The sequence below is a fragment of the Deltaproteobacteria bacterium genome (assembly GCA_021737785.1).
Taxonomy (GTDB): Bacteria; Desulfobacterota; DSM-4660; order Desulfatiglandales; family Desulfatiglandaceae; genus AUK324.
Map to the genome: position 1 here is coordinate 1 of JAIPDI010000039.1, position 52,231 is coordinate 52,231.

38 protein-coding genes and 1 pseudogene are annotated in these 52,231 nt (G+C 53.2%); 21 read left to right on the top strand and 18 right to left on the bottom strand.

Annotated elements, in window-relative coordinates:
• Positions 1-134: 134 nt before the first annotated feature.
• The 3 genes from K9N21_17405 to mltG form a co-directional block, all read right to left on the bottom strand.
• A complete protein-coding gene (locus K9N21_17405; protein MCF8145691.1) occupies positions 135-1,385 on the bottom strand; it encodes an acetyl-CoA C-acyltransferase in 1,251 nt (416 codons plus the stop codon).
• A 179-nt stretch (positions 1,386-1,564) separates the two neighbouring features.
• Positions 1,565-2,356: an electron transfer flavoprotein subunit beta/FixA family protein gene (locus K9N21_17410; GenBank protein MCF8145692.1), complete on the bottom strand. Its 792-nt coding sequence runs from the start codon at positions 2,354-2,356 to the stop codon at positions 1,565-1,567.
• A gap of 214 nt (positions 2,357-2,570) precedes the next feature.
• On the bottom strand, positions 2,571-3,596 hold the full coding sequence (mltG, locus tag K9N21_17415; GenBank protein ID MCF8145693.1) for an endolytic transglycosylase MltG: 1,026 nt from the start codon (positions 3,594-3,596) through the stop codon (positions 2,571-2,573).
• Positions 3,597-3,925: 329 nt separating this feature from the next.
• Between mltG and K9N21_17420 the strand changes: the two genes are divergently transcribed.
• Both K9N21_17420 and K9N21_17425 read left to right on the top strand, forming a co-directional pair.
• The gene (locus tag K9N21_17420) at positions 3,926-4,594 is read left to right on the top strand and encodes a hypothetical protein (GenBank protein ID MCF8145694.1); all 669 of its coding nucleotides are present in this window, start codon (positions 3,926-3,928) and stop codon (positions 4,592-4,594) included.
• 15 nt (positions 4,595-4,609) lie between these two features.
• Positions 4,610-5,104, top strand: a complete 495-nt coding sequence (locus K9N21_17425; GenBank protein ID MCF8145695.1) for a DUF2752 domain-containing protein — start codon at positions 4,610-4,612, stop codon at positions 5,102-5,104.
• 34 nt (positions 5,105-5,138) lie between these two features.
• Here the strand turns inward: K9N21_17425 and K9N21_17430 are convergent, their stop codons facing one another.
• Positions 5,139-5,411, bottom strand: coding sequence for a MoaD/ThiS family protein (locus K9N21_17430; GenBank protein MCF8145696.1), 273 nt, complete (start codon positions 5,409-5,411; stop codon positions 5,139-5,141).
• A gap of 57 nt (positions 5,412-5,468) precedes the next feature.
• Between K9N21_17430 and K9N21_17435 the strand changes: the two genes are divergently transcribed.
• Positions 5,469-6,884: a hypothetical protein gene (locus K9N21_17435; GenBank protein MCF8145697.1), complete on the top strand. Its 1,416-nt coding sequence runs from the start codon at positions 5,469-5,471 to the stop codon at positions 6,882-6,884.
• A 374-nt stretch (positions 6,885-7,258) separates the two neighbouring features.
• Complete coding sequence (locus K9N21_17440; GenBank protein MCF8145698.1) at positions 7,259-9,295, top strand: 3-hydroxyacyl-CoA dehydrogenase/enoyl-CoA hydratase family protein; 2,037 nt, start codon at positions 7,259-7,261, stop codon at positions 9,293-9,295.
• 38 nt (positions 9,296-9,333) lie between these two features.
• On the opposite strand, the gene K9N21_17445 is transcribed toward K9N21_17440, so the two are convergent.
• Both K9N21_17445 and K9N21_17450 read right to left on the bottom strand, forming a co-directional pair.
• Positions 9,334-9,849, bottom strand: coding sequence for a PaaI family thioesterase (locus K9N21_17445; protein ID MCF8145699.1), 516 nt, complete (start codon positions 9,847-9,849; stop codon positions 9,334-9,336).
• A 108-nt stretch (positions 9,850-9,957) separates the two neighbouring features.
• Positions 9,958-10,806, bottom strand: coding sequence for a crotonase/enoyl-CoA hydratase family protein (locus tag K9N21_17450; protein MCF8145700.1), 849 nt, complete (start codon positions 10,804-10,806; stop codon positions 9,958-9,960).
• Positions 10,807-11,003: 197 nt separating this feature from the next.
• Here K9N21_17450 and K9N21_17455 point away from each other — a divergent pair, with 197 nt between their 5' ends.
• From K9N21_17455 to K9N21_17480, 6 genes are all read left to right on the top strand, one after another.
• Positions 11,004-11,336 carry a NifU N-terminal domain-containing protein gene (locus tag K9N21_17455; protein ID MCF8145701.1) on the top strand — a complete coding sequence of 111 codons (333 nt, stop codon included), beginning with the start codon at positions 11,004-11,006 and terminating at the stop codon, positions 11,334-11,336.
• A gap of 381 nt (positions 11,337-11,717) precedes the next feature.
• Positions 11,718-13,745: a hypothetical protein gene (locus K9N21_17460; protein ID MCF8145702.1), complete on the top strand. Its 2,028-nt coding sequence runs from the start codon at positions 11,718-11,720 to the stop codon at positions 13,743-13,745.
• 12 nt (positions 13,746-13,757) lie between these two features.
• Positions 13,758-14,363 carry a sigma-70 family RNA polymerase sigma factor gene (locus tag K9N21_17465; GenBank protein ID MCF8145703.1) on the top strand — a complete coding sequence of 202 codons (606 nt, stop codon included), beginning with the start codon at positions 13,758-13,760 and terminating at the stop codon, positions 14,361-14,363.
• A 438-nt stretch (positions 14,364-14,801) separates the two neighbouring features.
• Positions 14,802-15,473 carry a hypothetical protein gene (locus tag K9N21_17470; GenBank protein ID MCF8145704.1) on the top strand — a complete coding sequence of 224 codons (672 nt, stop codon included), beginning with the start codon at positions 14,802-14,804 and terminating at the stop codon, positions 15,471-15,473.
• A complete protein-coding gene (locus tag K9N21_17475) occupies positions 15,460-18,642 on the top strand; it encodes a tetratricopeptide repeat protein (GenBank protein MCF8145705.1) in 3,183 nt (1,060 codons plus the stop codon). The genes K9N21_17470 and K9N21_17475 overlap by 14 nt, the downstream gene beginning before the upstream one ends.
• A gap of 235 nt (positions 18,643-18,877) precedes the next feature.
• Positions 18,878-22,045: a 6-bladed beta-propeller gene (locus K9N21_17480; protein MCF8145706.1), complete on the top strand. Its 3,168-nt coding sequence runs from the start codon at positions 18,878-18,880 to the stop codon at positions 22,043-22,045.
• A gap of 40 nt (positions 22,046-22,085) precedes the next feature.
• Here K9N21_17480 and K9N21_17485 read toward each other — a convergent pair whose 3' ends face one another.
• On the bottom strand, positions 22,086-23,255 hold the full coding sequence (locus tag K9N21_17485; protein ID MCF8145707.1) for an IS4 family transposase: 1,170 nt from the start codon (positions 23,253-23,255) through the stop codon (positions 22,086-22,088).
• A gap of 256 nt (positions 23,256-23,511) precedes the next feature.
• On the opposite strand from K9N21_17485, the gene K9N21_17490 reads away from it, so the two are divergent.
• Positions 23,512-26,685, top strand: a complete 3,174-nt coding sequence (locus K9N21_17490; GenBank protein ID MCF8145708.1) for an SMP-30/gluconolactonase/LRE family protein — start codon at positions 23,512-23,514, stop codon at positions 26,683-26,685.
• A 128-nt stretch (positions 26,686-26,813) separates the two neighbouring features.
• On the opposite strand, the pseudogene K9N21_17495 reads toward K9N21_17490, so the two are convergent.
• The 3 genes and pseudogenes from K9N21_17495 to K9N21_17505 all read right to left on the bottom strand — a co-directional run bounded on the left by K9N21_17495 (position 26,814) and on the right by K9N21_17505 (position 27,774).
• Positions 26,814-27,101: pseudogene (locus K9N21_17495) on the bottom strand (HigA family addiction module antidote protein).
• A gap of 83 nt (positions 27,102-27,184) precedes the next feature.
• Positions 27,185-27,523: a type II toxin-antitoxin system HicB family antitoxin gene (locus K9N21_17500; protein MCF8145709.1), complete on the bottom strand. Its 339-nt coding sequence runs from the start codon at positions 27,521-27,523 to the stop codon at positions 27,185-27,187.
• Entirely contained in the window at positions 27,520-27,774 is a 255-nt protein-coding gene (locus tag K9N21_17505) for a type II toxin-antitoxin system HicA family toxin (GenBank protein MCF8145710.1), read from the bottom strand. Before K9N21_17505 ends, K9N21_17500 begins: the two co-directional genes overlap by 4 nt.
• 150 nt (positions 27,775-27,924) lie before the next feature.
• Here K9N21_17505 and K9N21_17510 point away from each other — a divergent pair, with 150 nt between their 5' ends.
• The 4 genes from K9N21_17510 to K9N21_17525 all read left to right on the top strand — a co-directional run bounded on the left by K9N21_17510 (position 27,925) and on the right by K9N21_17525 (position 34,217).
• Positions 27,925-30,873, top strand: a complete 2,949-nt coding sequence (locus K9N21_17510; protein MCF8145711.1) for a hypothetical protein — start codon at positions 27,925-27,927, stop codon at positions 30,871-30,873.
• Between the two features lie 28 nt (positions 30,874-30,901).
• Entirely contained in the window at positions 30,902-31,087 is a 186-nt protein-coding gene (locus K9N21_17515; GenBank protein ID MCF8145712.1) for a hypothetical protein, read from the top strand.
• Positions 31,088-31,497: 410 nt separating this feature from the next.
• Entirely contained in the window at positions 31,498-32,832 is a 1,335-nt protein-coding gene (locus K9N21_17520) for a hypothetical protein (protein ID MCF8145713.1), read from the top strand.
• 53 nt (positions 32,833-32,885) lie between these two features.
• A complete protein-coding gene (locus K9N21_17525; GenBank protein MCF8145714.1) occupies positions 32,886-34,217 on the top strand; it encodes an outer membrane protein transport protein in 1,332 nt (443 codons plus the stop codon).
• Positions 34,218-34,319: 102 nt separating this feature from the next.
• Here K9N21_17525 and K9N21_17530 read toward each other — a convergent pair whose 3' ends face one another.
• Positions 34,320-35,609, bottom strand: a complete 1,290-nt coding sequence (locus tag K9N21_17530) for a citrate synthase (GenBank protein ID MCF8145715.1) — start codon at positions 35,607-35,609, stop codon at positions 34,320-34,322.
• Between the two features lie 392 nt (positions 35,610-36,001).
• On the opposite strand from K9N21_17530, the gene K9N21_17535 reads away from it, so the two are divergent.
• Both K9N21_17535 and icd read left to right on the top strand, forming a co-directional pair.
• Positions 36,002-37,942: an aconitate hydratase gene (locus K9N21_17535; GenBank protein ID MCF8145716.1), complete on the top strand. Its 1,941-nt coding sequence runs from the start codon at positions 36,002-36,004 to the stop codon at positions 37,940-37,942.
• Between the two features lie 30 nt (positions 37,943-37,972).
• Entirely contained in the window at positions 37,973-39,262 is a 1,290-nt protein-coding gene (gene icd / locus K9N21_17540) for an isocitrate dehydrogenase (NADP(+)) (GenBank protein ID MCF8145717.1), read from the top strand.
• A 65-nt stretch (positions 39,263-39,327) separates the two neighbouring features.
• Here icd and K9N21_17545 read toward each other — a convergent pair whose 3' ends face one another.
• From K9N21_17545 to K9N21_17575, 7 genes are all read right to left on the bottom strand, one after another.
• Positions 39,328-40,425 (bottom strand): alcohol dehydrogenase catalytic domain-containing protein, encoded by a 1,098-nt coding sequence (locus K9N21_17545; GenBank protein ID MCF8145718.1) that lies wholly within the window; start codon positions 40,423-40,425, stop codon positions 39,328-39,330.
• An 81-nt stretch (positions 40,426-40,506) separates the two neighbouring features.
• Positions 40,507-41,385 (bottom strand): 3-keto-5-aminohexanoate cleavage protein, encoded by an 879-nt coding sequence (locus tag K9N21_17550; protein MCF8145719.1) that lies wholly within the window; start codon positions 41,383-41,385, stop codon positions 40,507-40,509.
• Complete coding sequence (locus K9N21_17555) at positions 41,372-43,345, bottom strand: TRAP transporter permease (GenBank protein MCF8145720.1); 1,974 nt, start codon at positions 43,343-43,345, stop codon at positions 41,372-41,374. Before K9N21_17555 ends, K9N21_17550 begins: the two co-directional genes overlap by 14 nt.
• Positions 43,335-43,925, bottom strand: coding sequence for a DUF1850 domain-containing protein (locus K9N21_17560; GenBank protein MCF8145721.1), 591 nt, complete (start codon positions 43,923-43,925; stop codon positions 43,335-43,337). The genes K9N21_17555 and K9N21_17560 overlap by 11 nt, the downstream gene beginning before the upstream one ends.
• 63 nt (positions 43,926-43,988) lie before the next feature.
• Complete coding sequence (locus K9N21_17565; protein ID MCF8145722.1) at positions 43,989-44,966, bottom strand: TAXI family TRAP transporter solute-binding subunit; 978 nt, start codon at positions 44,964-44,966, stop codon at positions 43,989-43,991.
• 86 nt (positions 44,967-45,052) lie between these two features.
• On the bottom strand, positions 45,053-46,573 hold the full coding sequence (locus tag K9N21_17570; protein ID MCF8145723.1) for a long-chain fatty acid--CoA ligase: 1,521 nt from the start codon (positions 46,571-46,573) through the stop codon (positions 45,053-45,055).
• 21 nt (positions 46,574-46,594) lie between these two features.
• Positions 46,595-47,386 (bottom strand): helix-turn-helix domain-containing protein, encoded by a 792-nt coding sequence (locus K9N21_17575; GenBank protein MCF8145724.1) that lies wholly within the window; start codon positions 47,384-47,386, stop codon positions 46,595-46,597.
• Positions 47,387-47,554: 168 nt separating this feature from the next.
• On the opposite strand from K9N21_17575, the gene K9N21_17580 reads away from it, so the two are divergent.
• From K9N21_17580 to K9N21_17595, 4 genes are all read left to right on the top strand, one after another.
• Positions 47,555-48,325 carry an enoyl-CoA hydratase/isomerase family protein gene (locus K9N21_17580; GenBank protein MCF8145725.1) on the top strand — a complete coding sequence of 257 codons (771 nt, stop codon included), beginning with the start codon at positions 47,555-47,557 and terminating at the stop codon, positions 48,323-48,325.
• A gap of 69 nt (positions 48,326-48,394) precedes the next feature.
• Positions 48,395-49,012: an alpha/beta hydrolase gene (locus tag K9N21_17585; GenBank protein ID MCF8145726.1), complete on the top strand. Its 618-nt coding sequence runs from the start codon at positions 48,395-48,397 to the stop codon at positions 49,010-49,012.
• Positions 49,013-49,075: 63 nt separating this feature from the next.
• Positions 49,076-50,290, top strand: coding sequence for a mannose-6-phosphate isomerase, class I (manA, locus tag K9N21_17590; protein ID MCF8145727.1), 1,215 nt, complete (start codon positions 49,076-49,078; stop codon positions 50,288-50,290).
• 1,693 nt (positions 50,291-51,983) lie between these two features.
• Positions 51,984-52,231 (top strand): Ig-like domain-containing protein (locus K9N21_17595; protein MCF8145728.1); only part of this gene is annotated, 248 nt, incomplete at its 3' end.

The following is a 52,231-nucleotide window of genomic DNA, read 5'->3' on the forward strand; positions in this document are numbered from 1 at the left end:
AGCCTGCTGTGTTCTGATCCTGAATCTTTCTTTCAGGATCAGAACGAACCCATCAAGACCTCTTCGCGTTCTTTGCGCCTTCGCGGTTCACCAAAACTTCTCCGCACGTTGCGTAGAAGTTACAGTCAAAGAGTCTAAATCATTTCCAGGGCGCAGGCCATGGAGACGCCCCCGCCGCCGCAGAGAGTGGCCAGTCCCAACGACTTTTCTCTTTTTTTCAAGGCATAGAGCAGCGTGACCATGATGCGCACCCCGGTGGACCCGACCGGGTGACCCAGGCCGATTCCGGAGCCGTTCACATTGGTGATTTCCCGGTTGAGGCCCAGCTCCTTTTCACATCCCAGATACTGGGCCGCGAATGCCTCATTCAATTCGATGAGATCAAAATCGTCCAGCTTGAGGTCCGGGTGTCGATCGAGAAGATTCCTGACCGCGGGGACGGGGCTCAAGCCCATGACCGAGGGATGACAGGCGCCCCGGCCGGTTGCCCGAATCCGCGCCATCGGCTGGATTCCCAACTCATCTGCCTTGTCCGCGGACATGATGACCATGGCGCTGGAGCCGTCATTGATACCTGAGGAATTGCCCGCCGTGACCTTGCCGGTCTTGGGGATGAAGGCCGGGGGCAACTTGGCCAGTTGCTCCATGGTCATTCCCGGACGGAAGTGTTCGTCCTTGTCAAATATAAGGGGCGGTTTTTTCCTCTGAGGCACCTCCACCGGTACGATCTCATCCTTGAAATAACCCTCCAATGTCGCCCTTTCCGCGTTATTGTGACTGCGGAGGGCCACCTCGTCCATCTCTTCACGGCTGATATTGTGAAGCTGGGCCACGAATTCGGCGGTATGCCCCATGATATAGGGTTTACCCTTGAAGAGTTCCAGGGGCATCCCTTCTTTTACAGGACCTTCCTCGGGATGCGGCAGCAGATAGGACCCGCAGTGGAGGGCGTGAATCAAGGCATCTACAAAGACATGATCCTGAAGCCTGCAGCCCCAGCGGGCCCCGGGAACGGTATAGGCAACTCCGGACATATGCTCGGTGCCCCCGGCCAGGATAATGTCGGCCAAGCCCGCCTGGATCATGGCCATCCCTGAAATCACGGCCTCCATGGCGGATGTGCACACCCGGTTGATGGTGACTGCGGTGACATGATCCGGTATGCCGGCCATCAAGGCGGCAACGCGGGCCACGTTGAGAGAGTCCGCGGGTTCCACACAGTTTCCGAATCGGACATCATCGATCATGTCGGGGGCGATTCCCGCCCGGGTAATGGCCTCTTTCATGCTGACGCTTCCGATGACAGCCGCGTTCAGGTCTCGCAGGCTCCCGCCAAAGGCGCCGATTGCCGTTCTGCATGCAGAAACGATCACAACATCTTTCATAGTTGACTCCTTCGCTTTGAGATTGAGGAATTCAGGGGTTGAGGAATTCAGGAATTGAGGATTCAGCGTGTCGCTGGGTTTCGTTTCACCCTGCCCGACCTACCCGCTCATCCTTCCAAATCGTCCAACTCATTCAACCATCCGGCATCCACCCATCCAATCGTCCAAATCATCCGGCATCAAATGAGCCTGTTCTCCTTCAACCGGCCCATCAGACTCTCCACGGCTGTTTTTGCATCTCCTTCCAAAATTTCCCCTTCTCTCTTGAACTTGGGGGAAAAGGTCCTGATGACATGGGTTAAAGAACCCTCGAGTCCCACATCGCGCGTCTGCACGCCGATATCCGCGGCATTCCACAGGGTGATGGGCGCTTTTTCCTGACATGCCGCGATCAGTTCCCCGACCCTCGGATAACGGGGCGTGTTGAGTTCGCCGATTACTGTAATGAGCGCCGGAAGGGTGCACTGAACACGCTCATATCCGTCTTCAAGCCGCCGCTTTACGATTATATTTTTTTTCTTTGTCTCCTCGATCCCGCATACATACGAAACATGGGGGATGCCGAGATATTCAGCCACCTGAGGCCCGATCTGGGCCGTATCCCCGTCAATGGCCTGGCGACCGCACAGGATCAGGTCGTATCCGTCCATTTTTTCAATGGCCTTTCCCAGGGTAAAAGAGGTTGCCCACGTATCCGCCCCTGCAAATGCCCTGTCGGACAGGAGTATCCCCTTGTCCGCCCCCATTCCGAGCGCCTCCGATACGGCGTCAATGGCCTGAGGCGGACCCATGGAGACGGCGGTCACCTTTCCGCCCAGGTCTTCTTTCAGGAGGATGGCTGCCTCAAGGGCGTGCTTGTCGTCGGGGTTGATGATGCTTTCAATCCCTTCCCTGATCAGGTTTCCGGTCTTGGGGTCCAGCTTGACCTCTGTGGTGTCGGGAACCTGTTTGATCAATACAATGATATTCATAACTGGCGCCTCCCCCTGAATTTCGGGCTCCGGGAACCGGGATCCCGGGAAACTTACCGCGAAAAGAGCCGATGGGCGGTTATCGGTTACGTGTTTCCGGTTTTCGGGTGTCGGTTCGAGGGCTTTCGGATGACAATTGACGGATAACGGATAGCCCTTTCCTCAGATTACAGACATGTTTGTGTACTGTATACAAGGAGCCCTGTCAAGAAATTTATCCGTCCTTTCTGTGACCCTTCTTCTGATAGGTATTGACTGCCCTGTTATGTTCCGACAAGGTCCTGGAAAACTGATGGGTGCCGTCGTTTTTGGATACAAAATAGAGATATGCTGTTTCGGCTGGAAAAAGCACGGCGTGAATCGACGCCCTTCCGGGGGAGGCGATGGGGCCCGGCGGCAGACCTCGGATAACATAGGTATTGTAGGGGGTGGATTGGGTCAGGTCCTTTTTCGTGAGGTTTCCGTTGAAGTTCCTGATGCCATAGATGACGGTCGGATCACTTTCGAGACGCATCCCCTTTTTCAGTCGATTCAAAAAAACACTCGCAATGATGGGACGTTCTTCGCCCATCCCGGTCTCTTTTTCAACTACAGATGCCAGGGTAATGATCTGTTCCAGGGTCATGTCCGATGCCTCTATTTCCTCTTGCAGTGAAGAAATGATCTCAAAGAACCGTTTCACCATGACATCGATGATGGATAATGGCGGCCAACCCCGGGAAAACCGGTAGGTATCAGGGTAAAGATATCCTTCGAGGCTGGGGCCGGTGAGGCCGTATTCCCGGGCGATAACCGGGTCTGTTGCAAGGGCCGTGAATTCCGTCCTGTCTGCCAGCCCCTTTTTCTCCAGTTCTTGCGCAATCTGCGTAATGTCAAACCCCTCGGGGATGGTCACGGAATATGTGAGGACCATCCCCTTGCTTAAAATATCGAGGATCTTTAGCGGCGGCATGTTGCTGTTGAGTCTGTATTCACCGACCTTTATGCCGGCCCCGTAACCTGTAATCCTGCACCACAACAGGAGGATGGTTTTATTGGAGATGATCTCTTTTTTCTCAAGGCCGTCCGCAACCTCCCTCAGGGTTGCGCCTTCACGCACCAGAAAGACATGATCCGGCATCCCTGTCTTGGCGGGATGAACCAGGTAATGATAAAATGCAACGGAGACCAGGAGGCTGATAAAGACCAAGAGGATGAAACCGATGAAAATGCCCCGTTTGGCATGAATGGAAATAGACATAATGGAATTTGGGAGCGCCCGATTCGGAAAATATTAACCCTGTCCGCGATAAGAACGTCTTTCCTTCAGGGCTTTCCACACCATGTGATGGTGCAGGATAAGCCTTGGTTTACATCTGTTTTGTAGCATTATCGTGCCTCAAGATCAAGCAGATAGATGTCCCGGGGGGAATCTCATGAGCCGGGTGAAGGGACTTTTCAGATTTCCGAGAACGGGTTTCAAATCCGCTGAAAAATCGGGTATACTATCGTATGGATTTGACATACAGTTGCCAACGTATCAAGTGTGATGTCACCGGTTAACAAAGGATTTGCATAAGGAGGTGCAATATGGAAGATGCTGAGGTCAAGTTCGGTGAGTGGATCGAAAACGGATTCAGGCTGTATAAGGAAAACTTTGCCACGTTGGTTTTAGCCTCCCTGATTGCCGTTGTTCTCAGCGCAGTCACCGTGGGAGTCCTGGCCGGTCCGATGGCAGCGGGCGTCCTTCTTATTACCCTCGGACTGATTGACAAAAAGGATCCCGGACCGGAGGTGGGGACCCTGTTCAGGGGGTTTGACTATTTCCTGAATTCTTTTCTCTTTATGATCGTATGGGGAATCGCCTTGTTTGTGGTGTCCCTGATTGTGGGTCTGGTCCCCTGTATGGGGCAGCTCGCCTCTCTGTTCGTGGTCTTTGTCGCCCATGCCCTCCTCATGTTCGGCATGTTTCTTATCGTGGACAGGCGGATGGAATTCTGGCCCGCCTCTTTGGAGAGCTTTAACAAGGTCAAACCCAGTTTCTGGCCTTTTTTGGGGTTTGCAGTTGTTTCGAATCTCATCGGGAGTATCGGCGCCATCGCCTGCGGCATCGGCGTGGTTTTCACCCTCCCGATCCAGGCCTGCATCCTGACAGTTGCCTATCGGGATTTATTTGGAAAAAATGGGCACGGCGATGTGGTGTTGAAAGATCCGAATGAGGGCGACAACCCGGTTGTTGAGCCGATCCAGCCTGTATAGGGTCTGTCTCAATCGATGGAAATTACACGGATACCTCGGGCTGAGGCAACAGGTGAGGGAAGAGGGAAGGGAAGCCGGGACCGGGTCTCCCGCTTATCGTGGACTCGGACTGATTCCTACTGGGAGGTGGTATGCGCGCACCTCCCGCTGGCTATTGTCACGGGGATCGCATTGATGCTGCCCCACGCGGTTTCGTGCGACGATCTTCCTCTGATACCCTGCACCTTTCTGACCCTCACCGGGTATCCCTGTCCATTCTGCGGCCTGACCCGGTCGTTCTGGGCGATTGCCCATGGAGACTGGGCCTTCGCTCTTCATAATGCGCCGATATCCTGTCTGATATATGTCGCGACCGCCCTCCTCTTTTCCTGGCATCTGACCGCGCTTATCACAGGCCTCAGGATCAGGAGCAGCCTGTTTTGTCTGCTGACATCTCCCCTTTTTGTCTGGCTCATGGTTTCGTTGGCAATCTCAAACTGGGCATACAGGCTCTTCTGGGGTTTTGAATAGTCGGACGGGGGATGTTCGGTTGCCCATGGTTCTCTCAGCCTCCGGCCAGCATGACCGTCAGGTGAATCTCATCCCCGTCCGAGACCTTTTTTTTCAGTTCATCGGGATAGGCGCTCTTGGCATTAATGTATATTTCAATATTGCGGCGCAGTTTTCCTTTGGGGTCGAAAAGCGCCTCCTCCATGGCGGGGAATCGCCGGATCAGGTGAGCGAGGCAGGCCTCTACAGAGGTCCCCTCCACCTCCACCACCTCCAAGTTATCGGTATGCGGACGGTGGGTTTTGTGAACGTATATGCTGACGGACAAATCATACTCCTTTCGTAACCATTTACGGGTTCAAAGGTTGAGAGGTCTGAGTCTGATATGAAATACCAAAATATAAAAAAGATGGTCATTATCGCCAGCTATTTCAAGGGGGAGACCTATGGTTTGCTGGGTCCTCAGATGGCCGCCACGGTTATCCAGGAGAACGCCTCCTGTGAATGCATTGTGGTGGGCGTGGCGCGGGAGGACACCTCCGCAGCCCTTAAAGAGTCTCTGGCAGCGTATTTCGGGGAGGAAAGAGCGGTGATCGGTTTTTCTTCCCTGAGCGCCAGGCCCGACCTCTTCGCTCTTGCCGGGGAACTCAAAGATGAAGGGGCCTTTACCCTCCTGGCGGGGCCCCAGGCGGATGTGGATTATATGGGAGAAGTCCGGCACGATGCCTGGCCCCATCGCTTCAAAGGGGTGTCAGACAGCTTTTCCCTTGCCCTCCACGGACCGGCGGAACAGGCAACTGACCTTCTGAAGGATCCGGACCGGGGGCATCGGCAACAGATCTCCGGTCTTCTTGTTTCAAACGGCGCGAAGGGTGTGATTCATCATCCCAGGAAATCGTGGGATGAACGGTTCCTGGGCAGGGTCAACTGGGACAATATCTACAGGGTGGAAGGGGGGACGTTTGTCCCCCACAGGATCCGTACGGGGCAAGTGCTCCAGCAGATCGGATGCCCCCACGCAGCCAGGGAGAGATGGGTGGAGATCGACTGGCCGCAAACCCTGGCCCGGCGAAACAGGCAAGCGGTCAGAATTCTCTTGAAGGGGTGCAGTTTCTGCGATGTGGCCGTGGACAAGGGTTTTTATGGGGCGCTTCGATTGGGGACGGTCCTCAATCAGATCCGATGTCTGCCCCAAGGACCCGATGGGAGAAAGATACCCTTTGAATTGATTAACGAGAACGCACTTCCAAGTCTTCCGCGGTTATTACAGGAGGCGGCAGAGACAGGACTCAGGCTCTCGCAGATCAACCTTACCCTTCGTGCCGACTGGTTCTTAAGGGGAGAGCACAGCTTGCGGGAGGCCCTGGGCCTGGCCAGGACTATGGGAATGCGCATCCTCCTCGCCTCGGTAGGTTTTGAATCCTTTGTTGATGCCATATTGCGAAACCTTAACAAGGGGCTTCGTGTGGAAACCAATCTGGAGGCGATTGCCCTGATGCGCCGGCTCAAGGAGGAATTCCCGGATGAATGGGGGTATGCCAGAGGGGAGGGGGCCATACACGGATTCATTCATCCCACCCCGTGGGACACGGACGAGACCCGAACGAACATCCAAAATGTCATCGAAAACCATGGCCTGGCCGCGGACATCCTTCCGGATCACAGCATCCCCCTCATCATCCATCATGCCTCAGGCCTGGGCGACTGGATTCGGGAAGTAGAGAGGAGGGAGGGGATTCAATACCCCCGGCTCGGCGCAATCATCGAATGGTGGCAGGAGATGGAAGAGGGTTCTGGTTGACGCTGTATTTTGAATCTGCTAAAGGAGGGCCTATTTGTAAACCAGAAGAGCGATGACTCGCACAATAGAATCTTTGACTGCAACTTCTGCGCAATTTGAGGAGAAGTTTTGTTGAACCGCCAAGATCCGAAGGACGCGAAGAAGTCTTGATGGGTTCCTTCTGATCCTGGAAGAAAGACCCTAGTGAAATGCGCTTCGCTGTCATTTGCATGAATTTCACGAGACAGGTTCAGGATCAGAACAGACCAAGCCCTGCCGGGCGGTAGTCCGTTGTCGGTAATCGCCTGTGGACAAAAAAAGCTTTGTGTCTTGGTGGCTTTGTGTGAAAATTTTTGGTTGCGGCCGTCAGGCCGCCTTGGGAGGAGGAATTGAGTATGAAGAAGATTGGGATTATCGGCGCGGGGAATATGGGGAGCGGCATTGCCCAGAAGACTGCGCAGGAAGGGCTTTCGGTGGTATTGGTGGATGTAAAACCTGAGTTCGTGGAAAAGGGCATCGCCACCATCCGGACCACCCTGAACGAAGCGGTGGAACGGAAGATCATGAAACCCGAACAGGCAGAGGCGACCATGGCCCGGATCAGGGGCACCTCGGATCCGGCCGGGACCGGAGACTGCGATCTGGTCATAGAGGCCATATTCGAGGACATGGATGTCAAGAAGGACCTGTTTAAAAGGCTGGACCAGGGGTGCGGTCCAAAGACGATCCTGGCCACGAACACCTCTTCCTTCTCTGTGGATGAACTGGCCCAGGCAACAAATCGGCCGGATCGTTTCGTGGGCCTCCATTTTTTCTACCATCCGGCCAAGAACCGGCTCCTGGAAATTATTCCGGGGCCCATGACATCTCCTGAAACGGTTTCGGCATGCAGGCAGTTCGCCCAGCTTACCGGAAAGACCGATATCCTGGTAAAGGACGCCCCCGGGTTTGCGGTCAATCGCTTCTTCGTCCCCTGGCTGAACGAGGCGACGCGGGTTCTGGAAGAGGGCATCGCCGATATCCCCACCATTGAAAAGGCAGCCATGGAAGGTCTGGGGATCGGCATGGGACCGTTCAAGCTGATGAATGTGACGGGGATCCCGATTGCCCATCATTCCTGCGAAGGGCTCGCAGCAAAACTCGGGGCATTTTACGCGCCTTCGGCCCGGCTCAAGGCCCAGTTTGAATCAGGGGAATTGTGGCCCCTGGATGGGGACGTGGATGAGACGGCCTTTGAAAGGGTATCGGACCGGCTTCTGGGGGCGGTTTTTTATGTGGCCACCTCGCTCCTGGAGGAGGGGGTAACCGATATGACCGATATCGACCTCGGGGCCAAGGTAGGCCTCAGATGGAAGGAAGGTCCTTTCGAGGTGATGAACCGGGTGGGTATTGAAAAGGCATATGCCCAGGTAAAAGACCTGTTGACGGCCTGGCCCGGGCTGAACCTGCCGGTCCACCTGGAGAACCAGTATCAGAAGAGGGCCCCCTGGGATATCCGCTACGTCAAATACACCCGCGATGGTGAACTGGCCCGGGTGATTCTGTCCCGGCCGGATGCCATGAATGCCCTTAATGAGACGGTGGTGAAACAGTTGGATGAGGCCTTTCAGGAGGCGCTGGCCGATCCCAAAACCCGGGCAATTATCCTGGAGGGGGCCGGAAAGGCCTTTGTCGCCGGGGCCGACATCGGGTATTTTGTGAAATGTATCCGTGAGAAGCGTCTGGATGATAATTACAGGTTTACGGAGTATGGCCAGTCCGTGTTCAACCGGATAGACGAAAGTGAAAAACCGGTGGTGGCCAAGGTGGACGGCCTGGCCCTCGGCGGGGGTCTTGAGCTGGCACTTGCCGCCGACATTATCGTTGCCACGCCCAAGGCGGTGATGGGGTTTCCCGAGACGGGGATCGGCATTTATCCGGGATTGGGCGGGACCCAGCGCACCAGCCGGTATATTGGAAAGGCCCTTGCCAAATACCTTATCTTCACCGGACGGCTGATGCCCGCGGATATCGCCCTTTCCATCGGTCTGGCGGATTATGTTTTTGCCCCTGAAGAGATAGATGATAAACTCCGGGGGCTGATCGCAGAAGGAAGGCCGGTTCCTAAAAAGGGAAAAAAGGATGAAGAACTCCCCCCTGAATTCCGGCAACTCAAGAAGCTTTTTGAAGAGACGCCCATCGAGGAATGGCTGGAGGGGAGATATCTGGAAAGTGACGATCCCATAGCGGCCAAAACCGCCAAGATAATCGCAGGGAAGGCGCCTTTGGCCCTGAAGTTAGCCGACCGGATCATAGACAGAGGGTATGATCTGCCTCTAAAAGAGGGGCTCAGAGAGGAACTGGCCCATTTGAACGAGATTTTTTCAACGGCGGATGCCCTCACCGGACTCACCAGCGTGGGTAAGGGCCGACCGGTTTTTGAGGGTAAATAGCGTCTTGCTGCCTGCCGGTGCACAGGACAACCGGTTTCTCACGGATCACCGGGCTCCGGCGCTTCAATCGATTCAAAGAGCGAGGCCATCTGGGTCTTGAAGCCCGGCGGCAGCGAGGAGAATTTTTTTTCAGGGAGGGCGACGAATTCGGCCGCGCCCCGGACAAGGAGCCTTCCCTGATGGTCCCTGATTTCTCCCCTTGCCCGAATTTTGGGGGGAGCGGAGTCGTCCACCAGGCGACCGGTCACGATCAGGGGGGTCCCTACGGCAACATTCCGGATATATTTGATATCCATTTTCCGGGTCACGAGAAAGGTCTTTTTTGACACCATGACGGCCCATGACATGACCTCGTCGAGGAGCGTGGAGATGATGCCGCCATGGGCAATATCCTCCCATCCCTCATGATACTTTCCTAATGTAATGTCCGAGCATACCGCATCCCCGATCCGATAGAATTGCAGGTTGAGCCCGATCGGGTTGTCGGTGCCGCAGGCAAAACAGCCATGCCCCTGGGGTTTTTGGATATCGATTTTCTTTTCTTCATCCACCATATTGTCTTTCTTTCGTCGTCATCATTCACTGGTTCAAGGCTGATGCCCGCACAAAAAGTGCTTTTTACATGGATCCAGGGATTGCAGACACAGCGTCTACATCCTCAATTAAACCTTCGGTTCCTTCCACCAGGGATAGAAATCAGGCATGTCCGTCGAGGCGGCCATGGTGAATCGCGGTGGCCGTTTTTCAAGGAAGCTTTGAACGCCTTCCTTTGCGTCTTTCTGCTTTCCCGCCCAGTAGAAACAGCGTGAATCCACCAGGTGGACGGATTGAGGATCCGGTTCCGCGAGTCCGTGCCAGAGGAGCGCCTTGCACAGTGCCACAGATACCGGGGAGGTGGTATCCGTTATCTCTCGGGCGATCTCCCCGGCCTTCGCAAGAACCTGGTCGTGTGCCACCACATGATTGAAAAGCCCGGAATTCTTTTCCTCAGCGGCCCGGAATATTCGGCCTGTATAGGCGAGTTCGGTCGCCTTGGCCATGCCGACGATGCGGGGGAGAAACCAGGAGGAACAGGCCTCCAACACCACGCCCCTTCTGGCGAATACAAACCCGATCTTTGCGTCCTCAGCCGCGATCCGCATATCCATGGCCAATGTCATGGTGATGCCGACGCCCACTGCATGACCGTTGATCGCCGCGATAACCGGCTTCCGGCACTTGAATGCGGCCAGGGCAACCTGGCCCCCTCCGTCACGATGGTCACTGATAGAGGAGACCTGGGTCCTGTCAAAGGTCGAACCGCCTCCGGAGAGGTCTGCGCCTGCGCAGAATGCCCTCCCGGCACCGGTCACCACCACCGCCCGGACGGCATCATCTTTATCCGCCTCGGCGAACAGGGCGATCAGTTCCCTGCGCATGGTGGGGGTAAAGGCGTTCAATTCATCAGGCCGGTTCAGGGTGATCGTCGCGACACCCCTGTCAATGTCGTATAATGTCTGGGTCAGTTCCATCTCTTGACTATCCTCCGGAAATGAATTTGGGGTTTGTCTCCGGTTGCTGTTCATTCGACCTTCCCGTCGCTCCCATCCGTGTCTTGCGGGCGCTGAAAACCGGTTGACTTTTCTTTTATGATTAGCCATCATTACGCCATATCTTCCAGATTTTCAACCACAGAATGCTCGCCTGAAAAAGAAAGGTTTTCTGGAAAATGATTGAAAAACGGCCGGGAATCATGATCTACCGTCACCCCAACCTCGAGATACGTTCGTACTTGACATCTGCCGAAATCTCCAGATACCGGGTGGAAAGATTTACGGCCAACGGCGGGGAGGCCCTTGAGACCCAGCTCAGGACATTGGGAACCATCGGCGCATACGTGGTGCGTGAGATCCTGGCCATTCCGGGGGTCCGTGAAGTGGAAATTAAACCGCGAGAGCTTCGGGTAAGAAAAGAGGCATCTGTTTCATGGGACCTGATCGAGCCGAAAATCGTGCATGCCCTGAATACCGCCTTTCGAAGAAAGACCTTGCGGGTCGTTTGAAACGATCCTTTTTATCCGCTCCAAAAAGTATCGTACTTCTAAACCTCCAACCCAGTCCCGTAGGTCCCCTCTTACAGTATTAGATATGTTGCGCGAGAAAGACGATGGGTGTGTTCATCAACTATTGACAGGCGTAATTAAGTTTTCTATCCTTGCACCTACTTTAAGACAGGTTAATACCGCTGTCTAGGAGCAAGTACAAAACGCCGGTGCACAGGGGCGAAAGGTATAAGTAGCCGATGGCTGACCAATCCCCAATCAATCAACCACCCACCAACCCGCCCATTCATCAGCCGTGCATTGTTCAGTCCCGGCAGATAGTCCCCTCATTCGCTACCCAATACCCACTACTCAGTCCCCGGCAACGCTCAGGAGGTCAGGATGAAAAAATCCATATTTCTTGTTGGCTGTCTGCTTTTTTGTCTTTCGGTTCCATTCCTTTCCGGCTGTGTACACCCGCCTGATCATGCTCAATACGTTAAAAACGGAAAAGTCTATGGCCAGGTGCGTGGCACGTTCCGCCATAAGTGGTGGAACTACTATGAGCGGGGCCTTTCGTTTGCCGATGGCCGGTTCTTCGAGGAGGCCGCCCAGGACCTTAAGCATGCCATCGATAAAAGAGAAACAGATCAGCGCATGGCCAGGACCTATGGGATGCATTTTGTGGACTATTTTCCTCACAGGGAGCTGGGCGTCGTCTATTACCAGAAAGGCAATATGGAGGCGGCTCAAAAGGAGCTGTCCCTTTCTCTCAGTCAGTATCCTACCTCAAAGGCCCGGTTTTATCTGGATCGCGTCAGGAAGGGGTTGATGGAAAAGAAGGGCGGCGAGATTGCGCCCCCCCGTCTGACCGTGGATCTGCCTGAAGGCGATGTCTGGACCCGGGAGGATCCTGTCATGATTTCCGGGAATGTTCGGGACCCGCATTTTGTCTCTGCCGTTAAAATCCAGGGCAGTCCCATATTTATGGAAGGTGCCCAGGATCAGATCTTATTCAGTAAACCCCTCCAACTCGATCACGGGCGCCACACAATTCAGGTGGAGGCCGTCAACCTGATGGGCAAGACCGCAAGCCGGCGCATGGTGATCCATGTGGACCGGCAGGGACCTGTCATCACAATCGAAGACGTGTCCCGTGAGACTGGGTCGTCGTCGCAACAGGGACCTACCCTTCGGTGCTCCATATATGATGAGGCAGGCGTGTCTGAGCTGATTCTAAACGGGAGGGCTGTTCCTATTCAAAAGGATCGGGAAGTTCTCTTGACAAGGCAGCTCCCGGCGGATTCCCGTGTCGTTGAGATAGTGGCCATTGACCGTCTCGGAAACCGGACATCGGCCCATGTGGATGCCGATATCCCTTCAACAGGCGGGAAACCCCTTATGATAGCATGTGCCGGCTCGGATATGCGCGGGTTTTTGATGGCGGGCATTTTCGGCCCCAAAGATAAGGATCCCCCGCGCATCGTCCTCAAGGGATGGGGTGATTCCGTGGCTGAGACGGTCTATATGGACAGGGTATTTATCGATGGTCATGCAGCGGACGACAGCGCCATCCAAAGCCTCATCCTCAATCAGGAACCGATCCTGCGACGGAAGGGGAAACGGATCTTTTTCAATCAGGTGGTGCGCCTCAAAGAAGGAAAGAACACGGTTACAATCGAAGCTAAGGATGAGGCGGGCAATGTGGCGACCCGGGAACTGATTGTCACGAGGCATATCCCGAAGGCGCTTCAGTTGGCCGAGCGCCTCAGCATGACGGTCCTTCCGTTCGGTCAGAAAGGAGAGGTTTCCAATGCAAGCCTGTCCTTTCAAAACAATTTGATAGACGCACTGGTCAATCGGAATCGTTTCCGGCTGGTGGAAAGGCAGAAGCTGGACCTGATCCTTCAGGAGCAGAAACTGAGCCGTTCCAGCCTGATCGACAAAAAGACCGCTCTTGCGTTAGGCAGGCTCACGGCGGCACAAAGCATTGTCACCGGAGATATCGTCGAGTCCGGCATGGGGATCGAGATCGTGGGTCGCGTGATCGATACTGACACTTCCGAGATTGTGGCTTCTGAAGATGTTTACGATGAAGTCAAGGGCCTTGAGGACCTGCAGACCCTGGCCGAGGGAATGGCCATCCGGATTCATCGACGATTCCCCCTGTTGAACGGGACGGTTGTCCGACAGAAGGGAAAATGGATCTTTACGGATATCGGGGATGACAAGATCGGTCTCCAGGGCAGATTGATCGTCTATCGCGAAGAATTGGTCAAACATCCTGTAACTGGAAAATTGCTCGGATACGACAATGAAATCATAGGAAGGGCACGCGTGGTGCAGGTCATGCCCGGCATGTCCAAGGCAGAACTCTCAGATGGCGAACCTGCCTCTGTCAAACCGCTGGACAAGGTGATCAGCCAATAAGGTGAAGCCCCGGTGACGGATTCTCTTCAGAAAGACCTGCGTCTGCTCTCCCGGTGTCTCGATGGAGACAGGGAGGCGTCCGAGCTTTTTGTTCGACGCTTCTCAGGTCTGATATATTATGCGGTTCGCTATGTGCTCACCTCCAAGTGCATTTCCTTCGGCCCCGAAGACCTCGAAGATCTCCACAATTCCGTATTCCTCGATCTCTTTGAAAACAAAGGCAGAAAACTGAGCCAGTATCATGGGAAAAACGGTTGCAGCCTCGCTTCATGGCTCAGGGTAGTGGCCGTGCGTCGGGTACTCAATCATATAAGAGACGGCCATATGCACACCGACCTGCCCCAGGAGAAACAGGTCCCTTTTGAAAATTTTTCGAGCCACGACCGGGAAGAACTGGGGCCCCTCGCACTCATGGAGCAGGCAGAGCGCGGGCGGTTAGTTCGGGACGCCGTGCAGTTCCTCTCACCCAGAGATCGTCTATTTATGAAATTATACTTTGAAGACGGCCTCGCCTTGGAAGAGGTGGCCGATACCCTTCGAATTTCCATCCAGAATGCCTACACCATCAAACACCGCGCTGTTCAAAGACTCCGCTCGCATTTAAGCCGAGACACATAGGAACCCTCCCGCTCCTGTGCACCTTTGCTATCGTTTTTCAAAAACAAAACATGGTGCAAAGACCGACCCCTCAACCTTGAACCCCTGAACCCTTAGATTTTTCCAAACCGTTCATGGGGTCACGAATGAACGATTATTCACGTTATACAAGACCCTGAAACGATTCCAAATCACGGTCCTGCAAGCCTGTTTCCCTGTTCGTAGTGACGCCGTGAGGCGTTTTCCGGATGCACCCCGGCCATGCCCTGACGGGCACACTACAAACTTTACACAAGGGCCCAGAGGGAGGCGCTTCACCCGTGAACGGTTACCATTTTTCCAAACCATTCATGTCTTCTGTAAGAAAACCAAAAAACCTGTGTCTATATGGGTAAAGGGCGGATGAAGCGCCCTGTATTCTTCTGCCCTAAAATGGGCATTCATATCCTGGAGGTCCTAATGAAAACAGCATGTCCCAACGAAGAAGTGTTCGCGGCCTATCTTGAAGACCTGTTGCCTGAAAGTCAGAGGTCTCATATGGAGGCCCATCTATTCGAGTGCGACGCATGTTTCAGTGCATTCAGTCTGACGACCGATATGATTAGAGGAGAGGCATCGGCTGCGCTTGAAGCAGCGCCCCCGAAGGTCACTCAATCGGCATTGGAATTGATCAACAGCCGTGACGCAACAACCTCAGGCGGCCTGCTTCTAAAAAGGATCAGACGCTCGATCAGCGCGCTTCACGCCGGGCTGCTCCGTCGCCTGCCGTTGCCCATGGGGTCTGAATGGGAGCCTGCGCCCATCCGGGGGAGGCGGGAGGCGGTGCATGCAGACCTGTTTCGCGTTCAAAAGGGCTATCGGGAGTTTGATGCCGACATCGAGATTGAGAAGATTGGGGTCAACACGGCCCTGATCCATCTGCGTTTGGTCGCTCGAAACGGCTTCAGCGAACGGATCCGGGTTACCCTGAAAAGGGGCGACCGGGAGATTTGTTCTTCTCTTTACTGGGGCGGCGATCTGATTTTTGAAGATATTTCTTTCGGGCCCTGCAAACTCGTGTTCGAGAGGGATGGGGTGGAAATTGGCGTCTATCTGTTTCATATCAAGGAGACCGGCAATGGGAAAAAATGACCTCAAGGGCGAAGACGACCGTCCCAGGACCATCGAGCAGTTTCTCAGGGAACGCGAACGTATCGACAGCATTCTCCAGAAGGAGTTCAAGAAGGAGACTACCATCCTGTTTACGGATATCTGCGATTATACATCCTATACGGAGAAAATGGGGGACCTCTCCAGCCGGGCGATGCTCCAGAAACACAATGATATCGTCCTCCCTGTCGTTTCTACGTATGAGGGTGTGGTTATCAAGACCATCGGTGATGCGGTCATGGCTACCTTTCCGAACTCCCTGGCCGCAGTAAAGGCCGCTTCGGACATTCAGAAGGGTCTGCACCAGCATAATCGCATTGCGGGCACGGGTGACAGGATCCATGTCAAGGTCGGGATCAACACCGGCGAGGCCCTGGTGGACGGGGGCGACGTGTTCGGCGATGCAGTGAATTTGGCTGCGCGGATACAATCCAAGGCAGGAAAGGATGAGATACTCGTCTCCAAGAGGGTCTATGACGATGTGTGCGGCAGCGATGATGTGCTCTGCAGGATACATGAAAAGGTCCAGGTAAAGGGTAAGACCGAGCCCGTTCAGTTATACCGGGTGGTCTGGAAAGACGAAGATGTGGCGCCCGAGACCGAACCCAAGGTGAGGGCCGGGGGCGGCGTGACGCACCGCGAGGCCATACGTCCACTGGAGGTCCTTTATCTCGAGGTGGCCAGGGAAGGAGATCGCATCAAGCTCTGCGCATATGAGCAGAAGCCGGGCGAAACGAGCACCATTCAACACTACGAGGAGACGGATGTTTCCATGGACCGGGTCAAGACCCGGTGCCATGAAATGGTGGAGACCCTCAACAAGGTCAATCGCCGGGGCCTGGTCTCGCGTGAAAATTTAAAACGCCTGAGGGAGATCGGACAGGTTTTTTCGGATGAATTGTTTACCCTGAACGTCAAGGAAAAGCTCAAGAACTCCAAGGCCGACCACATGATCCTGAATCTGGACGACCAACTGGTCCATGTGCCCTGGGAACTCCTCTATGACGGTCAGCAGTTTCTCTGCCAGCGGTTCAGTATGGGTCGTCTGGTGAAGACTCGACAGCCGGTAGGCGCAAGGCGGAGCCGGGTCCTTGCCCGACCTCTGAAGATGCTGGTCCTGGCCGACCCCGGAGGAGACCTGGAGGGCGCCTATACGGAAGGCACCCGGATTCGCGACACCATGGATTCGAAAAAGGACTTTGTCAATGCCACATTACGTTCCGGCAACATCACTCCGGACTTTATCAAAAAAAAGATCCGGAATTTTGATGTGGTCCATTTTGCCGGACATTCTGATTACGATCCGCAGCGTCCGGGCGAGAGCGGGTGGCGTCTCACCGGCGGGAATCTCAAAACTGAAGACATCGCCAGGATGACCGGCGCGAGCGCCATGCCGGCCCTCATCTTTTCCAATGCGTGTCAGTCGGGCCGAACCGAGGAATGGGGTCTCAGAGAGTCCTTTCAGGAAGAGATCTTCGGACTGGCCAATGTATTTCTCCTCGCAGGGGTCAAGCATTTTGTGGGGACCTTCTGGGAAATCATGGACGAACCCAGCAGCCGGTTTGCCATGGAATTCTATCAATGCTTCATGTCGGGCATGACCATGGGCGAGGCGGTTCGTGAGGCCCGGCATGCCCTGATTCGGGAATACGGTGAGGAGAACATCGTATGGGCGAGCTATCTCCTTTATGGAGATCCGACCTCCAACTATATGGACCAGATCATGGCGGCCGAGCCTCGAAAAGAACCGAGACCATCTGTGACTGTTCTTCAAAAGGGACAGGTGCTGGGCGAGGTGCGGTCAAGGGAAGAACCCTTTGATTTTTCAAAGAGGGAGCCGACAAAAAGGAAATGGCCCTGGATGGCCCTTGCCGCTGGGGTGCTGCTGTTATCGAGTTTTGTGCTCTGGGGTTACCCCGGTTTGTTGCGAAAAGGGACGGGCGCATACGAAGAGGCGGCCCTGGCCTACTACCACCAGGGGGCCTTTGACGAGGCCCTCAGCGCCTGCACGTCCATAGAGGCCAGGGACCCGCACCTCAGTCTGGCCTACCTGATTCGGGGAGATGTTTATTTCAGGCGGGGGGACCTGGATGCGGCGAAGGCCGCCTATCAGAAGGCGATTGCGGCCAAAAAAGGGGCCGGGGTTCAGAAGGCCGGGGCCTATATCGGCCTGGGCCGCATTGCCTCCATTCGAAAAGAGACGGACAAGGCCCTTGGATATTATGAATCGGCCGCCAGGGTGGCCCCTGAAAGCGGCGTTGCCTATCTGTCTCAGGCCGTCCTTTTCGAGGACAAGGGCGAATACGGAAAGGCCCTGGAACTCCTGGAAAAGGCCCGGACCCATGCTCCGCAGGACCAGGCCCTGGTGGCGCTGACCAACGAGACACGCAAGAAGGCTGATCTGGCGATCAACGAAGAGCGGCAGGCCCGCATTGACAGAATGGTCCAGGAACTGGTCGAGACCATGAAGTCGCCCCCCGCTCCCGTCCCTTCGGACGGCTGGACCTCCACTCCCCTGACCCTGTGGGTGATGGATGTCGAGACTGATGGATACTCGCTTCAGGAGGGAGAGGAAAAACTCTTAGTCGCCGGCATTCAGGACCAGCTCCTTCAACACTGCCGGGCGCGTCTGGTGGAACGGGGCCTCCTGGACAAGCTCCTCGCAGAATTGAAGCTGGGGACATCCCAGCTGGTGGACAAACAGACCGCCCTGTCCCTGGGCAGAATCCTGGCCGCAAGGCTGATCCTGACGGGTCAGGTGGTCTATTCCGGCCCCCAGACCCAGGTCTCCATGCGCCTGATCGAAACCGAAACCGGGCGCATTACCGCTGCAGTGAACGAAACCTTTGGCAGCGCGGTTCCCGTATCTATAGTATCGGAAGAAGTATCCAAAAAAGTGATGGAAAAGGTGAATGAAAACTACCCCCTTCGGGGAAAAATATCGACAGTGGAAGGGAATGAAGTCACGTTGAACATCGGGCAGATGGCCGGGACTCGCAAGGGGCAGAAATACAATGTGATAGACCAGGATGCGGATCTGGAGGTGATATCCGATCAGCTCGAGACCGCCACTGCAAAAATTGTCAAAGGGAACACGTCATTAGTAGAAGGGATGCGCGTGGAGGCCAGCAACGGCGCTCCTAAGGATTGACGGAATCGCGCCCGAGTCACTCGATTTGTCATTGAAGACACGACAAAAAGGGTGTGAGTGGTGCATTACCCGTTTGAGGGAAATGACCAACGACAAAAGGATGAGGACTGTCCAACCTTGACAAGAGCTACAGCGCTGACAGCTCTTTTGCTTTCAGCTTCAGGGCTTTGAGCTTCAAGCTTTTGTGACCGTTTGCCTTTGGAGTAATCAAGTTGACACCATGCGGGAGGAAGAAATGGAAAAGATTTCTGTCCGACGATTCATCATTCCCATTTTTTTCAGCTTTGTACTTCTCGCCATTCTTTCTATCACTGGATTGGCTGCAGAAGCATACATGTTCGAGCGGATGTGGCCGGTCTTGGATCAGCCGTGGTATTTCATGCAACCTTCTGGGATCGCAACTGACAGAGAGGGCAATATATATGTGGCAGATACCGGTAACGACCGCATCCAGAAGTTCAGTTCAACGGGTGGTTTTATCACAAAGTGGGGGACTAAAGGCCCCGGTGATGGTGAATTCAGCTATCCATATGATATCGCCATAGACGGTCAAGGAAACGTATATGTGGCGGATGCCGCTAACAACCGCATCCAAAAGTTCAGTTCAGCGGGTGAGTTTATCACGAAATGGGGAAATGAGGGTAGTGCTAATGGAGAATTCAGCCATCCGTACGATATCGCCATAGACGATCAAGGCAACGTGTATGTGGCTGAATATATGAATAATCGAGTTCAGAAATTCACCTCTTCGGGAGCGTTTATCCTGAAGTGGGGCAGTACGGGCAGCGCTGATGGACAGTTTAGCGGTCCGCATGGTATTGCCATAGACGATCAAGGGAACGTGTATGTGGCTGAATATATGAATAATCGAGTTCAGAAATTCACCTCTTCAGGGCTGTTTATCGAAAAGTGGGGGAATCCGGGCAGCGGTGATGGGGAGTTGCATAGTCCCACCGGTATCACATTAGACAGCCAAGGTAACATTTATGTAGCTGATTTTGGTAACGATCGTATCCAAAAGTTCAACTCCTCAGGAGTATTTATCACGAAGTGGGGGAGTGAAGGCAGTGGTGATGGACAGTTTAATGGCACGGTCGATGTCGCCTTAGACAACCAGGGAAACATCTATGTGGCGGACTATCTTAACGATCGAATTCAGAAATTTGGCCCTTCAGGGGCGTTTTTTGCCAAATGGTCGAGCGGGGGTAGTGGCGATGGGGAGTTCTATTCACCCACTGACATCGCCCCAGATGGTCAGGAGAATATGTATGTAGCGGATAGAGGGAACCATCGAATCCAGAAGTTCGACTCATCAGGGGCGTTTATTACCAAGTGGGGGAGTAAAGGCAGCGGTGATGGACAGTTTAGTCATCCGAGTGATGTCGCTTTAGATAACCAGGGGAACATCTATGTGGCGGATGCATATAACCATCGAATCCAGAAGTTCACTTCAACAGGGGTGTTTATCACGAAGTGGGGTAGTGAAGGCAACAGTAACGGACAGTTTAATTCACCAGGAGGGATTTCAATAGACGAGCAGGGGAACGTCTATGTGGCGGATACGTATAACCATCGAATCCAGAAGTTCACTTCAACAGGGGTGTTTATAACGAAGTGGGGAAGTAGAGGCAGCAGTAATGGGCAGCTTAATACACCAGGAGGGATTTCAATAGACGAGCAGGGCAACGTCTATGTGGCGGATTCATGGAATTATCGAATCCAGAAGTTCGACTCATCAGGGGCGTTTATTACCAAGTGGGGAAGCGGCGGTATCGGAGATGGACAGTTTAGTAGCCCTAGTGATGTCTCTTTAGATAACCAAGGGAACGTCTATGTGGTCGAAATATGGAATAATCGCATCCAAAAGTTCAGTTTGTCAGGGGCATTTATGACGAAATTCGGCTCGTTCGGCTCTGAACCTGGTCTCCTGAACTGCCCCGTTGGCCTCACTGTAACTAGCAGTGGAAAAGTATATGTTGCAGATCAGCGTAATAATCGAATTCAGGTTTTCGGCCCATCCACCTCAACAATCACCGATAGGAAGGCGATCGTTGTTGCGGGGAGCGGCCCTTATGCTACCAACGAACTATGGGATGCGACACAGATGTGCGCCAATTATGCGTATCGGGCACTGACCTACCAGGGTTACACGCGGGGTACCATCTATTACCTGTCTGCTGATACGGATCTGGACCTGGATAATGACGGGTACCCGGACGTTGATGCGGATGCAACGAATGCCAATCTTCAGTATGCCATTACATCCTGGGCTCAAGATGCGGACAACCTGTTGCTCTATATGGTAGGCCACGGGGGCGAGGGGACCTTCCAGATGGGACAGTTCGAGTTGCTGAATGCCACTGAACTGGATGCCTGGCTGGATGCAACCCAGCAGACCATCCCGGATTTTGTTACCCTTGTGTATGACGGGTGCCATTCCGGGAGTTTTGTGCCCTATCTGATTCCGCCTGCGGGAAAAACTAGGATTCTTGCAACCAGTGCGGACGTTAATGAACCGGCGGTGTTCCAGGCGGATGGGGGGCTTTCATTCGGCTACCAGTTCTTTTCGTACCTGTTTAACGGGGGCAGCTTTTATGAGTCCTTTGTTCATGGGCAGAAGACCGTACAAGGGGCCTATGATTACAAGCAGACGCCCGTGATCGAGGGGAATGGAAACGGTATCGGCAACGAAAAGGCGGATAAGGAGATAGCCCAGGCCATCAAACTCGGTAACGAAACCAAATCCGCCGGCGACATCCCCCAGATCCAAAGCGTATCTCCCGCCCAGACCCTGGCCGAAGGAGTGACCTCTGCGGTCATTTATGCGCAAAAGGTGATGGACGTCGACGGCATCCAGGAGGTGTTTGCGGTCATCAAACCCCCGGATTATTCCAGCGGGTTTTCGGACAACCCGGTCACCGACCTTCCGACCATCCATCTGAAGGATACCGGGAACAACACCTACAGCGGCACCTACAAAGGGTTTACGGTTGAAGGGACCTACAACATCGCTGTCTTTGCCCGCGACAGAAAAGGCACGCTGTCCCTTCCGGCTCAGACCTCTGTAACGGTATCCGTAACCACAGACTGCCTCCCTGTTGCAGCTGACCTCAGCATCCGCGTTCCCTGCGCAGAATACATCGGCAATCCATACGGGTTTACGCTGGATTCCTATCGCAATCCCGACGACCCTGCCGGGCTTTACTGGAAGCTGGTCCTGGCCACTCTCACGACTGGACAAGGCGAGAACTGCCTTCTTATCGGCAGCGATCTGAGCATGCCGATACCGTGCGCATCCTATAATGGCGCACAATATGGCTTTACCCTGAACCTTTATCATAACCCCTATGATCCGTCAGGGCTGTACTGGAAGATGGATGTGAGCACACTGGTGGTGAAGTAGGCTTGGAATTAAAGAGGTATTTTCACACAGTAGTGTCCGGTTAACATTCAAATAAATTCAACTGGATAGGTCCGCTAGTAATCTCGTTTCTGTAATCGTTAGCCGTGAGGGCCTGTAAAATAGGCTTTTTCTCAAAGAGAGTAATACTCAGAATCTGTAAAATAGTGTAGAGAGTCAGGTCGATTTTCAACCTTTTTTTCATTATGGCGACCATGACATAGGCAGATACGGCAATCCAGATTTGCGTTTTGACAGCATTCTCCGAGGTGCCATAGAAGCTTTTGATACGTAAATGCTGCTTGATCCATTTGAAAAAAATCTCCACCCGGAACCTGTATCGATACAGCTCGGCAATGATTATGGCAGGCAGGGTGAATTGGTTCGTGAGAAAGATGAACGATCTCCCTTTTTCGGCATCAAAGTATTTTATTCGCCGCAGCTTTTCCGGATAGTCTCTCTTGCTGTAGTAACCCGTTAAGGCAACTGTTTGATCGAATTTGACGCCAGTGGCTTTATTGATTCTGTGGGAATATATTCGGCGCAATCCCGTGTTTGTTTTTGAGCGCGTTACAAATACAGCCGAGCTTTGGTGCAATTGATAAAGTCGCTGAAAGTCCAAATAGGCGCGGTCCATGACATAGATTGCCCCTGGTTCTGGGATGAGATGGTCAAGGACGTTGACATCATGAACCTTGCCATCGGTGATCCATATGAAAGTTGGGATGTCACCCCTTAAATCCAAAAGGGTGTGCAGCTTCACAGCTCCCTTTGCTTTTCGAAACCGGGCCCATGGGAAGACCGATAAACACAGATCAATTGTCGATGAATCCAGAGCATAAACGGTCTCTTTCAGGTCAAGGCCAAAATCCTCATCAACATATAGGCGCCGAGCCTCGTCGATCAGGGTTTGAGCAAAGTCACTGTAGATCCGCCAATCCCGTGTCTCGTTTGCGTCGGCCAACGTGCTGCGAGATACTTTGCCCCTGATCCCCATATGGTAAAGTCTCTCTCGCATGGCTCGAAGGCAGCACTCGATATCGCGCAGGCTTTCACGGTAAGTCAGTTGGGCAAAAGCCATACACAGGAATTGATCGTAACATGTGAAAGAACGAACCCGATAATTGCCGCGATACCGATCGACACATTGGCTGAATTTTTTACGAGGGAGGAAGTCCATCACCTGAGAAAAAACGGTTTGCCCCTGATACATAGATGTACTCCTTTGGCTGGGTAAGTTTTCCGGCAAAGGAGTATGGGGCCAAACTCAGATGAATTTCAAGTCGATCCCTCCCGATATCGTCTATTTAATATGTTATATCAATTGGTTATACAATCTTTTAAAAACTTTAACCGGACACCACTGATTTTCACAACCAATGAAATAGTCGGATATTGAGTTCGAAAGGCCCGGCAGGTTTGAGCGTATAAATCTTCTTTACCGTTTTGCGATGTGCAGGAGGTGCGATATGAAATCGATGGCAACATATTTTATTAAATCGGTGGCGTGCCTCATTTGCCTATTCCTGAGTGTGGACTTGGGGCCTGCCTTTTCATTCTCCGAAGAGACCTACACATATGAACGGATGTGGCCCGAGATGCAACAGCCCTGGTATTTTTGCAAACCATCGGGAATAGCCATTGATAAGACAGGAAATATCTATTTGTCGGAAATGGGCGGACACTGCATTCAAAAATTGACATCAGGAGGACAATTCATAAAAAGGTGGGGAAAGGAAGGTGTAAATGATGGGGAGTTCGGCTGTCCTCTTGGGCTGGCTATAAGTGGAAATGAAAGCGTTTATGTGCTTGATTCTGCGCACAACCGGATCCAGAAATTTTCGACAGAGGGAGAGTTTGTTGCCAAATGGGGGAGTGAGGGGGCTGACGACGGACAATTTCAGTTCTATACCGGGTTAGATTCGCAAAAGCCATTCAATTTGATTGGAATAGCTGTAGATGCGGATGGATATGTGTACGTCGCAGATAGAGGCAACTGCCGGATTCAGAAATTCACATCTGACGGTCAGTTTATCGGAAAATGGGGGAGTCAGGGAACAGCGGACGGGCAGTTCAGTGATCCTTCAGGGATAGGCATCGACGGAAGCGGAAATATCTATGTAGCGGATTATCATGCCAACCGGATACAGAAATTCACATCCGAGGGACAGTTTATCACGAAATGGGGCAGCCAGGGAAGCGGTGATGGGCAGTTCAACCAACCTGCAGGCTTAATCATAGATACGAACAGCAATGTCTATGTGTCGGATGCAGGCAACAATCGGATCCAAAAGTTCACTCAAGCCGGACAGTTTATTGACAAATGGGTTGTGGGGGGGATGCCGACTGGAATAGCTGCAGACGCAACCGGCCACATCTATGTGACGGACTCGGGAGCGGAACAGATACGGATCTATTCATCAACAGGCGAGTCAATTTCGAATTGGGGACCTGGAGACGGGGATGAGGACCTGAGAGGGCCAGGCGGCGTGGCAGTTGACCAGGGCGGAAGTGTCCTCGTAGCGGATTCCGGGCATTGCGAGATCAAAAAATTTTCATGGGACGGTGGTTTTATTTCCAAGATCGGAGGGTGTGGTTTAGAGGACGGCCGATTTACTTGGCCAAGTGGGATCGCCATAGCCACAAGCGGAAATTTTTACGTGGTTGATACAGGCAATGGAAGAATTCAGAAATTTGACCCAGCCGGTCGATTTGTTGGCAAATGGGGGAGTGAAGGCTCTGATGATGGAGAATTCAGATCCCCAGGGTCAGTAGCGGTTGATGGAGACGAAAATGTTTATGTGGTTGACGTTGGCAACCACCGCATCCAGAAGTTTACGTCTGACGGCCAGTTTATCACCAAGTGGGGCAGTGAGGGAGCGGGGGCTGGGCAGTTTTTTTATCCGCGAGGAATAGCGATACATGAAAACACATACGTTTATGTTGCCGAGCCGTATAGCAACAGGGTTCAGAAATTTACCTTAGATGGGCAGTATGTGGAATTGCCGCCCCCGGGGTTTGATAACTGGGAGTTTGATGGCCCTTCGGATGTGGCTGTTGATGGTGACGGGAATCTGTATGTACTGAATTCGGGCGGACAAATTTTGAAGTTTACCTCAACTTGGGAGTTTATTGCACAGTTTGGTGAATTCGGATCAAATCCAGGTCAACTGAAAGCACCGAATGGCATAACTATTGCGCCTGACGGCAGGGTCTATGTGGCAGACAGCGGTAATCATCGTATTCAGGTCTTCAGCAAAGAGGGTGCACCGCTTGAAGGGAGCAATAAGGCCATCATCGTTGCCGGGGGTGGCCCCTATACAGGCAACACCCTGTGGGGCGCCACCGAGATGTGCGCCAACTATGCCTACCGGGCGCTTACCTATCAAGGCTATAACAAACAGACGATCTATTACATTTCCTCTGATACCGATCTTGATTTAGACGGCAACGGCAAGCTGGATGATGTGGATGCCGATGCCGCCAATGCCAACCTGCAATATGCCATTCAAACCTGGGCTTCAGACGCGGACACCCTCCTTATCTACATGGTGGATCACGGTGGCAATGGGACCTTCCGCATGAGCGGCACCGAATTGCTGTATGCTACGGAACTGGACGGGTGGCTGGATACCCTCCAGCAGAGCCTTCCCGGTCATGTGACCCTTATCTATGACGCCTGTGAATCCGGCAGCTTCCTTCCCTACCTCCTGCCTCCCTCTGGAAAAGAGCGTTTTGTGGCCGCCAGCACCTCACCGGGCGAAGAATCCATCTTTGTGGGTAATGGGACGGTGTCATTTTCGTTCCTCTTCTGGGGCCACATGTTCAATGGGGAGAGTTTCTATGATTCCTTTGTCAATGCACAAAAGAGTGTGAGCACCACATACAAGCAGACCTGCCAACTGGATGCCAATGGCAACGGAATCGGCAATGAAAAAGAGGACAAGGAACTCGCAAATCAGCTCCGGATCGGGAATGAAACCAAGTCGGCCGGGGATGTGCCGGTGATCGGCACGGTGTCGCCTGTCCAGTTTCTGCAGACCGGGACATCTGCCTCCATCTATGCAGACCAGGTGATCGACGCGGACGGCATCAGCCGGGTATGGGCTGTCATCACGCCCCCCGGATATACATCAGGAGGAACAGATACCCCGGTGACAGACCTGCCGACGCTTGATCTCAACTCCGTGAGCAATAATCGGTATGAGGGGACCTATACCAATTTTGCCACACCCGGCGCCTACAATCTCGCCGTATTTGCCATGGACCGAAAAGGGGTGCTGTCTCTGCCGGTCCAGACCAGTGTGACCGTGTCTGGAACTGGCGGCTGCCTGACTGTAGCAAGTGACCTCAGTATCCAGGTCCCCTGTGCCGAGTATTTGGGCAATCCATACGGATACCTTCTCGATTTCTACCGCCATCCGGACGATCCATCCGGCTTCTACTGGAAGCTGATATTGTCCACTCTTACGACCGGGACGGGCACGAACTGCATTCCCATTGCCTCGGACCTGAGTGTGCCCATTTCTTGTGTATCCTATAATGGCGTGCAATATGGATTCACCCTTGATTTTTACCCGATTCCCTATGATCCGTCGGGGCTGTACTGGAAGATGGATCTGAATACCTTGATGGTGAAGTAGGATTCATGCCAAGCCATTGATAGACTATACGGCCAAAGGGGGGTCCGAAAGCCTTCAGAGATCAGAAGGCTCAGGCGACGGACGAAATGACAAGAGGGATTTACACAAAAGGGAGGCTATCTATTCTATCAGAGTGTTTGGGCCGTTTGACTGACTTCTGTATCAATTTTTTGTCCGATCTTAGACTCGTCTTTGGCAAGCTCATATCGGGTCTGGAGATTCATCCAGAATCTGGCGCTCTTTCCGAGATAGCGGGAGAGCGGGAGGGATGTTTCAGCGGTCAGGTCGCGCTTGCCGTTCAGGATTTGGGTAATCCGGCCCGAGGGAACGCGGAGTTAAAGAGCAAATTTGTTGGCGGAAAGGCCACGTACCGTCATTTCGCGTTTGAGAATGCGTCCTGGGTGAATTGGTTTCATAAGGTCGGGGGTCTGCTGATAGAGGGTGTCTAAAAGCCAGCGAGGAGAAGCCGAATGGTACTTCAATCTTCAGACCAAGGAGGCTAAGAGACCTGATGGGTAGTTTGTTCGAGTTTTTCAATAACCCACTGATTGAGACTCTTGCCGGATCTGGCTGCTTGTTCTGCGAGACGGCCGTGGAGCTCTGGAGTGAGTCGGAGGTTGAATTTGCCGGAATAGGGTTTGTTTGGATCGACTCCCCTTTGACGGCAGTCTTCGAGGTATTCATCGATCACGGCATGGAAGCTTTTCAAGGCCTCGGAAATCGTTTCTCCGTCAAACCCGATGATGTCGCGGGTATTGATGACCCGGCCGACCAGAATGCCGTCGTCCAAGTCGGGTTCAATGGCGGCGATATATCCTTTGTATGTGACTGTATTCATGGGATATCTCCTGTTCGGATCAAAAGTTCCTTGACAAGCCGAACGGCGTATCGTTTCAGCTCCTTCTGCGGATGGGGGCTGTGGATGTTGACCGATTTATTCTTGAGATCGATGCGAACGCTGGAGCCATCGCCGTAGCGGATGTCGCCCCCAAGGGCCTCGATGAGAGAGGCCACTGACCGCCATTCGAGACCGGTTGGCGTTGGTTTTCTGAATATGGCGGTAAGCGTTCTACGCTGTTTGGCGTTCATGATGGGATGGTATCACCGGATGGTACCCATGTCAAGAGCAGGAAAATGGTTTGACAGGTTCCCCTTAGCGTATTGTTTTTGAGTGCTTTCGCATTCCAAGACTGTTTGTGCATAGCCTGAAAATCGGATCAGAGGCAAGAGGAGAAAAAAGTGAAAAAGACGACCCTCTCGTGGTTCATGATGGCGTTGTTGAGCCTGATCATTCAACCCTTCCTTTCGGCCAGGACATTGGCTGAAGAGACCTATAAATTCGAGCGCATGTGGCCTAACTTGCAGCAGCCGTGGTATTTTTATTGGCCGCTGGGTGTTGCGGTGGGCCCGAGCGGCTGCGTATATGTAGCGGAAGCCGGGGGCAACTGTGTCGTGAAACTGGATTCAAACGGGTCTCTGATTACGAAATGGGGTGGACCAGGCAGCACAGACGGGGAGTTTAGTTATCCTGAGGGCATTGCTGTCGACGCCTCAGGTAATGTCTATGTTTCAGAAAGGTACAACCATCGCATTCAAAAATTCAACGCCAACGGACAGTTCATATCGAAAATGGGCAGCTATGGCAGCGGGCCGGGTCAATTTGATGGCCCCGGCGGCCTTGCCTTTGATTCCAAAGGAAATATGTATGTGACGGATCGGAACAATCACCGCATTCAGAAATTCGATGCCAATGGCCGGTTTCTTCTCCAATGGGGGAGTGAGGGGAGTGGAGAAGGACAGTTCCTCAATCCCGTCTATATTGCCATAGACAGTAAGGATAATGTGTATGTGGGCGAGCAGGATTCCTATCCCAATTATCATGTGCAGAAATTTTCCTCGGACGGTCAGTTTATAACCAAATGGGGGCCGGAAAAGTGGGTTTATGACAATTATAAGAATTTTAACTGGTATGCCGGGATCGGGATTGATAAGGATGATTATGTCTACGTGGCCTGGAGACCCAATCTGGATAAGTTTACTTCTGACGGGCAGCTGGTGTCGACTTTGAGCGGGCAGGAGTATGGAGGGGGCGGGAGTGTGGCCTTTCACGGGGATCGTTTATATATAGGGAGCTATACGGGTGTCGCTTCGGTTTCTTTGAAGGGTGAGTTCCTGGAGTGGTGGGGTTCAAGTTATTTGCAAACGGAAGAAAAGGGCAATAGGATGAACTGGCCCGTGGGGGTAACGACGGACGGAGAGGGAAATGTATATGTCGTGGAATACGGCGCCAACTTGGCAAAATTTGATTCAGAAGGGGAACTGATCCAAAGATGGAGTGCGACTCTGGGTGATACCATGGGGAGCCCCTTGGATGTGGCCGTAGATAAGGACGGAAATATTTACCTGTCAATGGTTGAACATGTTCAAAAGTGGTCTGCGACCGGCCGACTTCTAAGTAAATTCGGGGAAAAAGGGATCGGTGACGGGCAATTCACCTGGTGCTCCGGATTGGCGCTCGATTTAAACTCAAACCTGTATGTCGTAGACGCCTGGAATCAACGCATACAAAAATTCGATTCAGACGGGAATTTCATTCTCAAATGGGGCAGCGCCGGGACCGGAGATGGACAATTTAATTTCACTTCAGGTTACCTGTTCGATATTGCCTTTGATAACTTCGGCAGCGTTTATGTGGCTGATACGGGCAATCAACGAATTCAGAAGTTTACCGCTGACGGGCAATTTATAAAAAAGTGGCCGATTCGTACCGGGCAAGAAGGGTTCGGCTCACCCACAGGCGTAGCTGTCGATGGTGAAGGCAATGTATATGTGGTTGATAAAGGGAATTCTGTGATTCAGAAATACACCTCGGAAGGGGTCTTTTTGGCGGAATTCGGAAGTTGGGGCACGAATCCGGGCCAGATGCGAGATCCCGAGGGAATAACCGTAGATCCTACCAGTGAAAAGGTATATGTGACGGATTACGGTAACAACCGTGTACTCGTATTTAGCAAAGAGGGTTCACCTCCTTTTACAGGACCTGCCAAGGCCATTATCGTGGCGGGAGGCGGCCCTTATGCGGGCAATAACCTCTGGGACGCCACCCAGATGTGCGCCAACTATGCGTACCGAGCATTGACCTACCAGGGATATACCAAGGACACCATCTACTATCTGTCGGCTGACATGGATCTGGATCTGGATGGCAACGGCAAATTGGATGACGTGGATGCCGATGCCACCAACGCCAACCTACAGTACGCCATCAATACTTGGGCTGAGGATGCAAATGACCTCCTCATCTATATGGTGGACCACGGCGGAAATGGCACCTTCCGAATGAGTGGCACTGAACTCCTCTATGCCACGGAACTGGACGGGTGGCTGGATACCCTGCAACAGACCCTTCACGGCCATGTAACTCTCATATATGACGCCTGCGAGTCCGGGAGCTTTCTTCCCTACCTCTTACCCCCTTCCGGCAAGCAACGTTACGTCGCTGCCAGCACCTCTCCGGGCGAAGAATCCATCTTTGTGGGGAATGGGACGGTATCGTTCTCCTTTCTGTTCTGGGGTCATATGTTCAATGGGGAGAGCTTCTACAATTCGTTCGTCAATGCACAAAAGAGTGTGAGCACCACCTACAGCCAGACCTGCCAACTGGATGCCAACGGAAATGGCATCGGCAATGAAAAAGAGGATAAGGATATGGCAAGTCAGCTCCGGATCGGGAATGAGACCAAGTCCGCCGGGGATGTGCCGGTCATCGGAGGGGTGTCGCCTGCCCAGTCATTGAGCAGCGGGACCTCAGCCTCCATCTATGCAGACCAGGTGATCGATGCGGATGGCATCAGCCGGGTATGGGCCGTGATCACGCACCCCGACTATACCCCCGGTGGATCGGATACCCCGGTGACCGATCTGCCGACCCTCGATCTCACCTCCGCGGGCAATAGCCGGTATGAAGGGACATACACCGGTTTCACCATGCCCGGCGCCTACAATATCGCCATATTTGCCATGGACCGAAAAGGTGTGCTGTCTCTGCCGGTTCAGACCAGTGTAACCATGTCTGCAACTGGCGGCTGCCTGACCGTAGCAAGTGACCTTAGTATCAAGGTCCCCTGTGCCGAGTATTTAGGGGTACCCATACGGTTTCACTCTGGCCTTTTACCGAAACCCCGATGACCCATCAGGCTTTTATTGGAACCTGGTTATGGCAACCCTGACCACCGGGACGGGCACGAACTGCATTCCCATCGCCTCGGATCTGAGCATGCCGATACCGTGTGCATCCTACAACGGCGCACAATATGGCTTTACCTTGGACTTTTATCAGAACCCCTATGATCCGTCAGGGCTGTACTGGAAGATGGATCTGAGCACGCTGGTGGTGAAGTAAGAATCAAATCAACGAGGGTTAAGAGACTATTATGGAAAAGGGAGAGAAGAGCTGCGGGTTGTATGAATAATAAGGGAGCTTGGATCCGATTTTTTGATGAGTGGCTGCGTCAACCGAATGAAAGGAGATATGATCTTGAAAAAATTGGTTTTTGTGATACTTTTGATAGGCGTTTCAGGGTTAATCGGGTGTGTGTCCACAAATGCAGAGCGTTGCCGGACCAGTGGGGATGATACGTGGGAAAGGCCTCCGAATATAGTTTTTGAAGGAACAGGGGTTCCTGACTATACCAGTGAACTGTAGGCCGGGTCCGCCTTCTGTTTTTCTGGCAGGTGAAGGCAGTCTCTGCTGTGCCCGGTTTCATGAAAACTATGGAATGAATGGGATGACAATTCCCGGAGGGTTTGAAGATGGAACGTCAGTTATGTTACGGTTGGTTTCATGTGGTGGGTCTTATGGGCGTCTTACTGGCTTGGATCGTCCTGCCTTTGTCAATGGCATGGGCGGAAAAACCCGGAACCGGATATGAGGAAGTGCTGTATATTCAATCTACAGATTTGAGAGATACCGCACCGGACGTCTATGAACCGGACAATTCCTGGACGAGTTCCAAAGTCATCCTATTGAATGATCAAAAGCCCCACCCTGAATGGAGCGACTACAAACCCATCCAGATCCATAATTTTCACAAAGCCGGGGACGAAGACTGGGTCCGGTTCTTTATTCTTGAAGGAGAGATTTACAAAGTTACTGTGGATTCTCCCGGGGAACGGTGCGATGCGGTCATCGGAATTTACGACATGGACGGCCAGACCTTGATCAAGGAAATTGATGACACCTTTGCAGGAGAAAAGGAATATGCGGAATGGGAGTGCGAGACGTCTGGGACCTATTATGCGAGGATCAGGCAGTACGATTCACAGGTTTATGGGGAAGGGACCGAATACCAGTTGAGTCTGACACAGCCCTACATGGCCTTCAATGGATTTATCAGAGGAACGTTGACGCCGCCTGTGGATGCCAGGGTTTTCACAAGTTATAGTTCAGCGTCGGCGGTTAATGGGGAATTTTTTCTGCCGCACATCGCTGGCGATTATACCCTTGAGGTGATTGCAGAAGGATGCATCGGCTATTCAGTACCTCTTACCGTGCCAGAATTAAAGGACCTGATAGTGGATATTGATCTTGACTGTCCTGGGGAGAGCGGGGCACTCTGTGTAACCTTAGGTCCAGCCGAGGCGAATAATGCAGGGGCCGGTTGGCGGGTGGACTGCGGCACCTGGAAAGAGAGCGGAGCAGCCGTTTCAGGGCTTGCCCCGGGTGGGCATACTCTCGAACTCAAGCCGCTGAATGGATGGTATGCACCAACAGAGCAAACTGTCAATATTGTCAGCGGCAATACAATGGATGCATCAATATCATATCGGAAATCATGGGAAGCCTGTCTCCCTGTCGACAAGGCCATGAATATTTCAATTCCCTGCGTTGAATATGTCGGCATTCGGTATGGGTTTACACTTTCCTACCGGCCTGACGTCTGTCCTGGCCTTTGCTGGAAACTGGGAAATTTGACTCCGGCCGGCGACGGTGATTGTCTGGCTGTGGGCAGCGACCTGAGTTTTCCTGTGTCCTGTGCGGAATACAATGGCGCGCAGTTCCAATTTGTCCTGGATTTTTATCCAAATGCAAACGACCCCTCGGGTCTTTACTGGCAGATGGATCCGGCAACATTCTCTTTTAAATGAGACATATATCGATTTTAGGGCAGCGTTAACCCTGGACGTCGGAGGAGATAGAAATGAAAACAACACTGGCAAAAGGAATCGGAGCGATTGCAGTGCTGGTTTTCGGCGTCCTCATGTTTGTATCGTTGGTATGGGGTGCGGATCCCTTTGCTCGCCTTGAGATCCCTTCGTCTCCAAACCCGGTGGGCAGCGGGGCCAGGGCGTTGGGCATGGGAGGTGCGTTTATTGCCATTGCTGACGATGCCACAGCCGCATCTTGGAACCCAGGCGGCCTGATTCAGCTCGAAACGCCTGAGATATCCGCTGTAGGAGCCTACGTACATCGGGGGGAGGCCAATTCCTTTGGAAAGCTTCCGGAGGCTTCAGGGTCCCAGTCTGTGGACGAATGGAACCTCAATTACCTCAGCGGCGCCTATCCGTTCGAGGCTTTGGGACGGAACATGATCGTGTCCTTAAATTATCAGCGTCTGTACGATTTTAACCGTGAGTGGGATTTTGGCTATCGTGCAGCGGACGGTCCGGTAAATTTGAATTATGATCAGGAAGGGGGCCTCTATGCCCTGGGCCTGGCGTACAGCGTCGAGATCGTCCCTTCGTTATCAGCGGGCGTTACATTCAACTACTGGGGAGATTTTTTCTCCGACCAGAGCTGGACCCAGAAATATGATTTAAACAGAAAACTGATGGTCGGCGGCCATTCTGTTTCCTATGTCGGCAACAAGAGGGAGAAGTACTCATTTTCCGGCTTCAACGCAACTATTGGGTTTTTATGGAACATTATGGGCGAGTGGACGGTAGGGGGCGTTTTCAAAACCCCATTTACAGCCGATATTACACATAAAATCAATGGGTTTGACGCAACTTCCTCGCCAACCGATACCAGTCTCAACACCTACAAGTCTTTTGACTATCGCTATGACGAGAAGCTGGAGATGCCCATGAGCTATGGCCTGGGAGTGGCCCACCGTTTCAGCGATGCCTTTACCATGGCCTTTGATCTTTACCGGACTCACTGGGATGATTTTGTGCACACGCACCAGAATGGAGGAAAAACCTCACCAATCAGCGGCAAGCCAATCGATCAGTCGGATATCGACCCCACCACCTGGGCCCGCCTGGGGGCCGAATACCTCTTTATTCGCGACAGCATGGTGATCCCCGTTCGTGCAGGACTCTTTTACGATCCGGCCCCGGCTGAAGGCTCTTCAGACAAATACTATGGCTGTTCTGTCGGTTCCGGGATCGCCTACGGCCCGTATGTATTCGACATTTCCTACCAGTTCCGTTTCGGCAACAACGTAGGCAAATCCAGCCTCGAAGGCGTTGGTTTCTCCCAGGATGTGCGGGAGCACACCTTCTATTTCTCGATGGTGTATCATTTTTAGTGCAGTGTAGAAACCCTGGCCCTCTGGGCCAGGTCAGAGACCTTACGGCTCTGCCGCTTGGACTTCTCTTAAAATCGCGATTTTTTTACATCTGATACGCTTCTATTTTCTCTTCTCCAGGGGGACATAGTCCCTTTTTGAAAGGCCGGTATAGATCTGTCTCGGCCGATGAAGCTTCCATTTGGGGTCTTCCATGCTTTCTTTCCACTGGCTGATCCAGCCCGGCAGCCGTCCGATGGCGAACATGACCGGGAACATGTTGAGGGGGATCCCCATGGCCCGGAGCACGATACCACTGTAGAAATCCACGTTAGGATATAGATTGTGATCGATGAAATACGGGTCCTTGACCGCCACCTCTTCAAGTCGTTTGGCGATATCCAGCAGCGGATCATGAATTTTCAATTTTTTAAGGACCCTGTTACACGTTTTCTCCATAATCCGGGCCCTGGGATCATAGGTCTTATAAACCCGGTGACCGAACCCCATTAGCCTGAACGGGTCGGACTTGTCTTTTGCCCTGGCAATGAACGGCGCCGGGTCGCCCCCATTCTCATATATCTCCTGAAGCATCTCGATGACGGCCTGGTTGGCCCCTCCGTGAAGCGGTCCCCAGAGTGCACAGATGCCTGCGGATATGGCCGCATATAGGTTGACCCGCGCGCTGCCCACCAGCCTCACCGCCGCAGTGGAGCAGTTCTGCTCGTGATCGGCGTGAAGTATCCAGAACACATTCAGTGCGTCTACCAGGTCATCGTCGATAACGTAGGGCTTTACAGGGGAGTCGAACATCATATTCAGGAAGTTGGCGCAGTAGCTCAGGTCATGCCGGGGATAGACCACCTTGTGGCCGCGAGAGATCTTGTAGGACACGGCCGCCAGTGTCCTCACCTTGGAGAGGAGCCTGGCAAAGGTGATATTGATTTCTTCCTCTTCGGAGCGCTCCGGGATCTCAGGATAAAACGCCCTCAGGGCGTTGACCATGGAGGAGAGTATCCCCATGGGATGCGCCCTTCTGGGAAACTTCTCAAAAAAGATGCGCATGTCCTCATGAACGAGTGAATGATCGTTCAACATGACCGAGAACCGGCTAAGCTCTTTTTCCAGAGGAAGTTCGCCGTTGATCAGCAGGTAGGCGGTCTCTCGAAAGCTGGAGTATTCTGCCAGCTGTTCCACAGGGTAGCCCCGGTATCTGAGAATGCCCCTTTCCCCGTCCATGAAGGTGATGCTGCTCTTGCAGCTTCCGGTATTGGCGTAACCGGGATCCAGGGTGATGAGCCCGGTCTCCTGTCTCAGATTAGCGATATCGAGGGCCATCTCTCCCTCGGTGCCGATGACCAAGGGAAGTTCATAGGTATTTCCGTTCACAACAAGTTTCACCGTTTTTTCCATCTATTTCTCCTGCATTGGTTAATTCGTGCCTGAACCAAAATCACGCCTTGGCGTGATTCAGGCACAATTGAATATTCAAGAATTGAAAATTGAAAATGACGGAACAACATCTGCATCAACAGAACCTCTTCTCATATTTCACTATTTCTTGATTTTCCGGGTTTCCGTTCGGCTACTAATAAAAAATAATCCATCATAATATCAGAAACAGGATTGCGAAACCAGGAAAAACAGAGGCGTTGCAACCAAAGATTCTGATGCAGCAGGTTGAACCCATGTGCTTTGATTTGATTTTGTCATCATAATGTGTAAGATGGGGCTCGTGACAAGAACGGTCTCGGTCTGCGGGTTCGATTGGATCGAGAAGACCACATATGGAGGATAGAAAAATTATGGCTTACGAAGATCACATCACAGGGCAGATCCTTGCCTCTCATTGTATAGAGGGAAAACTGGCGCCCGGAGCTGAGATCGGCATTCGAATCGACCAGACACTCACCCAGGATGCCACCGGCACCCTCGTGTATCTGGAATTCATGTCCATCGGGATGGACCGGGTCCGGACCCGATGCTCGGTCTCCTATGTGGATCACAATACCCTTCAGACCGGTTTCGAGAATGCGGACGACCACCTCTTTCTCCAGAGCGCGGCCGCCCGCTACGGAGTCTATTTTTCACGGCCGGGAAACGGTATCTGTCATCAGGTCCACCTGGAGCGTTTCGGGGTGCCCGGACAGACGCTTTTGGGTTCGGACAGCCATACCCCCACTTCAGGGGGTCTGGGGATGCTGGCCATGGGGGCCGGGGGCCTGGATGTGGCCCTTGCCATGGCCGGTGCCCCGTTTTTTATGGTGGTTCCCCGGGTGACGCTCGTTCGCCTGACCGGTGTTCTCCCGCCGTGGGTGGGGGCCAAGGACGTGATTCTTTACCTCCTTCGGGACCTGGGGGTTAAGGGAGGTCTTGGCAGGATCATGGAATACGGCGGTCCGGGGATCGCATCTCTCAGCGTACCGGAGAGGGCCACCATCACCAACATGGGTGCGGAACTGGGGGCGTGGACCTCCATATTTCCTTCCGACGATGTGAGCCGTCGGTTTTTAAGGGCAGAGGGCCGGGAGTCGGACTGGATCCCCATGACCGCCAGAGAGGGGGCCGCATACGACCATGTCATTGAGTTGGATCTTTCAACCCTCGAACCCCTGGCCGCATGCCCTTCCAGCCCGGATGCGGTCAGGCCGGTACGGGAGCTGTCCGGCGTAAAGGTGGATCAGGTGGCCATCGGTAGCTGCACCAATTCCTCCTACAGGGATCTCAGGATGGTTTCGCTGCTTCTCAAGGGAAAGCGGATCCATCCGGATGTGAGCCTGGTGATTTCTCCCGGGTCGAGGCAGGTACTGACCATGCTTGCGAAAGACGGCGGTCTGGCCGACATGATCGAGGCCGGGGCGCGCCTCCTGGAGGTGGCCTGTGGTCCGTGTATCGGCATGGGGCAGGCGCCGCCCTCCGGCGGGGTGAGCGTGCGTACCTATAACCGCAATTTCCCCGGGAGGAGCGGCACGCAGGATGCCCAGGTATATCTGTGCGGTCCCCAGACAGCGGTGGCCTCCGCACTCAATGGATACCTGACAGATCCGCGCGGGATGGGCGCCCCTCCTGTTGTTGAGGAGCCCAAGGAATTCTTGGTGGACGATTCCATGATTCTTGCCCCTCCGGATGACGGTGGGGACATAAAGGTTCGCATGGGCCCCAACATAAAACCCCTCCCCACGCTCGACCCCCTCCCCGACAGCATGGATCTCGATCTCCTGCTCAAGGTGGGGGATCATATCACCACCGACGATATCCTGCCAGGCGGGGCCAAGGTGCTCCCCCTTCGATCAAATCTTCCCGCCATATCCGAGCACGTCTATGCCCTGAAGGCCCCGGGATTTGCTGAAAAGGCAAAACAGCATGAGGCCGTGGCCATCTTAGGGGGAGAGAACTACGGCCAGGGCTCCAGCAGGGAACATGCGGCCCTGGCGCCCAGATACCTGGGGGTCCGAATGGTCCTGGCCAAATCCTTTGCACGGCTTCACCGAGCCAATCTGATCAATTTCGGTGTGTTGCCCCTCCTGATTGAGGAAGACGCATACCAGCGACTGGAAGAAGGGGACCGCATCATGCTGTCAGACCTGCAAAGTTCCGTCGCAATATCGGATCGGGTGCCGCTAAAGAGTGAAAAGGCGGGGTTTGCCTTTGAAGCAAGACTGAACCTATCGATCCGGGAACGTCAAATTGTGCTTGCCGGGGGCCGCCTGAATTATGAACGGGACCGCGTCTTAGGGGAGGCATAGCCATCCAAATGATGGGGATCTGAATCTTGAATGTTGAATCTGAAGAAGATAGGGGAATCGGAAGTGGAAAAAGGAAGACGCATTGAATGGGATGGAGACGGAAGGCCGATAGTGACTGATACCCCTGAAATCGGATATATTGAGGGGGACGGGATCGGCCCTGATATATGGGCCGCGTCACGGCCGGTGCTGGACGCGGCGATTGAGTGTGCCTACGGTGGAAAGCGATCCATCGTGTGGAAAGAGATTCTTGCGGGCGAAAAGGCCCAGAGAAGATTCGGCCGGGAGAACCCCCTGCCCGATGAGAGCATTGAGGAGATTGCGCAATACGGGATCGCCATCAAGGGTCCCCTGACCACCCCGGTCGGGGGCGGGTTCCGTTCCCTGAACGTGACCTTGAGACAACGGCTGGACCTTTATGCCTGTGTGAGGCCGGTCCGGTATTTTCCTGGGGTGCCGGCCCCAGTGGTTCATCCGGAGAGGGTCAATATCATCATCTTCCGGGAAAACACCGAGGATGTGTATGCCGGGGTGGAGTGGCCGGCAGGATCTGAGGAGGCCAGATCTGTGCTAAAACACGTGAACGAGAAGCTGAGAACGGCCGGCGCCGCAGAGCTCTCCCTGGAGAGCGGGGTGGGCATCAAGCCGATGAGTGCATTCAATACGCGTCGTCTGGTGCGGCGGGCCGTTGTGTATGCCCTGGAAAACCGTTTTGAGAGCGTCACCCTCGTTCATAAGGGAAATATCATGAAGTACACGGAGGGGGCCTTTCGGGACTGGGGGTATGAGCTAGCCGGAGAGGAATTTGCCGCACAAACCATTACGGAAACGGAACTCTACAAACAGTTCGACGGGCGCGTACCCGAAGGCAGGATTGTCATCAAGGACCGTATCGCGGACGCCATGTTTCAGCAGCTTCTGCTTCGGCCCGAGGAATACGGGGTGATCGCCACCCCCAACCTGAACGGCGATTACCTCTCCGATGCCGCGGCAGCGCAGGTAGGCGGCTTGGGCATGGCCCCCGGGGCCAACATCGGGGATGGATGCGCCCTGTTCGAGGCCACCCACGGGAGCGCCCCCAAGTATGCGGGTATGGATAAGGTCAATCCCGGCTCCCTGATCCTCTCAGGCGCGGAGATGCTTCGTTTCATGGGCTGGGGAGAGGCCGCGGACCTTGTGGTGCGGGCCATCACCCGCACGATTCAACAGGGCACGGTCACCTATGACCTGGCCAGGCAGATGGCGGACGCAAGGGAGGTGAAATGCTCCGAGTTCGGCGCGGCCATTGTGGAGAATATCAGAACGGCGAGCCCGTTATGATGGCGACGACCTGCATCGGTGAATCATGGTCATAGGGCCGTCGCGGGACCACGCGTTTTTGAATGTTACATATTTGGGTCGAGGACAACTTTCATCGGTGTTTCACCCGGGACTTTCCCTCCCACCAGTCTAATGGCCTCTTCAGCCTTTTCCAATGGAAGCCTGTGGCTGATCATTTGAACAAGAGGATATTTATCCCGGCCTGCCAATGCAATGGCAGCCTCGACCGCGGGAGAATCATGGGAAAAAACACCCCTCAGTTTCAATTCCTTCAAGACTACCCGGTCCAGCAGCAACGGGACTTCCGTGCTCGGACCGTACAGGCCGGGAAGAATGACCGTACCCCGCGTACCTGTGAGTGAAACGGCCAGGGAAGCGCCGGAGGGATGTCCGGTGACATCCATTGCCAGATCGGCCATGGCGCCATGGGTTTCATCTGAGATGATCTGCGCCGGGTCCTCCTTTTCCCCATTGATAAGAAAATCAGCCCCAAAGCGATGGGCCATTTCAAGCCGTTCCCTGTCTTTTGAAAGACCGACCACAAAGATGGGGCCGGCGCCGGATTCCTTTGCCACGACCACTGCGGCCAGACCCTGCTGGCCGGGCCCGACAATCACCACACGCTGGCCTATAGAAACGTTCCCGATTGTCCGCAGCCAGCGGACGGCGTTGCCCAGGACGGCACAGATCAGAACGCCTGTTTCCGGCGAGATGCCGCCAATTTTGTGGACCATGGCCCGTGGGTGAATGTACAGATAGTCGGCATATGCTCCAAATAAATGGGGCGGTTCCTTGCACGATATCATGGACCCGTAGGAATAATATTTCTCGCAGAGGGTGTAGGTCCCGGCCAGGCAGGCCTTGCATTCCCCGCATCCGAAGGCATATTCAATGATCACCCGGTCTCCTTCCCTGACGCCGTGCCGCTCTTGAGCCATGGCCCCCATTTTTTCCACACGACCGACAATTTCATGCCCCAGAATGATGGGAAAAGGTCTGGGTGCCCCCCGGGTTTTCCCATTGTAGATCCCGGGATCTGAACCGCAGACGCCGATAAGCTCCAGCTTCAGGATACCGTCCTCCTTGCCTATCTCGGGCAGAACAAATTCCTGTAATTCCAGTTTGCCCGGACCTGTGAGAACCATGGCTCTTGTTTTCTTCATCTGAGCACCTCATTTTCAAATATCGGATCTTTTGTTCTCAATAGGAGATTACCTCAACAAAGGCCGACACGCAAAGGGCATCTATGATTTCAAGCAGAGCATCTCTCTGGCTTCATCCGGGGATGCGGGCGCCCTGTCCAATGCCCTCAATACGGCGACCGTCTTTTCCACCAACTGGGCATTACTTTTGGCTGGTGTTCCAGGGGTCAGATAGAAATTGTCCTCGAAACCCACCCTCACATTCCCTCCGAGCAATGCGGATTGGGCAATCATGGGAAAGCTGGCCGGGCCCACACCGAACCCCCCCCAGATGGCGTCCGAAGGGAGCACTTCCCGCATCAGGAGCATGTTTTTTGAGGTCGCGGGCATTCCCCATGGGATTCCCAGACAGAGTTGAAAAACAGGCGGGCCCTCCACAAGACCCTTTGCGATCAGGCTCCGGGCGATTTCCACATGGCCCAGATCAAACACCTCCAACTCGGGTCGAACGCCTGCCTGTTTGATCCGTGCCGCCATCTCCTCGATATGGGGGAGGGGATTGGCAAAAACCCTGGCGCCAAAGTTCATGGATCCCACGTCCAATGAACAGAGCTCCGGCTTGAGCCTCACCACGTGCTCGGTCCGCTTTTGGGGGGTGCTCCAGGTGGTTTCGGGCGCCAGACCCATGGGTTCGGCATTGTCAGGGACAATGCGGGCCCCGGCGCCGGTAGTCAAATTGATCAGCATGTCGGAGGTTCCTCTGATACGCTGGACCGTCTCCTCATACAAGTCCAAGGACATGGACGGTTCGGCGGTTTCAGGATCTCTCACATGGATATGCACCACCGAAGCCCCGGCCGACCAGGCCTCCAGGGCGCTTTGTGCAATTTCCGCCGGTGTGACCGGGAGGGCAGGGTGCTTTGACTTGTCGCCGATAGACCCGGTGACCGCCAGGGTGATAACAGTTCTATTCTCGTTCATGTCCTCCGCCTCTCGGGCTCTCGGTCTTGGATTCCCGATATCGTGATTGTATCAAATGGGAGTTTCGTTGTTGGTCGGGTGTTTTCTGCCTTCCCTTTTTCGCACTTATCCAGAAATAAAGGGTAACAATAATAATAACAGCCATACTTGCCGTATTATAGAGCAGGCTCTTGGGGATGGTAAAGGGGATACAGACCAGGAGCACCAGCCTTTCATAGAACTTCAATTCCCGGAATACGTATCCGCACGCTCCCCCTGCCAAGGCCCATATGCCGAAGAAGGACATGAGCAATGCAGCCAGCGCTTTTAACGGCGCCCCAAAGACCAGCATGATTTCAGGCGTGTAAATGATATAAAAGGGAACGACAAACTTTGCGATTCCCACACGAAACCCCACCAACGACGTCTTGAAGGGATCGGTGCCCGCCACTCCTGCCGCAGCATAGGCGGCCAGGGCGACCGGCGGGGTGATGGTGGAGATGACGGCATAATAGAAGACAAACATGTGTGCCGCCAGGTCGGGCACGCCCATCCTGACGAGAACAGGAGCGACGATAATGGCTACAAGGAGGTAGGCGGCTGTTGTGGTGATCCCCATGCCGAGCAGTATGGATGCCATCATGGCCAGCAGCAGCAATACGGGAAGACTTCCGCCCGCTATTTCCACCAGGAGGTATGAAATCTTGAGCCCTAAACCGGTCAGGGTCAGTATCCCCACGACAATGCCGGAACAGGCACAGGCCGCGGCGATGGGCAGAACTGCTTTGGCCCCTTTCTCCATTGCCTCAAGGATGCGCTTGATGCCCATGCGGGTGTCCTTTTGAAAGGCGCTTACAAGGATCACGGATATGATGGCATAGAATCCTGCTTTCATGGCAGTATATCCCATGACAAGCATCGCCACCAGGACGACGATAGGGAGGACCAGATGGCCTTTTCTTTTGAGAACCGGCCATAGTTTGGGCAGTTCCTCCTTGGGCAACCCTTTAATGCCATATCTTTCAGACTCAAAGTGCACGATTACATACACCGACATAAAAGAGAGGACAGCCGGAACAAAGGCTGCAACACAGATGGTCAGATAAGGCTTTCCCACGATGCTGGCGATGATGAACGCTGCCGCACCCATGAGGGGGGGCATGATCTGCCCTCCGGTAGAGGCGGTACCCTCGATCCCGGCGGCCAGCAGCGCCGGAAACCCCATCTTCTTCATCAATGGGATGGTGACGGATCCGGTAGTTACGACATTCCCGACCGCGCTTCCTGAAACAGACCCCATGGCTGCACTGGCTACGACTGCAACCTTGGCAGGCCCTCCGGTTTTATCGCCGGCTACGGCCGTTGCCGCATCCATGAAAAAGTCCCCGACCCCCGAATTGACCAGGAAAGAGGCAAAAATCACGAAAATGGCAATGAATGTCGCCGATACCCCCAATGGTACCGTAAAAAGCCCTTCAGTGCTCAGATAGGTGTATGCAATGAATCGGTGAAGGTCCATGCCCGAATGGGAAATATAGGGGAGTTTGATATAAGAACCCAGAAAACCATAGGCAATGAATATGAGGGTAATGATAGGGAGTGCCCATCCCATGATCCTCCGGGTCATGTCCAGGACCAGGACGATCAAAATGAGTCCGAGGATGATGTCGATATCGGTGGCGGCGCCCGCCCTTTCGTAAAGGACATAATAGACGATAAAGGCGATATTCCCGCAGGCGAGCAGAGCACCGATGGACGAGAGAAAATTAATGACAGCGCCCCATTTCCTGGATAACCCCTTTTTGGTGACCGGGAAAAGATAGAAGGTCAGAATAAGGGCAAAGGCCAGATGGATGGATCGCTGCTGAAGGGCTGGAAATCGGCCAAAGCCCGAGGTGTAGAGCTGAAACAGGGCCATGAGAATTGCCAGGCCGGAAGCGAACAGCGCGGTTTTTTTCCCAAAGTCTTTATTATTGCTCATCTGAAAATATCCTGTTCAAGAATGTGGCCAGTCTGGATTGTCTGTTCACCGTGACCCGGATGAGATCGCCCCCTTGCGCCACATGGTAAAGGGGTGTCCACTTACCGTTCACAAACAAAAGGTGTCTCGAATCGTATCCGGCGTAGAAGGTGATTTCCTCCATGAGGCGATCGCTCCCAGAGATCCTTGTCGTTCCCGGCGCGATCACCTCGCTTTTTTCGGAGTGGAGATATCCTGCGTAAGGCGCCTGATAAATGGTTTCCGTAAACATGAGTTGATGCCTGTCGTTGACGACGAAGTGGTCGGCCACAGGGAGACGTTCTACAGAATTAATGAACACAATCCAGAGATTATCCCCGGGATGCGTTCCGACGCTCAGTACGGTGGTGTCGTTGCTCGCATCCCTGATGCATAAGACATATTGAGGATAGATGCATAAAGCGATGCCCGACACAAGGGCCAAGCTGAGAACTCCGAGGGCCAGGGGCCTTTTCTTGAATTTTTCCATGGCCAAAAGCAATACACTGAACCACGCCCGCGGACCGCACCTCAGGCAGGTGGTCCCCTTCACATGAGACAAACCGCGTGTTCGCCCGTCCCGGACCCGTAAGGGGGGACGGGCGAGGACCCGCGATTTCGCCTGTTATTTGATGAGGCCGATTTCCTTCCAGAATCTGGCCGCCCCTGGATGCCAGGCGATTGACATCCCTGTTGCCATGTCATTTGTCGTCAGCTTCTTTGCTTGTGCGTGGCATTCTTTGAACTCATCGATGTGATCCTTGCAGACCGTCTTGACAATCTGATAGGCGAGGTCGGGATCCAGGTCGTCATAGGTGATCACCAGTCCAACCCATTTGAGAGCCGGGGTATCGGTCTTGATCTGCGGATAGGCATTGGCAGGGATGACCGATTTCGCATAGTAGGGGTACTTCTTTACGATCTTTGACATCATCTCCTTTTCAATGGGGATCAGCCGGCACTTTGTAAGGGTGCAGAGATCTACGAATGTGGAGGCCGGCGTCCCGATCGTATACATGGCCGCATCCAGGGTCCCGTCCTTCAAGGCCTGGGATTGCTCTGTGGCTGAGATGAACTGGGGCTTCACGTCCTCATAGCTCAGCCCATATTCCTCCAGGATCTTCTGCGACATATTGGCACTCCCGCTTCCAGGGGGGCCGAAGCCGACCTTCTTCCCTTTGAGATCTTCGATCTTGTGGATGTCCCTGTCTGCACGGGCAATAATGAGAAGATCGATTCCCCAGAACGAAAAAAGGCCTTTAATTTTTGCGGGCGGTTTCCCCTCGTACAACCCGGTCGCGCTTTCAGCAAAATAGGCGACACTTGGCATGACCATGGCCAGGTCGGTGTTCTTTTCCTGCAATAGCCGAATATTTTCTCTGCTGGCGGCAGATGGATGCGCGGACGCCTCGGTATTGGGCACGTATTTATTGATGAGACTGCTGATGGCGCCGCCCGCCGGATACCAACTGCCTCCGGTACTGGCTGTGGCGATGGACAGGAGACGCTTGTCACCGGCAAATGTCTGATTGGAAGTGACCCCTGCTGCCAATACTGTCATGCAAACACATGCAATGATCCAAAACATCGTTCGTCTTCTCATGCTGCTCCCTCCTTGATCTTATGTTGTTGTTAAGTTTTTTGCTGAAAACCTTTTCAATCACCTCCTTTTGATTGGTCGATCCATATTCAGTGCCCCTCTTCCCTCAAGACACGCTTCAGGACTTTCCCCAACGGATTCTTGGGGATTGAACGGACAAAGACGACCGTCTTCGGTTTCTTGTAGCTGGCAAGAGACTTCCTACAGAATTCGATCACTCCCTGCGCATCAATTGAACAGCCTTCTTCCGGAACCACATACGCCTTGACTGATTCTCCCCAATCTGCATCCGGGACCCCCACCACGGCTACATCGGCGATGCCCGGATGTCTGATGAGGATCTCTTCGATTTCCCTCGGATAAATATTTTCCCCGCCACTGACAATCATGTCCTTCTTGCGATCAACGATATAATAGTAACCTTCCTCATCCATTGTGGCCAGGTCCCCGGTATGGAGCCACCCATCTCGAATTGCTTCCCGGGTAGCCGCAGGATCCTGGTGATACCCCTGCATGATATTTGCCCCTCTGCAGACGACCTCCCCGACTTCTCCGGGCGGCAGCGTCCGGTTATCTTGATCCACAACGCGCGCCTCCAGAAAAGGGAGGGCTTTGCCTACAGACATATCTTTTTTCAGGGAATCTCTGGCATTGAGAATGGTGATGCAGGGGGATGCCTCGGTGCAGCCATAAACATCATAAACACCTTTAATACTGGGAAAGAATTCCATGATCCTTTTTTTGGTTTCCATGGTCAGCTTATCGGCCCCGGCCGTGCATTTGGTAATGGACCTGACATCATATTTGTGGGCACCAGGGTGCCGGATAAGCATGTTGTAAAGCGCGGGAGCCCCTGACATGACGGTGGCCTTCTCCTTTTCGATGGTCCGGAGCAAGGCCTCCGGGTCAAATTTCCGCACCAAAATGCTGGTTCCCCCGAGAGCGACCTGGATGGTGAAGTGATTGTTCAATGCCGCGGTGTGAAAGAGGGGGCCCACAATCACGGCCTTTTCTTCAGGCTGATCTTCCCTCCCACAAATGGTATTGAAGAGGTTCCAGATGATATTGCGATGGGAAAGGACGGCGCCCTTCGGCCTGCCCGTTGTACCTGATGTGTACATGAGCTGGCAGGGATCGTCTTCGCAGACACGGGGAAGAGCGGACGCAGAGCCCCCTCCGCTGGAAATAAAATCCTCATAGGCTGTTGACGGTTTCGAACCGAGGTGGGGTGAAACAAAGGATTGCACGGTGTCCAGGCCTTCTTGCATATCAGCGAATCGGCCTTCAAACTCCGGGTCATAAAAGAGTATTTTCGCCTGGGAGTCATTGAGTATGAAAAGGATTTCCGGTGGGGCCAGTCGAAAATTTATTGGCGTGGCAACCAGTCCCGCCTTGACCGCGGCAAAGTAGGTTTCAGCGAAATAGGTGCTGTTAGGAAAGAGAATTGCTGCCCGATCCCCCTTTTTCAATCCGGCCTTGATCATGGCGACGGCGAGCCGATCGGTTCTATGGTTGAATGTCTTGAAGGTGGCCCGACCCTCTTGAGAGATAATCGCAGGTCTGTCGGGGAACTTGTTGGCAGAATTCGTCAGCAGGTATCCAACATTCATTATCGAGCGACCCCCGGGAAACTACGGAATGATCAGTGGATAGTCTCCTTCATAACCCAACAACTTCGATAAGTTGCGACCTTGTTCCACAATTTCCCGCTTAGCGTCGGCCAGGACAGTTCCCGTTGCCTCTTCTGAAGAGAGAGAAAGGTTTATTGCCGCAACTACTTTTTTTTCATGATTTAAAAGGGGAGTTGAAATTGAATAAAGGGCGAGAGAAAGCTCGCGATCGCACGTGCCGATCCCATTTGCCCTGGTCTTGAGGATTTCTTGGTAGAGTTTTTTCCTGTCTGTGATGGTGTGGCTTGTGGTTCCCTCGAGCTTCATTTTTCGTATCCGCTGCTTCAATTCCTGATCATCGAGGGAGGCAAGGAGGACCTTACCCGAGGCTGTGCAATGGCTGGGCAGTCTGGAGCCGGCCCGAAGGTCATATTTCAAGAATCTGTGAACTTCTTGGCGGTAAAGGAATATGATGTCCGTGTTGTCAAGAATGGCCATGTTTACTGTCAATCCAACACGCTCGGAAAAATCTTTTAGATGAGAAGCGGCCAGGTTGGCTATTTCCGAGCCCTGAAGGTAGGTAAATCCGAGGGAGAGAATTTTGGGGCTAAGATAGAATTCCTTGTGTTTGTCCCTGCCAAGGAATCCCAGTTCCATCAACGTATCTGTAAAGCGTTGGATCGCTGTTCGGTTCATCCCTGTTATCTCGGCCAATGCTGTGAGTGTGAGCCTGTTTCGTTCAGAAGAAAACGCCTGAAGTACAGATATCCCCCGGGCCAGGGATTGAACAAAGTATTTGCGTTGACGGGCCATGATAAGATAAAATAACGAAGAGCGTTAACGATGTTCATTTATCTGGATATTAGAAGGGGCTGTTCGAAAAGGCAAGCCATTTTTGAAGGACGGGCAAAAAAGATATGCCCGGGAGCGGTGAGCTCCGATTGCACAGGACAGAAATGAGAGAGGAGAAAGAAGAAAAATATGAGCTATCAGAATATCATTTTAGAGAACCGTGACGCCATCCGCATTATTACCGTGGATCATCCGCCTGCCAATACCTGGGATCTGGTCACGATCGAGTCGTTCGAGCAGGCAATGAATGCGGTGGAAAACGATCCAGATGCCAGAGTCATAATCCTGACCGGGGCGGGGGACAGCTGTTTTTCAGCGGGCTTTGATGTGAAGGATGCGGCCAATGCCGCCCTGATCGGCCCGAAGGCCAGGGCATTGTGGACCCGAATCGATCGCTTTGAGAAGCCGGTGATCGCGGCCCTCAACGGTTTTGCCCTGGGAGGAGGCCTGGAACTGGCCGTGTCTTGCCATTTCAGGATCATGGCGGACGCCCCCAAGGCCAAGCTCGGACTGACCGAGTTGAATCTGGGGATCATCCCGGGCTGGGGCGGGACCCAGCGTCTGCCCCGTCTCGTGGGCCGGGCAAAGGCCCTGGATATGATTCTGTTCAGCAAGACACTGAATGCCCGGGAGGCCCTTGAAATCGGGTTGGTGAACCAGGTGTCGACGCCGGAAAAACTGATGGATGATGCCCTGGAATTGGCTCTAAGACTGGCGGAACGACCCCCCATCGCAGTCGGTTGCGTGCTCAAGGCCATGTCGGCCGGTGATTACGAAGGACTTGAGAGGGGCCTCGAGGTGGAGTCCGAGGGGAGCGCCAGGGTCCGTAACACAAAAGACCGTATGGAAGGATTCCAGGCCTTTCTGGAGAAGCGAAAGCCTTTGTTTACCGGGGAGTAAAGATCTTTGATCCGAGATTGTTCATCTGTGGCCTTAACAGGGAAGAAGATGAACGCAAAAGGGTGCCGAATGAAAGAAATCCGGGTAGGTTTCCCATCGCAGGATCTGAATATAGAGGGTTTGGTCAGCGAAATTCACGGCCGGTACGGGGTGGTTGTGACCCATCCCCATCCCCTGTACGGCGGGTCCATGGACAACACCGTGGTTGAATCGATGGTGCGGGCTTATGGAAAAAAGGGGTATGCCACACTTCGGTTCAATTTCCGGGGTGTGGGCAGGAGTCAGGGGACATACGATAACGGGAAAGGGGAGCAGGAGGATGTCATGGCCGCAGTGGCGTATCTGGTTCAATTGGGGATAACGTCCATCGACCTGGCAGGATATTCCTTCGGGGCCTGGATCAATGCGAAATGCATTGAACGCCTGTCTTCAGTCAAACGTATGGTCATGGTTTCTCCCCCTGTCAATTTCATGGATTTCTCCTTTTTGAAGTACTGTCCCGGAATCCGGCTGGTGATCACCGGGTCTGAAGACGATATTGCGCCTCCGGGTATGATCGAACAGATGCTCCCTCTCTGGAACCCCGATGCAGCATTCAGCATTGTTAAAGGAACCGATCATTTCTACGGCGGGAAGACCCACGAGATTGAGACGATGATCGGCGCTATGATCGACCTGGAAGGGTAGGAGGTGGGGTGAACAAATGAACATCAAACATCGAATGCAAAAGGACCGTTTCAAAAGAGCCAGATGAATAAGATTGCTCTGCTGAAGAACCCGATTCTGGAATATGCGTGGGGATCCAGGACAGCCATCCCATCACTGCTGGGTCTGCCGGTCCCGTCTGAAAGGCCGGCTGCCGAACTCTGGCTGGGGGCCCATCCCAAGGCCCCATCGCGCGTGCTGGTGGATGGCGTGTGGCAGTCGCTGGAGACGGTGATCGAAAAGGATCCGATTTCACTATTGGGCAAAGACGTTGCCGAACGGTTTTCAAATAGGTTTCCGTTCCTGTTCAAGGTCCTTGCGGCCGAACGTCCGCTCTCTATTCAGGTCCACCCCGACCTCGAACAGGCCCGCGCCGGATTTGAAAAGGAGAATTGTCTCGGAATTGCCCTGGACGCGGCCCGGCGCAACTACAGGGATTCGAATCACAAACCTGAGATCCTGTGCGCGGTCACGCGGTTTGAGGCGCTCAAGGGATTTCGACCACCCGAAGATGTGTTGAGCCTCTTGGAGAGGGTTGCCGGCGGCACGCTTTCGGATGAACTTGACCTGTTGAGAAGAGATCCTGACAGCCGCGGATTGCGACGGTTTGTTACCTCACTGCTCTCCATGGATGCCTTTCGCAAAGGAGATGTGGTCGGGCAGGCGGTGGAGGGCGCCGGACCATTAACCGATATGGACCGGGCATTCTGGTGGATGGTGGCGCTTCATGGGGCCTATCCCGGAGACATCGGCGTCTTATCTCCCCTTTTTCTCAACCTGGTGACCCTGGATCCTGGGGAAGCCATCTATATTCCGGCAGGTCAACCCCATGCCTATCTTCAGGGAATGGGAATGGAACTGATGGCCAATTCCGACAATGTGTTGAGAGGGGGACTCACCCCGAAACATATAGACGTCCCGGAACTGCTCAGGATTGTGGATTTCAGATTCATGCATCCTCAAAAACTCCAGTCGGAACCCGGACGACAACCGGCCGAGAGGATCTATGAGACGCCCGCAGCAGAGTTTCAATTGGCCGTTATTACGGTTTCCGACGGCATTTCTTTCCAGAGCGAAAGGGATCGAAGCGTCGATATCCTAATCTGTATGGAAGGATGCGTCCGGATGCAAGGCCTGAAAAACAGCGATTCCGGGAGCGTAGAAAAAGGCATGTCCGTGCTGATTCCTGCGGCCGTCGGTCCCTATCAGATTGCGGGGGAGGCAACCCTATACAGGGCCACAGTCGGCAGGCATACCTGAAAACGGTCAATACCCCCTTTTAAAATCAACCACGTATTGAAGCGATCTTTCGGCCACGAACCGGCGATAGTTCTCGGCGAAGATTTCCACGACGCGATCCGGAAAACCGACTGCTGCATGGCGTGGCGTGATCAAGAGGTGGGCGCTTCCCACAGAGGGCTCTCTTCGGGGAGAGGCTCCGTTTCATTTTCCTGATGCCTGACGCTATGTGATGAACCGTGGATGGACCGCGTCATGTGGCGATCTTTCTCATGAGAATTCTGCTGGGAAGCAGACTGGCGGAAATTGGTCAAGAGGTCGGCATCAGGAATTATAGTTCTGTCAGCACGACAGGGACAAAGGGACGGGACCGTTTGAATTGCTGGACCGCTCTGTTTGGCCTTGACTTACCTTCCTTATAAGGTGTACGAGCACCCTTCAGCAGAACATTTGCGCAATTTCTCTTCTTTAAACCCCTGGCCCTGGTCGATCTGAGGCGATGCCTGAAGTGAATACCCCGCCGTTTCGAGAATCGCGAATAGCCTCTGATAATTCAATCAAAGCCGTTCCAGAGCAGACCCGAGAGGGAAAGAGGATGCAAAATGGTCCATGGCCACCCCGAAACCCTGTTGCTCCATAAATATGGAGAGCGGGGTTTTGTATTTTGCGGCCCCCGGAAAATTGCGCTGGCAATGACCCGCGTCCGGAACACAACCAAGGAATAGGCAACATAACCAGACTCGCAACATGGTAAGGCATATATCAAGGTTTTGGTGAGTCAAAATCTTTGAGACTTCCAAAACATACATGCTATTTCACGCAGTTGTTATAGGAATCGCATTTCAAGGTCCACTTAACCCATTCGGCCGATGGATATCACAGGCTTTTTGAGCTTGACCCCATTTTGGGTTTTAAGATATACGACGGGGTAGATTGAGTGAGGCATCTTTAGGTTTCGGGGGAATTCTTTCGGCAAGGAAGTAGGCATATGTCACGTTTTTGGTGACCCGAAATCTGTGGGCTTTCCAAAAGATACATTTTGTAGCCTTCACGAATTGGCGAGTGCTCAGAGACGATGATTATTCACGTAGGTTTTCTTTTCTAAGCAATTGGTTTAATTGAGGAATAATTGTTGCAAACTTCACACGCTTGAATTTTAATGTTTCATTTGGTAAGGTTGAATAAATGGGGTAATTTGGGCGGGGTGATTATGCACGAATGGTTGAAATTTTAATCAGAATCACCAGCGTATCCATAATTCGGGTAGGGTTGACATCTGCAACCCTGAAAATGCGATTTGTAAGGTATACCTCAAGGTTTCGGCCGTCAAAACGTGCTTTCAGTTTCTGCCAACCAAAATTCGACGACTATTTTTGCCAAGTCTTGTACCAGTCACAAGACTTTTAACTTCCTTTAACCGGAAGCAAAACAAAAAAATTAATTTTTGACCTACAAGGTAATTTTCTATAGTCTACCCTTTTTAAAAATGCCAATGTCTTTTCACTTAGAAGCCCTTTTGCTGCATCCTGTCTTCCGTGCCGAATCGGACATTCATAGGGACATACGATCTGGGCCATATTGAGTAACAGCAGGGCAGAGCGCATTTCTGCAACTAAGGGTTCTTCAACGGGTACTGGGAGCAATGTGCCCGGTTACCGATTTAAGCTTTTCTGTTTGTCTTGAACAGGAATGGTCATTCAAAGGAGGAGAGTTCATGTTGTTAACAAAAAAGTTTCTCATGATGTTTGCGTTGATTTTGGCAGGGCTCTTTCTGGCAAGCTGCAGTGATGATAGCAATAATGCAACCAATCCCAAGGTGGTGTCCCTGTCGCCGGCGAATACTGCCAGCGGTGTGAATCCGAACCCCATTCTGACCATTGAGTTCGATCGGACAGTGTCCGTTGAACAAGGCAACATTACCATAAAGAACATAGGGGACGATTCAACGGTAGAAGTCATTGA

Coding starts and splice junctions, on each gene's coding strand:
- K9N21_17575 (MCF8145724.1), bottom strand. CDS start 47,386: ATGGCCCGTCAACGCAAATACTTTGTTCAATCCCTGGCCCGGGGGATA.
- K9N21_17485 (MCF8145707.1), bottom strand. CDS start 23,255: ATGTATCAGGGGCAAACCGTTTTTTCTCAGGTGATGGACTTCCTCCCT.
- K9N21_17535 (MCF8145716.1), top strand. CDS start 36,002: ATGGCTTACGAAGATCACATCACAGGGCAGATCCTTGCCTCTCATTGT.
- K9N21_17405 (MCF8145691.1), bottom strand. CDS start 1,385: ATGAAAGATGTTGTGATCGTTTCTGCATGCAGAACGGCAATCGGCGCC.
- K9N21_17435 (MCF8145697.1), top strand. CDS start 5,469: ATGAAATACCAAAATATAAAAAAGATGGTCATTATCGCCAGCTATTTC.
- K9N21_17425 (MCF8145695.1), top strand. CDS start 4,610: ATGGAAATTACACGGATACCTCGGGCTGAGGCAACAGGTGAGGGAAGA.
- K9N21_17480 (MCF8145706.1), top strand. CDS start 18,878: ATGGAAAAGATTTCTGTCCGACGATTCATCATTCCCATTTTTTTCAGC.
- K9N21_17470 (MCF8145704.1), top strand. CDS start 14,802: ATGAAAACAGCATGTCCCAACGAAGAAGTGTTCGCGGCCTATCTTGAA.
- K9N21_17505 (MCF8145710.1), bottom strand. CDS start 27,774: ATGAACGCCAAACAGCGTAGAACGCTTACCGCCATATTCAGAAAACCA.
- mltG (MCF8145693.1), bottom strand. CDS start 3,596: ATGTCTATTTCCATTCATGCCAAACGGGGCATTTTCATCGGTTTCATC.
- K9N21_17525 (MCF8145714.1), top strand. CDS start 32,886: ATGAAAACAACACTGGCAAAAGGAATCGGAGCGATTGCAGTGCTGGTT.
- K9N21_17445 (MCF8145699.1), bottom strand. CDS start 9,849: ATGGTGGATGAAGAAAAGAAAATCGATATCCAAAAACCCCAGGGGCAT.
- K9N21_17410 (MCF8145692.1), bottom strand. CDS start 2,356: ATGAATATCATTGTATTGATCAAACAGGTTCCCGACACCACAGAGGTC.
- K9N21_17570 (MCF8145723.1), bottom strand. CDS start 46,573: ATGAATGTTGGATACCTGCTGACGAATTCTGCCAACAAGTTCCCCGAC.
- K9N21_17550 (MCF8145719.1), bottom strand. CDS start 41,385: ATGAACGAGAATAGAACTGTTATCACCCTGGCGGTCACCGGGTCTATC.
- K9N21_17475 (MCF8145705.1), top strand. CDS start 15,460: ATGGGAAAAAATGACCTCAAGGGCGAAGACGACCGTCCCAGGACCATC.
- K9N21_17515 (MCF8145712.1), top strand. CDS start 30,902: ATGGCAACCCTGACCACCGGGACGGGCACGAACTGCATTCCCATCGCC.
- K9N21_17585 (MCF8145726.1), top strand. CDS start 48,395: ATGAAAGAAATCCGGGTAGGTTTCCCATCGCAGGATCTGAATATAGAG.
- K9N21_17450 (MCF8145700.1), bottom strand. CDS start 10,806: ATGGAACTGACCCAGACATTATACGACATTGACAGGGGTGTCGCGACG.
- K9N21_17460 (MCF8145702.1), top strand. CDS start 11,718: ATGAAAAAATCCATATTTCTTGTTGGCTGTCTGCTTTTTTGTCTTTCG.
- K9N21_17565 (MCF8145722.1), bottom strand. CDS start 44,966: ATGAGAAGACGAACGATGTTTTGGATCATTGCATGTGTTTGCATGACA.
- K9N21_17580 (MCF8145725.1), top strand. CDS start 47,555: ATGAGCTATCAGAATATCATTTTAGAGAACCGTGACGCCATCCGCATT.
- K9N21_17555 (MCF8145720.1), bottom strand. CDS start 43,345: ATGAGCAATAATAAAGACTTTGGGAAAAAAACCGCGCTGTTCGCTTCC.
- K9N21_17545 (MCF8145718.1), bottom strand. CDS start 40,425: ATGAAGAAAACAAGAGCCATGGTTCTCACAGGTCCGGGCAAACTGGAA.
- K9N21_17490 (MCF8145708.1), top strand. CDS start 23,512: ATGAAATCGATGGCAACATATTTTATTAAATCGGTGGCGTGCCTCATT.
- K9N21_17530 (MCF8145715.1), bottom strand. CDS start 35,609: ATGGAAAAAACGGTGAAACTTGTTGTGAACGGAAATACCTATGAACTT.
- K9N21_17520 (MCF8145713.1), top strand. CDS start 31,498: ATGGAACGTCAGTTATGTTACGGTTGGTTTCATGTGGTGGGTCTTATG.
- manA (MCF8145727.1), top strand. CDS start 49,076: ATGAATAAGATTGCTCTGCTGAAGAACCCGATTCTGGAATATGCGTGG.
- K9N21_17455 (MCF8145701.1), top strand. CDS start 11,004: ATGATTGAAAAACGGCCGGGAATCATGATCTACCGTCACCCCAACCTC.
- K9N21_17440 (MCF8145698.1), top strand. CDS start 7,259: ATGAAGAAGATTGGGATTATCGGCGCGGGGAATATGGGGAGCGGCATT.
- K9N21_17500 (MCF8145709.1), bottom strand. CDS start 27,523: ATGAATACAGTCACATACAAAGGATATATCGCCGCCATTGAACCCGAC.
- icd (MCF8145717.1), top strand. CDS start 37,973: ATGTTGAATCTGAAGAAGATAGGGGAATCGGAAGTGGAAAAAGGAAGA.
- K9N21_17420 (MCF8145694.1), top strand. CDS start 3,926: ATGGAAGATGCTGAGGTCAAGTTCGGTGAGTGGATCGAAAACGGATTC.